Below are 57043 nucleotides of genomic sequence, written 5' to 3'. Positions count from 1 at the left end.
TGACCTCGCCCCCTTCGTCGATCCGGCGATGAAGGGAGTCGCCGTCGTAGACGAGGAGCTCGGGTACTTTGATGTCGAAGTGTCTCGACCAGCGGGTCCGGTTGGCGAACCAACTCTCCGATTGTTCCGCCAGGCCATTGACCAGGATGAGGGGCGAGGGGCGTTTGTAGGCGTGGAGTCGGGGGATGTCGAACAGCTTGCGAACGCTCGGGTTCATCGGTTGCCAAGGCTCCCGGTTAACGAGGCAGCGTTGCGACGCGACATTCCGTCACGGTTTCTGGACGATCCTCAGGTCGCGGCCGCCCCTGCAAAAGTCACTTACGACAATACCATGCCCGCACAAAGAGGCCAATCACGTTCCCGCCGAACGGCATCGAATTGAAGCCGAACGTGGAGGCCCGAAACGGGGCCACTCCCAAGACATTAACCTCTGTCTCACATTAGACATCGGTCGTTCAGCCGATCGCCTTTCTCCGCGCGTTCCAGGAACTTTCATGGATTCTTCCCGTGAACCTCTCTGGGCTGGGACGGCTCGTCGCGTCGGACCGTCTCGACATCCCACGGAAATTCAAGCCTCGAGCCCGTTGACCCGCGTCTCTCGCTCGACACAAGATCGTCCGTTCGCTTCAAGATTACGGGGAGAACGCTCACCACCAAGGGGGCTGGACGATGCGGGTATTCATCACGGGGGGGACCGGGCTGATCGGCCGAGTCCTGTCCCGGAGGTTGGTCGAGCGTGGTGATGCACCGGTGATCCTCACCCGCCAGGCCGAGAAGGCTCGACTCGATCCAGGCCTGAAAGGATTCGAATTCGTTCAGGGCGACCCGACGAGTCGAGGCCCCTGGATGGAGGCGGTCGAAGGCTGTGAGGCGGTCGTGAACCTCGTCGGCCACGGCGTGTTTTCCAAGCGTTGGGATCCGGGGACGAAGCAGGCGATCCGCGACAGCAGGATCGACGGGACGTCGAACGTCGTCGACGCGATCGCGTCGGCGAAGGTCATGCCCAAGGTCCTGGTTCAAGCCTCGGCGATCGGCTACTACGGCCCGCACGGCGACGAGGAATTGACCGAAGCCAGCCCCCCGGGCGCGGACTTCATGGCGAAGGTCTGCCTCGACTGGGAGAAGGCCTCGGTGCCGGTCGACGAGGAGGGCGTGCGACGAGCCATCCTCCGAGTCGGGGTCGTCCTCGCGCCGGGGGGAGGGGCATTGGACGTCATGACCCCGTTCTTCAAGCTCGGGCCTGGCGTGCCGATCGGCAGCGGAGGCGGTCTCTTGCGCCCGGCGTTGGGGATGCAATGGTTGAGTTGGATCCACATCGACGACATCGTCGGCCTGTTCCTCATGGCCCTCGACGATCCCAACGCCCGAGGGCCGATCAACGGCACGGCCCCCCAACCGGTCCGCAACGCCGACTTCGCGAAAGCGCTCTCGAAGGTGCTTTGGAAATGGTACGCGCCCTGGAGGATCTTCCTCCCCCTGGGGCCGCCCGACCTGCTCTTGAGGATCGTCCTCGGCGAGGTCGCCGAGGTCGTCACCAAGGGCCAAAAGGTTCTCCCGGCGAAGGCTTTGTCGCTGGGTTACCCCTATCGATTCCCCGAGCTTGCGGGGGCCTTGCGCGATGTCCTGGGAGAGGATGAGCGAGCCGTCTCATAAATATCAAGGCGGATGTCGCTTCGCCTCATGATATGCGAGCACGACGGGTCGCGACAGTCGACACGGGGTGCCGTTCGCCAGTAGGCACGGGCACCGGCCCGATGATAGGATGGGCATCTCCTCGATGCCTCGCGCCGGGCGACATTGACGAGCCGGCTATTTCGACTCTCGAACCGCGAAAGGTCGCCTCGACCGATGACATTGTCCCCGCTCGGCGAGTCCCCGGCGAGCGTCCGACGCCGATATGGGCTGGGCGACCTTCGTCTCATCGACTTTTCGACAACTCTAAATCCGATCGGCCCGCCGGAGTCGGCTTTGGCGGCGGCCCGGAGTGCGCTCGACGAGGTTTCCGAGTCTCCTGAAGCGGGATGTCCCCGGCTCGTCGAGCGGCTTGCCGAGCTCCACTCCGTCCCCGTCGACCGTGTGATCGTGGGAGGTGGGACGTCGGAGTTGATTGGTCTCATCGGACAATCGCTCCGCGAGGTTCTCGCACTCCACGCCTATCAGCGCGGGGATCCGGCGATGGCCGTTTCTCACCTCGTCGAGCCGACGGATCGGTCGTACCGCCGGGCGTCGGCTTTGAACGAGCTCCGAATCGAGTCGTGGGGAGGGCACGTGCTCGGCTGGGAGCAAGAGGTCTTCCCCACCTCGGCCGCGGGCATCTTCTGGACGGGGAATCCGAACGACCCGACCGGTCGTGTCTGGGATCGCGAGAAACTCTTGCGACTCGTCGACGAGTCGCTCGGGCTCCTGACGGTCGTCGACGAGTCGGCGCTTCCCTTCATGGTCGACGAACCAGAGCGGTCTCTCGTCAAGGAAGTCGCGTCGAGGGAAAACGTTCTCGTCCTCCGCGCCCCGAGCGTGTTCTTCGCGCTCCCAGGACTTCCGATCGGATACGCCATCGCCTCGGCCGACATGGTCATCCGGCTTCGGCAGTATCAAGATCCCTGGACGGTATCGCAGCCGGCCGAGGCCGCAACACTGGCCGCTCTCGACGACAATGCTTACCGCGAGCGGACCGTCCGCCTGATCGCCGACGAGTCGACGAGGCTGGAGGAGCGGCTCTGGGAAATCCCCGGACTTCGACCGACCTGGCCCGAGCGGACTCGCCTGACGGGTGCTCCGAAGCTCCCGAGTTTCCTCCTCGCCAGCCTCACGGAAACGCCATGGACCTCGACCCAGGTCCACGAGGCCCTTGCCCGTCGCGGATTCCTCGTCCGCGAATGTTCCGACTACACGGGCCTTGAAGTGGGCGCACTCATCACGGGGCCAGACCAACTCGTCGCAACTCAAGGGCATCTCCGGATCGGCGTGCGCACGCCCGAAGAGAACGACGCATTGATCTCGGCGTTCGCCGACGTCCTCGGTTCGGAGCCGCCGCGGTGACCCCGTCTTCCCCCGTCCCTCGGGCCCGTGCCCTGATGGTCCTCGGGACCGCCAGTCACGTCGGCAAGAGCCTCATCACCGCGGCATTCTGCCGGCTCTTGGCCGAGGAAGGACTTCGCGTCGCCCCCTTCAAGGCCCAGAACATGGCGCTCAACAGCTTCGTCACCCGAGAGGGGGGCGAAATCGGCAGGGCCCAGGTCGCCCAGGCCGAGGCCGCCGGGATCGAGCCGACCGTCGACATGAACCCGATCCTCCTGAAGCCGATGGGAGGTGTCTCGCAGGTCGTGGTCGATGGAGAACCTATTGATGTGTTGTCGGCGCGGGAGTACTACGCCGCCAAGGATCGGCTCTGGCCCCGAGTCGTCGCGGCCTACGAGCGGCTCGCCTCGACCGTCGATTATGTCGTGCTGGAAGGGGCGGGGAGCCCGGTCGAGATCAACCTGATCGAGCACGACCTCACCAACGTCCGCATGGCGAGGCACGCCGACGCCGCGATCGTCCTCGTCGCCGACATCGAACGCGGAGGGGTGTTCGCCCAGATCGTCGGCACCTGGGAGCTACTCGAACCCGAGGACCGGGCGCGGGTGACCGGATTTATCATCAACAAATTCCGAGGTGATGTGAGCCTGCTTGACTCCGGGCTCGAGTACCTCCGGAATCGGACCGGGGTCCCCGTCCTCGGTGTCCTCCCATATCGTCCCGAGCTCCAGGTTGATCAGGAGGACTCCCTCGGTATCGACGAGACGGCCAGCGATGCCCGTCTCGTGGCCGACCCCTCGGACCTCGACGTGGCCGTCGCCCGGCTGCCCGGCCTGAGCAACTTCACCGACGTTTGGCCCTTGTCGCGAGTCCCCGGGGTCCGGGTCCGTTACGTCGAACGGGGGTCCGACCTCGGTCGTCCCGACCTCATCATCGTGCCCGGGACCAAGACGACGGTACGCGACCTCGATTGGTTGAGCGAAGCCGGACTCGCCGATCGGATCCTTCAACTGGCGAAGAACCCGGAAGGGCCCGTCATCCTTGGTGTCTGCGGCGGCTTCCAGATGCTAGGCCGTTCGATCGACGACCCGCTCGGTGTCGAGTCGAATCGAGGCCACGTGGAGGGGCTCGGCCTGCTCGACGTGTCGACGACGTTCGCCCCCACCAAAGCCCGACAACGCGTCACCGGCCGGGTCCTCGATTCGAGTGCGCCGCTCTACGGGTACGAGATCCACATGGGAGAGACGCGACGGGGGGAACGGGTTCGGCCTTGGTGCGAGCTCACCCGCCAACGTGACGGTGGAGTGATCCTGGACGGGGCCATCTCGCCCGACGGTCGGGTCTTCGGGACCTATCTCCACGGCCTCTTCGACAGCCTCCCGTTCACGGCCGGGCTGGTCGACCGTTTGCGGGCAAGAAGGGGCCTCTCGCCGCTCGACCAGCACGACTGGCTGGCCCATCGAGATTTCCTGGCCGGTCGCTACGCCGCCCTTGCAAGCGTCCTCCGCGAGCATCTCGACCTGGAGCCGATCTGGAAGGCCCTTGGCGGTCGTCCCAAGGCAGGCCGCCAAGGCTCGGACTCCTGATGGACGTTACGCCAATGACATGGCCCATCGCGCTCTGGTCGTTGCCCCTGGGAGCCGGACTCGACGCCATCCTCGGCGATCCCAGGGGATGGCCCCACCCGGTCCGGGCCATCGGGTGGCTGATCTCGACCGGCGAGCGAGGGACCAGGGCGCTCCTCGGTCGGTTCGACGGAAGGCCGGTCCTCGAACGATCCGCAGGGATCGCCATCGCCATCGGGGTCATCGCCGTGACCTGGTTCGTCGCTTCCGCGATCCTCAACCTCTGTGACCGGCTCGGCCCATTCGCCTCGTTGGCCGGCAGGTCGCTCCTGATCTCTTGGGGATTGGCCACGCGAAGTCTTGCGGAGGAGACCCTGAAGGCCTCGGAGGCTCCCGACCTCGAGACCGCGCGTCGCGAGCTCTCCTGGGTCGTCGGCCGCGATACCGAGTCGCTCGATGAGCCGGAAATCTGCCGGGCCTGCGTCGAGACGATCGCCGAGAATGCCAATGACGCGATCGTCGCACCCCTCTTCTGGTTCGTGCTCGGAGGGCCGGCGGCGCTCTGGGCCTTCAAGGCGTCCAGCACCCTCGACAGCATGCTCGGCTACCGGCACCCTCGTTATCTCCGTCTGGGATGGGCCTCCGCCCGACTCGACGACCTCGCGAACCTCGTCCCGGCCCGACTCACCTGGCTCCTGATCGCGATGGCGGCGGCCTTCGTCGGCGGGCGTGCCCGGTCGGCGATCGCGATCGGGTGGCGAGACGGCCGCAAGCACCCGAGCCCGAATGCCGCGTGGGGCGAGGCCGCGATGGCCGGTGCCCTCGGGGTGCAACTCGGAGGGACTTCGCGGTATCGCGGAGTTCCCAGCACCAAACCCTTCCTCGGTGATCGAGGCGGCTCGATCGACCGCCTGACGGTCCGTCGCGCCGTGCGGGTCATGGGAGTGGCCGCAGGTCTCGCGGTGGTGCTGGCCTGGTTCGTCCGCTCGTTCCTCCTCGGCCTCGCTTGACGCTCGGGCTCAGGCCTCGGTTAGAATCCTGCGTGGAGTCGGTGGCCCCAGGTCAGGAATCCGGGCCGGCCGACGGCCGGACGGAAGGTGCAACAATGTCGGACGCCTTACTCATCGCCGCCCACGGGAGCCGAGACTCGGCCGGAGTCGACGAGTTCTGGGCGTTCGCCGATGCCTGGCAGCGAAGACGCCCCGACCGGCTCCAGGCCTCGGGGTTCCTCGAGTTCGAGCGTCCGACGATCGGCGAGGCGTTCGACCAGTTGGCCGATCGAGGTGCCAGGCGAGTCGTCGTCGTCCCCGCGATGCTCATGGCGGCCGGACACGTCAAGAACGACGTCCCGAGCGAGCTCAACGAGGCCCGCTCACGCCATCCCGGCGTGTCGATCCACATGGCAAAAGCCCTCGACCTTCATCCGGCGCTGCTCGACCTCTGCCGGGTCCGCTATCTCGAGGCGATCGATGGGCGAAACCCCGTCTCGCCCGAACGGTCGCTGCTCCTACTCGTCGGCCGAGGGACGACCGACCCCGACGCGAACGCCAATATCGCCAGGGTTTCGCGCTTCCTCTGGGAGTCCTACGGCGTCGGATGGGCCAGCGTCGCCTACTCGGGCATTGCCTCGCCGAATGTCGACGAGGCCTTGACCGTTTGCCGGCGTTTGGGATTCGATCGGATCGTCGTCCAGCCTTATTTCCTCTTCGACGGGGTACTGGTCAAGCGGATCCACGAGGCGGTTGCGAGTCACGTCGACGCCGACCCAGACGTCGAGATCGTCACGACCGGGCATTTCCGCTCGCACTCCTACCTGATCGACGCCTTCGAAGACCGGGCCCACGAGGCGATCCACGGCACGCCTCACATGAACTGCGACCTCTGCAAGTACCGCGTCCGGTTACATGGCCGCGAGGCCGACCTCGGTGCCCCCCAGGCCGGACACCACCATCACGTCAGGGCCTCCGGGGATCCCGAACACGATCATGACCACAACACTCGGCCTCGGAGGTCGGGCCGACGACTCGTGGTTCCTCAACGAGAGGTTCTCGCCGACCATCCTTGGGACGAGAGGCTCCTCGAGCGGCTTCGGCTCGCTCAATGATTCTGGAAACAGAGATCGAGATCGATGACACCGTCGAGCGGATCGAGGAATCCTGAGGTTGAGTTTCCCGACAATGGGAGGCAGATGAGCACCCCTGCCAAGGTTTCGATCATCGGGGTCGGGCCCGGAGATCCGGAGCTGTTGACCCTAAGGGCCGTGCGTGCCCTGGAACGCTGCACGACGATCCTCCACGCCGGGCGGGGTGATCACGCGGGGTTTGCCTATGAGGTGGTCTCGCCCTTGCTGCGTCCCGAGCAGGTCGTCCAGGGGATGGGCCTGGCCATGCGTCGCGGGCCCGACGACGGGTCGGTCGGTTACGATCGCGTGGCCGAGGCCCTGATCACCGCGTCTCGAGCGGGGGTCGCGTCGGGGTATTTGACCGAAGGGGATCCCATGCTCTACGGCTCGGGATCGTACGTGACTGAGCGAATCCGGTCGACGGCCCCCGAAATCCCTCTCGAAATCATCCCGGGCGTGAATGCCTTGAGCGCCGCGGCGGCGCGGCTGGGATGGCCGTTGGCGCAAAAAGATGAGCTTGTGACGATCTGCCCGGCGACGTATCACGCCGATGAGGTTGGCGAGATCCTCGATCGGGGCGGCACGGTCTGTTGGTTGAAGGCGGCGGACGTGCTCCCGCGTTTGGTGGATGAGCTCCGCCGCCGTGGCATGCTGGACCGTGCCGCGGTGGTCGAGCGTGTGGGCCGGCCCAACGAGCGGATCTTCACGGACGTCACCGAGGCGCTCGCAGTCGATCTGTCCTACTTCTCCCTGGTCCTGGTACGCTGAGTCGATGAACGAACACCCTCGCACTGGCGGGACACTTTTCGTGGTCGGGCTCGGCCCGGGATCCTCGGGCCTCCTCACGCCCGACGCGTCCGCTGCCCTCGACTCCGCCGAGTATGTCGTCGGCTACCGTGGCTATCTCGACATGATCGCCCCCCGGCTCGAAGGCAAGACCGTCGTCGGGCGGGAGCTCGGTCAGGAGGTGGAGCGGGCCCGCACGGCGCTCGAACTGGCCGAAGGAGGCGCGACGGTCGCGCTCGTCTCCAGCGGAGATGCCGGCATCTACGGGATGGGCGGAGTCGCCTGGGAAGTCGCGGCCGAGAAGGGGACCTCGGCCGAGATCGTCGTCGTGCCCGGGATCACGGCCGCCTGCTCGGCCGCCGCCCGGCTCGGAGCCCCGCTCGCGCACGACTGGGCCTGCGTCAGCCTCAGCGACCTGTTGACCCCCTGGGACGTGATCGTCCGGCGCGTCGACGCGGCCGCGAGGGCCGACTTCGTCCTGGTCCTCTACAACCCGGCGAGCCGGACTCGGACGCACCAACTCCTCACGGTGGCGGGGCAACTCCTCCGGTTCCGTTCGCCCGAAACCCCCGTCGGCCTCGTCGAGAATGCGTATCGTCCCGGCGAACGCGTCGAGCTCGTAACCCTCGGCGACCTCGCCGTCGGCCGGGCTCACGTGACCATGTTCACAACCGTCGTGATCGGCAGTTCTCGAACCTTCGTCGCCGACGGGAAGATGGTCACGCCGAGGATCTATGCCGCGAAGACGACTCACGAGTCTTGCAACGTCGACCAGCTCCCGAAGAACGAGGCTGGTGACCGGATCATGGAGGAGTCACTCGCGATCATTGATCGCGAGATGGGGCCAGAGCCGGTCGACCTTGCAGAACGGGCGATCGTCCGTCGAGTCATCCATGCCTCGGCCGACTTCGACTATCTCGAGACCTTCCGATTCGGAACGCGGGCGATCGAAGCGGCCGTCTCGGCCCTTAGGAGCGGGGCGACTGTCGTCACGGACGTGGAGATGCTCCGCGCCGGGGTCCGAGGCGATCTGGCCTCCCCGCTGGGAGTCGACATCGTCTGCGGGCTGAATTCCCCGGAGGTTCGCACCCTGGCTGCCGCAGAAGGTCTCACCCGCTCGGCCGCGGGAATGAGGCTAGCCGCCTCACGTGTGGGAGATCACGCGGTGGCGGTGATCGGCAACGCGCCGACCGCGCTCGACGAGACCCTCCGGCTGATTCGAGGTGGCGGATGGCGGCCCGCGTGTGTGATTGGAATCCCGGTGGGATTCGTCGGCGTCGTCGAGGCCAAGCGGAGGTTGGTCGAGGCCGGCGACGTCGCGTCGGTCACCAGCCTCGGTCGCAAGGGGGGGACGGCCGTGGCGGCTGCGGTGGTGAACGCCTTGCTTGAGCTGGCGGGAGCCCCTGACAAGGCTCGCGGATGATGCGGTCTGCCCGGGAATCGGTCGACATCGAGCGCGGCCTCACGGTCGCCCCCCGGGACCCGCAAGGGACTCGCGAGGGATTCACCACCGGGGCCTCGGCCGCCGCGGCGACGCAAGCAGCCTGCCGGTTGCTCGTCCTCGACGAGCGCCCGGAGGTTGTCCCCGTCCATTCCCCGCTCGGCTTCGACCTCATGATCCCGATCAATCGACTCCGTCGGGACGGGTGCGTCGCAACCGCGGGAGTGATCAAGGACGGTGGCGATGACCCCGACGTGACTCATGGAGCCGAGGTGCTCGCGACGATCCTCAGGGTCGACGAACCGGGCGTGCACATCCGTGGGGGCGAAGGGGTCGGGACGATTACCCAGCCCGGCTTGGAGGTCCCTCCCGGCTCGCCGGCGATCAACCCGGTTCCTCGCAGGATGATCGCCGAAGGAGTGGCTCTCGTCCTCGGGACGGAGCGGCCCGACCCCGGGGTCGAGGTCACCATTTCGATCCCGGGGGGGGAAGCCCTCGCCAAGAAGACGCTGAACGCCCGGCTCGGGATCATCGGCGGGCTGTCGATCCTCGGCACGACCGGCGTGGTCCGACCGATGAGTACGGCGAGTTGGCGTGCCTCCGTGGTCCAGTCGATCGACGTGGCGGCCGCGAATAGCCTCACCCACATCGTCCTGACGACGGGCGGTCGCAGTGAGCGGTTCGCCGAGGAACTCTACCCGGATTTGCCCGAGATGGCGTTCGTCCAGATGGGGATCTTCACCGGCGATAGCCTGAAACGCGCTGTCGACCGAAGCGTCCCGAAGGTGACGATCTGCGGGATGATCGGGAAGATGGCCAAGCTGGCCACCGGGCAGATGCAGACGCACGTGGCCGGGGGGGGCGTGGACGTCGGCTTCATGTCCGAGCTCGCGCGAGGGGCCGGGGCCTCGGAAGAGCTCATCGCAGCAATCGCCTCGGCCAACACCGCAAGGCACGTGGAAGAGCTCATCGACGCGGCGCCGTTCCTCGAGTATTACCGCCACATCGTCGAACGTGCCGCGGCCTGCTGCAACGCCCATGTCGGACATCGGCTCGAGATTGAGGCAATCCTGTTCGACTTCGACGGCAAGGTCCTCGCCCGAGTCCTGACCCCCGGAACTTGAGGTGATCCCATGCCCTTGCCCGTTCACCTCGTCGGGATCGGCGCGGAGGGCCTCGAAGGGGTAGATGCCAAGACGCGACGGATCCTCGAATCGGCGACGTTCCTCGCCGGCGGCCGACGTCATCTCGCCATGATGACGACCGAGGGACTCGAGACGTTCACGATCACCAATAACCTCGCCGCCCTGGCCGCGCGACTCGAGTCCCGCGCCGTCGACGAGCGTTGCGTCGTCCTGGCCTCCGGCGACCCACTCTGTTTCGGCGTCGGGTCGTACCTTCGACACCGCCTCGGGCCCGAGTCGCTCGTGGTCCTTCCGCACCTCTCGAGTTTGCAATTGGCCTTCGCGCGGGCCGTCCTACCCTGGTCGGATGCAGTCCTCGCGACCGTCCACGGTCGACCACTTGAGTCGACCTTGCTCCCGCTGCTCGGCCTGCCCAAGATCGGCCTGCTCACCCAGGACGGCACGAGCCCGGCCGCTGTCGCTGAATTCTTCCTCTCGCGCGAACTCGACGAATATGACGTCTGGATCTGCGAAAACCTAGGCTCAGAGGACGAACAGGTCCGATGCTTCTCGCTCCACGAGCTTCCCGGCCGCCGATTCGCGGACCTGAACGTTTTGATCCTCGTCAGGCATTCGTCGAGAGAGGTCGGGAGCGTCGAAATTTCCCGTCGAAACCGAGCCATCGTCCCTCCCGACGCGGAGTTCGATCAGCCCTCGACCGGCCCGATCCTCCTCACCCATGCCGACGTCCGGTCGGTGGTCTTGAATCGATTCCACGACCTACCCGACGGGCCGATCTGGGACCTTGGGGCCGGGCTTGGTGGAGTCGCGGTCAGCCTGGCCAGGCAGTTCAACGAGCTCGAGGTGGTCGCCGTCGAGCGATCACCTGTCCAGGTCGACTTCCTACGCCGAAACCGTAAGAAGTTCGAGACGTGGAACCTACGGGTCGTCGAAGGTGTTGCGCCTGATGCATTGGTTTCTGAGCCCCCTCCTGCCGGAATCTTCCTCGGGGGCTCGGGAGGAAAGCTCGTCGACATCCTCGACGTCGTCTTCGAACGCCTGACGCCTCGCGGGGTTTTCGTCTCGAATTTCGTCGGCCTTGAGAATCTCTCCCGGACGTTGGACCGCCTCAAGTCGGCCGGTTGGTCACCGGAAGTGACCCAGGTCCAAATCAGCCCCGGTCGCGACCTCGCCGGGCTCACGACCTTCACACCTCTCCGTCCGGTTTGGGTCGTTCGCGCCGTGAAACCGGGATCTTGAATGAGGAGAACGGCACGGAATAGTCGCCCACGTCGGCTCTCACACCCTCGACCGGGTGGGCCGTGCCCACCCTACATATGGAAATACGAACTTCCGTAGGGTGGGAACTGCCCACCAGGACGACTCACCGTGAATCGCTCAGGCAGCAGTCGTTGGAATCGCACGACCGAAGCTACTTCGCTACATCCCTGCTTTTATCAGATGACATGTTTACGAAATCGCGATAAATGTCTGCGCATTCCTTTTCGTCCTTGGGAGTCGCGTCGTGGAACAAGGCCCCGAACCGTAGCCGCAGGGGTTTGCCCGGTTCTACGACGTGCTCACTCCTGGGCCCTTGCTTCATCGCGGCCCGGCCGAACGGGTTGGCCACGAAGACGCCATAGTCGCGGTTGTGCCACCACGAACTGCGGAAATTGGAAGGGGCGGCCAACAGCATGATCCCCGCCCGACGACCGGCGATAATCCCGGAGTAGTCGCACCAGTCGGCCGGTTGACCCCAGGTCGCCTCGGCCGACGTTTGACCGCGACTATTGCGGATCCGGCCTCCGTTCTTCTCGGTGATCGGGGTGGCCACACGTGCTCCGAAGCCCATCTCCTCCTGGTCGCCGAAGACCAGGTCCCGGCCTTCCGCCTGGAACGTGGCATCCCAGACCAGGAGCCATCCGGTCGGCCGACCAGCCAGCGAGATTCGGCTGATCAAGGTCCCGAGATGCGACCCTTCGGCGGTGAGCAGACGCGACTCCGTGGCGAACTCCAGCCGATCCCGAACGCTCTTCGGCGGTTCGAGGAAGCGAACATGTTCGATGCGTCCCTTGTTTCGCCAGAAGTCGTGGCCGCTGAGTTCCCCGAAACCGAGCCAAACTCCGGGGTGCATCGTCTCGTGATCGGTGGCGTCCGTGCCCGGGACGGGGGGCGAGTTTCTCGTCACCTTCGCACCATCGGGGGTGTGGACATTGGCGAAGTAGGGGCGGAGGATCTTCGGATCCTTGAAGACGTAGACCGCAACGGGTTGCCCCGCGCGCGTGATGTTCAAACGGTCGGGCTTCGACTCGAAACCGAAAACGGGTGGAGCGGTCTCGACAACCGGGTCGGCCGCGCCGACTTCGGAACAAGGGGAGAGTACGATGGCGATCAGGCCGATCGCGGAGTAACGCGTTGATCTCGTGCGCGGGGAGGTCGAAGTCGTCATGGGTGGCGAACCTTCATTCTCGAAGGGGCGCGTTCGAAGTCTCGGGCGCCCACCAGATCGCGATGATGCCTAGGCCGTAGATCAACGAGCACAGGGCCCCCACGCGAGGGTAGTCTCCCCCGAGGGCGGCGAACAGCACGCCGGACAGGAGCACGCCGGCGGCGGTGCCGAAGCGTCCGGAGTTGTAGGCCAGGCCGCTGCCCGAGGCACGGACGCGCGTCGGGAACAGTTCGGGGAGGTAGAGGGCGAGCCACCCGAAGAACAGCGTGGCGACGAACCCTTGGGCAAACACGATCGGGTGGAACGACGGCTCCAACGGCGCCGAGAGCTGGAACATCGCCGCGGTGAGGGCGGTCGAGCCGATGCTGATCAAACAATAGCTCAGTCGTCGTCCGATCCAACTCGCCAGCTGCGCCCCCGCAACGCTGCCGAGGGTGGCGCCGAGGGCCCACCAGCCCTGGGTCGCGGCCTTGTAACCGGCGAGTGAAACGCCGGCGACCTTATCCGACCAGGGGATCATCCACTTGCTGGCCGCCCATGCGCCCATCATCGGGATGACGCTGATGACGATGCTCACCAGCGTATAGCGCAAAAGTCCCCCCTCGAACAGCTCACGGATCGGAGTCGCGGCGCGCTTGGCCTGACCACGCGAGGCCAACCACACGGGCGACTCCGGCAGCACGGCCAGGACCCCGAGCCCGAGGAGGGCCGGCGCCCCCGCGAGATGAAACAGCCAACGCCAGGACCCGGGCGTGATCGGCCAAACGCGGGCGACCTGGGAGAGCAGGAGGATTCCCACATTCAGGCCTGCCATCATGACGCCGGAGACGAGCGGTCGCGACGCGCCCGTCCAGCACTCGGAGACCAAGGTGATCCCGTTCGGCCACATCCCGCCGACGCCCAACCCGACGAGAAATCGCAAGATGAGCATCTGCTCCTGCGTCTGCGCCCAGGCCCCGAGCGCCGCGAAGACCGAGTAGAAGAGGATGCTCACGCCCATCGCTCGACTGCGACCGATCCGATCGCCCAGGTTCCCCAGGGTGATCCCCCCCACCGCGGCACCGAGCATCAAGGACGCGGTGAATCGGGCAAACCACTCGCCCCCGAGCGTCGGGGTGAACGACCCTCCGAGCAAGCTCTTCGAGATCGACAACGACGCGACCGGCATCAGCCCGAGCTCAAACCCATCGAAAGCGAGGCCCGCGAAAGAGACGAAGAGAACGACGAGACGGGTTCGGGGCGTCATCGAGGCCTCGGTCATGGTCTCGGCCTCCGGTAGACCTTGATGACGGCACTGTTGTCGAGGTCGCCCCATCCCTCGGCCTCGGCCTCCTCGAGGAGCCGTCGATGGGCGTCCGCGAACGGCAACGCGCGTCCCGAGGCGGCCCCGGCCTCGAGGATCAGTCGGAGGTCCTTCAGATGTTGCGAGAGCCTGGCCTGGACGCCGAAATCCCCCTCGACCATCTTCCGACCCTTGACGTCCATCGCACGCGAGTAAGCCATCGAGCCTTTCAAGACCTCGAGAGCCGCCGAGGGCTCGACTCCGATCGCCTCCGCGAATGCCAGGCCCTCCGCGAGCACCGCGCGGTTCACCCCGAGGACGAGGTTGGTCACCAACTTCATCTTCGCCGCGCTCCCCGATCCCCCGACGTAGAAGACGCTCCGTCCCAGGATCGGCCACAGGTCGGCACACGCGTCGAAGGCGTCGCGAGCGCCACCCACCATGACCGTCGCCTCGCCCCGCCTCGTCTGCTCGCTCGACCCCGAGATTGGCGCATCGAGGTAGGCGACCCCGAGCGCGGCCAGGCGATTCGCCATCGCGAGACTCTGATCAGGCTCGCCAGTCGTGGTGTCGATGAGGACTTGCCCCGCCCGAAGACCCTCCTGCAACTGATCGATGACGGCCTCGACGACGTCGCTCGAGTAGAGGCTGATGATTACTCGATCGCAATCCGCGATCGGGTTGTCGCTCCAGGTCGCCCCGAGCTCGAGCAGCGGTCCGGCCTTGTCCGGCGAACGGTTCCAGACTCTGACCCGATAGCCGTGTTCGAGCAGGCGCTCGGTCATGGCCGTCCCCATGAGGCCGAGGCCGGCCATGCCGACGGTCCTGGAGTCGCTCACGAAGCCGCCTCGTCGGATCCGCGTTTGAGGGCGGCCAACGCGGCGCGTTCGGGCCGATCCTTATAGAACGGGTCCAGGGGGTAGCAGCCGGAGACCATCCCGTTCCTGGGCGCGGTCGTGCAGTCGCTGAAGGTCCGGCAAATCTTCTTGCGGCTGAGCGGTTGGCCCGCCAGGACGTCCGCGGGCAGGTCGGGGTAGGAGAGGACCATCCTCCCGAGGCCGATGAAGTCGGCCCCTTCGTCTCGGACGACACGCTGGCCCACGTTCGGCAGCCACTCCTGGAGGTAGGAGTAACCCGACCCGACCACGATCGAATCCGGTCTGAGGGCCTTGAGCCGGGCCGTCGCCTCGATCTGCCGGGCAACTCCGACAAGCGGATCCTCGGGAGGTTGATACCCGTCTGACGGCGGGAAGAGGGCGGGTCGTTGGATGTGCGGGTTGTAGTAGGGGCTCCCGGCGGTCGAGCAGATCAGCTCGATCCCCAGTTTCTCGAGGATATCCAGGAAGGCGACGGGTTCGGTCAAATCGTAGTCGAGCCCGGTTCCGTCACCCCCGAAGGCATAGCGATAGGAGCCCGGAGATGACGAAGGAACGCCGACGCCGTCCATCCCCGGCTTATACGGCAGGAAGTCGAAGAGGCTCACGCGCACCCCGATCTCCAGCCCAGGCGCCTCGGCACGTATGCCCGAGACGATCTCCCTGAGGAACCGGGTCCGATTCTCGAGACTTCCGCCGAATCGGCCCGGACGATCGACGGCCGAGAGGAATTCATGGCCGAGATAACCGTGGCAGTGCTTGACGTCGACGAACGCGTAGCCGGCATCCAGGGTGAGCTTCGCGGCCTTGACGAAGTCGTCGATGAGCCGAGAGATCTCGTCGTCCGAGAAGAGCGGGGAGTCGTCGACGATCCCAAACTTCGCGTCGAGAAATGGATGGCGGTAGAGGGTTCGAGGTGCCAGCTTTTTATCAAACGGGCGAGAAAACCGCCCGGAGTGGGTTAGTTGGAGCCCGATCAGGAGGTCGTCGGTATTTCCGTGGCGTTCCTGATGCGCTTGCAGGAGAAGATCTCTCAAGCCGGCGATGTCCGCTTGCGTGTCGTGGTTCAAGACGAGCTGCTGCGGATTGGCGCGGCCGTCATGTCGGACGGCGACGGCCTCTCCACCCCAGATCAACTTGGCGCCGCTGTCGCCGAAGTTGCGCCAACGCCGCCGGGTCAGCTCCGAAGGATGGCCATCGTCGGTGCCGTCCCAGCCTTCCATCGGGAGAATACAGAAGCGGTTTCCGATGACACCTCGACGATGCAGGCAGGGGCGGGCGAGGGGGGAACGCTTACCCGTCTCGATCGTCTCGTCGAACGGGAGCGATATGCCCAGGCTCTGGACGTGTTCCAGAAAGTCATTAGGGGTCTTTAGCGTCGCGACGCGCGGGAATGCCATCGGTTAGTCCTCGAGCGGCAGTGCGAGCTGCCGGCCGATGTCGCGCAGGATCGCGAGGTCGCTCGACGGGCGGCCAGGGCTTTGGGGATGAGTTCGGTCGGTGCTGATCCAGCCTCGAAGGCGGAGGAACATCGCGGCGCTATGCTTGTAGGCAGGGACGGGCGCGCGGAACGCGAGAAATCCTAGATATTGGAGCACGTCGTTGAGCTCGTGGAAGGCCGGGTCACCCGCCTCCCAGTAGGCGTCACGTTTCGCGAAGAGGTCCGGGGCGAACGTGCTGAGCCCGAGCAAGTAATCGCTACCGTAGATCACCATGTCGATGGCGAGGTCGTTGCCCGTGAAGACGTGGAAATCAGGCCGGGTCGCGTCGCGGAGCTTCAGACGTTGCCATTCCAGCTCCCGGCGTAACGAGGAGTGCTTCGCCCCCATACACTGGCGGACGCCCATGAGTCCCCGGTACGCTTCGAGCGAGTAGATCCGCCCGAACGGCGCGAACATCGTCCCCAACTCGAAGGCAATGAACCGATCGCAGGCCTCGCCCAGCTTCGCATGGGCCGACACCACCTCGTCGTCGGGCAGGCCCGTGAGTCCGTACGAAGGGAAGATGACAGGAATCCCGCCGCGTTCCACGATGGGCGCCATCCGACCGAGGTAGGCATCCCGATCGAAACGGTCCTGAGGCGAGTCGCGTACGAAGGCACCGGCCACGAACGGCCGACCGCCGAGGACGTCCCGGGTTTGATCGAGGACCTGGATTCGTGTGTCGTCGTCGAGCAGGTTGACGTAACCGGTATCCATATTCACGGCCGGGGTCAGTCCCGCCTCGGCTGTCCTCAGGACATGGGCCCGGAAGCCCGGCCAGTCGATCCCACCTCCCGATTCAAACGGGAGGAGGATCGCCGACATCCCGGTAATCCGACGCCTGGGGACGATCATCGTCGCGGGGTCGATGGGCGGATTCATCGCCAGGGCGCTCCCGAATGGTCTGGGTACTTTGTTCGGACGGGTCATGACGAGCCGACGATCACCCCATCGACAAGATCCTGGACGTGGAGGCTCGGCCTCCGAACTCGACCCCGGACCCTGAATTGAGGAGCGAAGACGAAGCTTACCTCAGGAGCCAGGCCGAAAGGAAACCGGTGGCGAACGCGGCCCCGAGGGCCCCGATCGTTGCCAGGAGGGCCGCCTTCGGCTTCTGCTCGGCGAGTCCCGCCAGGGGCCGGAACCAACCCGGATAGACGGGACGCTTCGTCACGACCACGGGGGGCGACGGGAGCGAAGGTGCCGGAGCCTCATTCGCGGGCTTGGGGGGCGGGACCGGAGCCGGGGAGGGCTTCTTCGCTCTGGGACGAGTGAGCGAGAGCAGCGCCTCCGAGGCTTCGGCCGCGTTCTGGAACCGCTCATGGGGTTTGTGGGCGAGCAGTTTGTCGATGATCTGGACAAGGCTCGGGGGCAACCCGGGCATGACCTCGGAGATTGGGATCGGCCGTCCGTTGATTCGTTTCCCCAACCGCTCGATCGGGTTGTCCCCCGGGAACGGCAGCTTGCCGCTCATCATGTGGTACATCGAGCACCCGAGGCTATACAGGTCGCTGCGTCCATCGACGTCGCGCCCGCAGGCCTGTTCGGGGGACATGTAGTCGATCGTCCCGACCGCAATGCCATCGGCCGTGGCGAACGAGGTCTGCTCGTCGGCCTCCATCAAGACCCCGAGCCCGAGGTCGAGGACCTTGAGTTTCGAGTCGTCGGTCAGGAGAAGGTTCGACGGCTTGATGTCCCGATGGACGATCCCTTGCGCATGGGCATGGGCCAGCCCGAGCGCGGCCTGGGCCGCGTAGTTGATCATGTCGAGCGGCGGGATGGCCCCCTTGCGGAACTTCTGGCTCAAGCTCTCGCCGGCGACGAACTCCATGACGATGTACAGGATCTTGTTGATCTGATCGGCGTCATAGGCGCGGACGACGTTCGGGTGGTCGAGCCGGCCGACCAACTTCATCTCGCGCTGAAACCGCGCGACGACGCGGTCGTTGGTGGAGATCTCCGGCGCGATGATCTTGAGGGCGACGACTCGGTCCATCATCAGGTGGTGGGCCTTGTAGACCCGCCCCATCGACCCCGACCCGAGCCGATCGAGGATCGCGTAACGCCCCACCACCATCCCGTTCGATTTGTTGTTCAGGAACCGCTTCGTCTGATACTCGGTCAGGACCTTCTCGCGAACCAAACGCTCCGCAAGTGCCTGCGGATCATTGGGATACGTGCCGTTGAGGACTTTCGACTTGAGGTCTTCGAACTGACGATCGGTGAGGACGCCCGAGGCGCGAATGACCGGCAAGAGGTCGACGGGAATCCCCTCGGAGGGCTTCGATTTCTCGGACGTCGCCATGGCGTTTGACCCTGCGTTGTCGACATTCGCGTCGCGCGGACACGCTCGGCGCACCGATCGCATATCAGACCGACCATACCATACAGGGCATGCGATCTCAATTTCCTGTTGGTCTGTTCGTCATGATGCGACTTCGGCCGGTCTCACGGCCCCGATTTCGCGATTCCTTCGAGACGATTCGAGGGGCGGAGAACTCCATCCGGTTCAACCGCTTCGCGTTTGATCCGCAACATCCTATGATTGAGTGGAAGGTTGGCGTCGCAAGATGCCCCATTCCTAGGTTTCGAGGATCTCCGATGACAATTTCTTGGCGATCGGCGGCATTCGCGAGTCTCGTGGTGCTCGGGGCGGTCACATCCCCGATGGGCGGCATCGCCCAGGCCCAGTCGCGGTCCAGCTCGTACGTCCCGAACACGTACGCCGACTTCCCCTATAACCAGGGGAGCCTTTTCTATCGGCCCCAAGGCGCGAATGCATACACCCGGCCGCGGTCGGCCCCTCGACGCATGGCCGCACCCAGGGTCGTCACCCCGGCGCCCGGATATTATTATCCGCAAGCGCCTCAATATTATTACTACTATCCGCAAACCTACCGGGTCCGATGAACGGCAAGGGGGGGTAAACCTTCCCACCTCTCGGAGCAAACCGCCTTCGATTTCAAAGAATTTTGCGGCGAATGATCTCTGCAATTGAGTCCGGCGAACGCTCCAACCTAAAGGTCCTCCCTCGCCGGACCGTTCGTTCGCCCTGGGACAATCGAAGTCGAATCCCTCCCGGCGGCGCGGCGTGAGTCTCGGTCGGTCAGAACTCGATCCCCAACTGGGCTTTGATCCCGGCCTTGTACGGATGCTTGATCGGGACGATTTCGGAGACGAGGTCGGCCGCCTCGATGATGGCGGGCGGAGCGCCTCGCCCGGTCAGCACGACATGGAGCCGCGGATTCCTTGACTTCAACGTCTCGATGACGACTTGGGGCTCGAGGTAGCCGAGCTTCATGACGACGTTGATCTCGTCAAGGATCACGATGTCGTACTTGCCCGACTCGATCGCCTCCTTGCTGACCTCCCAGATCTTTAGGGTCGTGGCGATGTCTTGGGCGGGGTTTTTGGTGTCCCAGGTGAAGCCGTCGCCCATCGGGAGGATTTGGAGGTCGGGGGCGAGTCGGTCGGCCATCTTCTTCTCGCCGGTCTTCCACTTCCCCTTGATGTACTGGACCATGAAGACCTTGAACCCGCTCCCGAGGGCCCGGAAGGCAAGCCCGAGGGCGGCGGTCGTCTTCCCCTTGCCGTCCCCCGTGTTGACCAGGATCAGACCGTGCCGGCGCTTCGGGTCGGGCTTGGGGGGCTCGGGTGCGTCGCTCATCGAGTTTGGGCCCTCCTCGGGCCGGTCTGGATCTGTCGAGTGAGGGCGGGTGGGACCGCCGGGACTTTCTTCAGGAAAACGCCCGCGCGATCAGGAAGGCTGCGGTCGCCGCGAGTCCCCCGATCAGCGTGGTCTGGGCCGCACTGCGGTAGGGGCGCGTCCCGGTGAAACGCCCCTTGACATATCCAAAAATGAACAAGGCCAGCAAGGTAACCGCGACGGACGCACCGAGGGCCTGCGTGGCGGTCTCGCAGAGCATGTAGGGCAGGAGAGGGATGAGGCCCCCCGCGACGTAGGCACCGGCGATGGTGGACGCACTCGCCAGGGCTCGCTTGGGATCGGGTTCTTCGAGGCCGAGCTCGTATCGCATCATGAAGTCGACCCAGGCTTGCGGGTTGTCCCGGAAGGCCTGGAGGATCGGGGCGATGGCTTCGTCCGAGAGCCCGTAGGTTCGGAAGAGCTCGGCGACTTCCGCCAGCTCGACGTCGGGCATGGTCTCGACTTCTCGCCACTCGCGCTGCTTCTCGACGGCGTAATGTTCGGCGTCGCTCCTCGCGGCGAGGAATCCCCCGAGCCCCATGGCGATCGAGCCCGCGGCGACCTCCGCCAGGCCCGCGGTGACGATGATCCACGTCTCGTGGATCGTGCCCGATAGCCCCGCGGCGAGGGCAAACGGGACGGTCAGCCCGTCGGACATGCCGATGACGACGTCGCGGACGAATTCGCTTGACGTGAAATGGCGTTCGACATGATTGGTCATGGGCATCGTCGACATACCTCAAGCACCGGGTCCGTCACCACTCGCCACACGCCCGACGTGCGTCTCGTTCGAACCAGTTGTCGAGATAATAATGTTGCCCTTGCGACCAGGCCCACAAGCTGGCCAGGAGATAAGCGGGGATGAAGGCACCTCCCCACCGCTCGACCTGGCGGACGTGGGCCTGTTCATGCTCTCGGCACGCCTCGAGCGAATAGACATCACGACCGATGATCACATGACCCAACGTCATGGCTCCGAACCGGAATCGCCGCGCGAACCAGGTCGAAAACCCGCCGTAAAATTCGAGCGTCCCGATTCGGTACTGGACGTTCCCTCGAGTTGCCAGCGTCAATGCCCCCGCCGTCAGCCCGACGAGGGTCGTCGGGAAGGCCCAGGCGTAAGCCATGGAACGCAACCCCACGCGTTTCAGCCGGCTCGGAGTCGAAGCTCTCGGCATGGTCACGGCACGAGGCCCTCGAGTGGATGTTGAACCGATGGTCTCCACTCGAATCGAAACTCGGTCATCACGCAATAACCCGAGCCGAGACCAGGCCACGCAAAGAGTCGGCTCGATCTCATCCTGATCCGCCACGAGCCGAGGACGACCGTTGCCTGCGCGAGTCGAAGGGGAATCCTCCAGGCCGTGGCATCGAAGTTTTAACAAACGATCAATTGGTGTTGACCATTTTGTCGCGGCCGAGCAGCTTCGACGCGATCGTCCAGGTGCCCACCGCCGAAGTCGTCATCAGGAGGGCGAGCACCGCGAAGACGCAGATGTGCTCGAAGGTCGTTTGCGGCGAGTATTCACGGCCGAACAGTTCAACGCCCATGTGGTGTGCGAACAGGAGCATCATCGTAGTCCTTTGCAAGGCCATCCGACCACCCTCGGGATACGCCCCAAGGGTTGAAGCATTAAGCGTGTGGTGATTTTCGAGAACGATGGTCGCCCGCGTGCTCAAATCCATCGAACACGATGCTGAGAGCAGGGACGGCCGTGAAGGCGCCCGGGAGGGCATGAGACTCGTTGTCGAGTGTGGATAGGCAGCGGGACAACGACGAACCCTCACCTTCGGCAACCGGTCCGGGAGATTTGGTCTCTCCGGACACCCTGGCTGTCTCGCGACGGGTCGAAGGTTGGGTCGTCGTAGGGATGGGACGGATCGACTCGGAGCCAAACTCGGGCCAAAGAGACGCCCGGACTCCGAGCGAGTTCCGCGAAATCCCTCGATCGCCTCACCCTCGAAGGCGTCAGAGGACATGGAGATCCCGGTCAGGTCTTCTGGCTTATGGGCCGTCGTCGTGTTCGGCCTTCCCACCCGAGGTTTCGCGGGCAGTGGCCTGAACCGTGAACACGCCGTTCCCACTTACAGCGGCGGGGCCGCGCCGGATTGGAACCGGCTTCCCTTGGACCGGGACATTCGCACTCGGCCCGCACGCGGGAGGAGAACCCCTCGCACGCGGCCCGACCGCCTTATCATGGGTTCGGCTCCCGGCCAAAGTCAATGGCCAAAACCGAAGTCGTTCACTCGGCCTCGGCACTCGCCCCGTCGGGTTTACGGCCCGGAATCCGTTGGGGTAAAGTGCGTCCAGGACAACTCGAAGGCCGAGCGCGGCACGGAGGCGATTGGGATGGATTTCGGTTTGAGTCAGGAGCAGCAAGAGTGGCACGACTCCGCGACCAAGTTCGCCCGCGATCGGCTGATCGACGACCTGCTCGGCCGGGATGAGCGCCGAGAGTTCTGGCGTGAAGGCTGGCAACTCTGCGCCGAGTTCGGGATCCAGGGTCTCCCCATCCCCGTCGAATACGGCGGACGAGGCCAAGGTCTTCCGGTGACGATCGCGGCGATGGAGGGGCTCGGGTACGGCTGCCCCGACAACGGCCTGATCTTCGCGATGAACGCGTCGATGTGGACCAACTCGATCCCGATCCTCCGCTACGGCACCGAGGACCAGAAGCGTCGTTTCCTGCCCAGTCTCTGCGACGGGACCTTCGTCGGTGCCAACGGCGCCAGCGAGGTCGAGGCCGGCTCCGACATCTTCAGCATGACCGCTCGCGCGGAGCCTCGCGGCGATCGGTGGATCCTGAATGGTCGCAAGACCTGGGTGACGAGCGGTCCCGTGGCGGACCTCTTCGTCTGCTACGCGACGACCGATCCCGCCCGCGGCATCCTGGGCATCAGCGCGTTCATCATCCCTCGCGAGACCCCGGGTTTCCGGGTTGTCCGCGAGATCCCCAAGCTCGGCGTCCGGACCGTACCCATGGGCGAATTGGCGTTCGAAGACTGCGAGGTCCCGGCGGATAACCTCCTCGGTCGCGAAGGGCGCGGTGCCGAGGTGTTCAACTGCTCGATGGAATGGGAGCGAGGCGCGATCCTCGCCAGCACCCTCGGGACGATGCGACGCCAGCTCGAACGTTGCATCCAGCATGCGAAGCGCCGGAAGCAGTTCGGCAAGCCGATCGGGAAATTCCAGTCTGTCGCAAACAAAATCGTAGACATGTCGTTGCGCCTGGAGACTTGCCGCCCCCTCGTCTACAAGATCGGCTGGCTCAAGGCCCAGGGGAAGGACGCGACGCTCGAGGCCGCGATGGCCAAGCTTTACGTCTCGGACTGCTTCGTGAAGAACAGCCTCGACGCCGTGCAACTCTTCGGCGCGGCCGGGTTCGTCACCGAGAACGGGATCGAGCGGGACCTGCGCGACAGCATCGGGAGCACCATCTATTCGGGGACGAACGAGATTCAGCGGAACATCATCGCGCAGCACCTGATCCGTTGACGGACGAGGTCCGGAACTCCCTGGGAGGCTCGACTCGCGCCCTACTGGTAAGCGGGCGACCGCTCGGTTATGAAATAGCGATTCCCTGGTCATCACCAACGAGAATCGGTGCCCAGAAGTCCTTGGGAGGTCGAGCGCATGAATCCGAGTCGTCTGTTCGTGGCCAGTTGCATCTCGCTCGTGGCATCGGCCTTCTCGTTTGTCATCCGGCAAGATGTCTTGCCCGCGTGGGGGGTCACGTTCGGACTGAACGCCACGCAACTTGGCTTCATCGCCGGCCTGGCGTTCTGGGGCATGGCGGCCTCGATGGCGGTCGGCTCCTTCATCGTCGACACCCTCGGCATGAAGAACATGCTCGGCCTGGCTTTCCTTTGCCACCTCATCGGGACGATTCTCACGATCGGTTGCCCGTTCATCGCCGGACAGGGGGAATCGGCCTACTATCTCCTCTGCTTCGCCACATTCCTCGTGGGGAGCGGCAACGGTCTCGTCGAGATCGGGATTAACCCGCTCGCAGCCACGCTATACCCATCCGAGAAGACTCACCGGCTCAACGTACTCCATGCCTGGTGGCCGGGCGGCCTATTCCTCGGGGGTCTGCTCTCGGTTGGTATCACCACCGCCTTCGGCCTTGACTCCGGTTCGATCTCGAAAGAAGCGACGATGACCGGGTGGCAGATCAAAGTCGCTTTGATTTTGGTCCCGACCGTGATCTATGGTCTGCTTTTCCTGGTCCAAGAATTCCCGGTGACCGAACGGGTGGCCTCGGGTATCTCCCAAAAAGAGATGCTCTCACAGTCGGCTCGGCCCATGTTCTTGCTGTGGGCGTTTTGCATGCTTCTCACGGCGTCGACCGAGCTCGCTCCGCAGGGGATGCAAAGCCTCGTCCTCGAGAAGACGGCCGGCATCAACGGGACGTACGTCTTGATGGGCACCAGCGCCATCATGTTCACACTAAGGCACTTCGCCGGCCCGATCGCCCACCGACTGTCACCGGTCGGCATGCTCACAGGGTCTTCGATCCTGTCGGCGATCGGCCTCTATGCCCTAAGCTTCGCCTATGACACCACGACCGTAGTCATCGCCGCGACGATCTATGGCCTCGGTATCGTCTACTTCTGGCCGACAATGCTGGGGGTCACGGCCGAGCGGTTCCCGCGCGGTGGGGCCTTCCTGCTTGGCTTGATGGGCTGCGTCGGCAACGTCGCGATCGGCGTTGTCTCTCCGCTCATGGGAAACATCAACGACAACATCACCTACAACACCCTCCCACCCGCCCTCCAGAAGAGCGTGGTCGTCGACAAGGTGGTCAGTGTCGACAAGGTCAAGGCTCTTCCAAAGGACCAGCAGGACGTCGTCCTCAAGGCCCAGAGTGAAGGGGCCAAGTGGTCCTTCCGTTATGTTTCCGCACTTCCGGTCGTGCTAGTCGTCATCTTCGGCGCCATCGCCCTGAGTGACAAAGCGAGAGGCGGCTACAAACCCGAGGTCCTCACCGGGAAGAAGTTCTCGTCGGCCGAGTTGGCGTCGGACTTCTAGCTCTATTTCAAGCTGCGTGTCCACACCGAGCCCACGGTGCTAAACACCGTGGGCTTCTTCGTGTGTGTCGACGAACGTTCACTATCTTCCGTCGTCACCCTTTGGTGAAAATCGAAACCGGTGACGGCCCGGAGATCCCCGCCGGGCCTTTGGGTTTTGTCCTCGAATGGGGGAGACCTTCAAAGATTCCCCCTCGCCTCGGGTTCCAACGAAATTGAGACTGATCGTGGAAATGCCAGCCGACGCTCGCTCGTCCATTCTTCCCGCCTCGCTCACCTCGGCCCTGTCCACGCCCGCGCTCGAGCGCAAGAGCTGGACCAAGACGATCGCACCGACGTATATCGGAATGTTCCTCTGGGTGGTCTACTTCGACCAACTGGGGAGACGGACTCTCGCGGTGGGGGGACTCGGGTGGTCCGTCCTCGGGGCCGCCGCCGGGGGGTTGCTCTGCTTCCTCCTGCTCTATCTCGTCCCGGCGACCTGGGGCCAAAGAACCGGCCGAGGCTTGCTGGTCCTCGGCGGGAGCACCTTCGGGGCGAGGGGGACGGTCTGGTTGACCGGAGTGCTCGTCGGCCTGGTCCAGCTCGTCTGGATCGCGGTGTCGACCTTTTATGCCACCGATTGGACGCTCCAGGGTTTGAACTCGCTCGGATTCCTCAGCCCCCGCTCGATCCGGCCCTGGGACCTCGGGAGCCTGCGAGTCCAGAGCCCGCTCTTCCTGGTGACCTCGCTGACCTGGGTCTACGCCGCCGCTCTCGTTGGCAACTACCTCGTCCGAGTGATCGCGGCCCTAATGAACATCTACCCGATCTTCTCGGCGTTGATGCTCGCCGTCGCCGTCATCGTGACGATCGGCGGCGTCCGCGATTTCCAACCGCTGTCGATCGACCCGAGCACGTCCGAGCCGGTCCGCAATGGCGCGGCGAAAGCCTTCCTGATGATGATCCAGATGATCTTCGGCTACTTCGCCTATGCGGGGGCGTCGGCGGCCGACTGGGGGACGGTGACGCGCTCGCAGAAGGACGTTCGCGTCGGTGGCCTGGTCGGCGTGGCATTCGCATCGACGATCGTTGCCACATTGGCGCTGTTAGTCGTCGCGGGCGCCCTGGGCAAGTTCCCCGCGCCGAGCGGATTGTCGGGAGCCGCTGGGGTCGGAAACTTCAGCGTCCGGGTTGCCCTCCTCCTCGGAGTCGGCGGAAATCTTTGCGGCGTGATCCTCCTGGTGATCGGGCTCGCCGCGCTGGCCCCTTCGGTCTTCGCCTGCCACGTCTTGGGCCAACGCCTGTCAGCCGTATGGTCGGGGCTCTCGAAACTCCAGTGGAGCCTGCTCGGCGCCGCGATCGCGTGGGTTTTCGTCGCGATCGGCCTACCGATCCGACTCGAGGGCCTCTTCACGATCATGGGGGCCCTGTTCGCTCCGATGGTCGGAGCCCTCGCCGGCGACTTCGTCCGATCGCGAGGGAACTGGTCGGGGATCCGGTGCGGGATCAATCCGGCGGGTCTAATCGCCTGGGTCATCGGAGTCTTGATCGGCTTGATCCCCCTGTCAGCTCCGCTCTGGAGGAATCCCGATCTGATTGAACGCTTTCAACCCGCCTCGCTGTTTGCCTTCATCGCGGCCTTCCTCGTCTATCTCCTGCTCGCGGCGCGCGGGCTGGAGCCCGAAGTCGTTGCTTTCCCCCCGCCACCCCTCCCTGCCGAGACGTTCTGAGCCCGTTGGAGCCCCAAGGTTGAAGGACCTGGCGCGTCGGGTGCATAATCTTTGAAACATTCTCGGCCCCACGTGCAGGCCGATCGCGAACCTCCGGCCCTCGGGAACTTCATGGCGGACGCCCCCGTCCCTTCGACTTCGGTGCGCTCCCGCACGTTCGCGGCCCTCGACAATCCCGACTATCGCCGCTACTACATCGGGCAGGGGATCAGCCTCATCGGCACCTGGCTCCAGGCCGCGGCGGTCAACTGGCTCGTCTTCGAGCGGACCAACTCGGAATCGTGGCTCGGTATTGTCGCCGCCGTGAGCCTCCTCCCGGGCCTGCTCGTCGGACTCATCGCCGGAGAATTCGCCGACCGATTCGCCCCTCGCAAGATGATCCTGGTCATGGAAGTCGGCCAGATGGCGCTCGCGTTCGCCCTCGCCGCGCTCGTGGGTTTCGACATCATCGAGGTCCCGATCCTGATCTTGATCCTGGCCCTGACGCGGATCTGCGTCACCTTCGAGATGCCGAGTCGCCAGGTCTTTCTGTTCGAGATCGTAGGCCGAGCCGACCTGACGAACGCGATCGCGCTGAACTCGGGGCTCTTCAATGCCTCGCGCGTGCTCGGGCCGGCCCTCGCAGGGTTCTTCTACGCGAGCTTCGGTCCCACCACCTGCTTCGTGATCAACGGCGCGAGCTATCTCGGGGCGCTCGCGGCCCTGTTGATGATCAGCGGCGGGCACACTCGGGCTGCCGCGGGGAACAAGGGACCGGGAACCGGGTTCGGCGGGATCGCGTACCTGTGGCACGACCGCAAGATCGCGATGCACTTCCTCCTCATGGCGTTCTTCGGTGTTGTCGGAATGGGCTTCGACGCCATGATCCCGGCTTATGCGCGACGGGTCGTCCAGACGGACGTCGTCGGTTACAGCGTCATCCTCGCCTGTAGCGGGATCGGTGCGACCCTGGGAGCCTTGCTGGTCGCCTCGCTCGGGGGCATCAAGCGTAAGGAGGGGCTCGTCCTGGCCGGGCTCGTCCTCTTCGGTGGATCGCTCGCCGCGGCGGCCGTTCTACCCCCGCTGGCCGGCTCCGTCCTTGAGGGTAAAGGACGGCTCGCGGTGGCTTCCGCGTGCGTCCTAGGCGTGGGCTTCGGCGCGGTGCTCTTCTACGCGGCGACTCAAACCTTGATTCAGTTGACCGTGCCCGACCACCTTCGCGGTCGGGTTATGGGAATCTGGATGATCGTCTACTCGGGCTCGGTGCCGCTCGGCTCGCTCTGGACCGGTCGGCTCGCATCGAGCTTCGGTGTGACCACCGCCATGGTCATCTCGGCAACGCTGTGCCTGATCGTGGCGCTCGTGGGGATCTTCTCGAAGAATCTCTTCCACGAAGAGAGGCGGGCCGAGCCACCGGGCGAGTGAATCCCGGCAGGCACGCCGGACCGGATCGAACAAGGCGGTCAACCGGAACGGCGTGTGTCGATTCGGCGTGTGGGAAGCCTTGCCGCTTCGATCGTTCAGGGAGCCGACTTCGCGGTCTTCATGACCCGCCCGACAGCCCCGATGATGTCCTCCTCGATCGACTCCGCCCAGCTCGTAGGATGGCCATAATAGATCATCGAGGTCGCCCCCTCGTAGCCTCCCTCCTTCAGGACGCGCAACGAAGGCATGTAGGCGCAAACATCATTGCAGTAAGCCGAGACCCACGTCTTCGACGAGCCGAGGTTCCGCTTGATTCGGAGTGAGTAGTCGACGACGACCTCTCCGCCGAGGAAGACCCAGCTCAGGTCGCCGAGGATCCACGCCTGGACCGGATATGGGTAGTCCTTGGACAGCGAGCCTTGCGACTCGATCGTCTTGAGGAGCGCCTTGGCCCGATTGGCGATGTAAAAGTCCGAGGCCTTCGCGTCCCGCTCGATCTGGTCGCGGCTGGGGAGAGTCCCGAAGGCGATGGCAACCTCGGTATCCGCGGCCCGTAGCGGGGTCGTGATCGGCCGCATTGGCGTTTTCAAGACGTGCTCAACACTCTCCGCAAGCTGCGTCCCGTAGGCCTCGGCGAGTTCGACCGTGCGACGAGGCAAGGGGTTTTGATCGGCACCGCAGCCAGCGACGAACATCGCCTGGGCGCCCGGATGACTCGCCTCGAGTGCGAGTTGGGCGAAGCCGGCGTAGTCGCCGCAGAACTGGTAGAACGACAGGACCGTGCAATGGCATGCGTATCCGAAGACGATCGCCTTCGCCCGGCCGTCTTTCCCATTCAGTCGGAGGACCGGGACGTCGTGGTCGATGGGCCCTTGGAGGGCCACATTCTCCCTGAGGGCGGGGACGTCGGGCTCCTTGTTGTTCCGACGGTTCACGGCGAAGTCCGCCTGGCCGTTCCCCCAGGCGAGCGTGACCGGTTCGAGGTTCGCCGCCGCCTTGACGACCGTGTCGACGACGGCCTCTTCGAAGACCTTGGCGTAGTCGTCGACACGCTTGAGCTGCTCGTCATCGAGTCGGAACATCGTCCGCAGATTGTTGCCGACCACGGGCCCGCAGTGGGTATGCGAGCATGCGATGACGACTCGCTCTCGGCTAAGCCCCAGCTTTGCCTTGAGCGTGTCCCGGATCCGGACCGAGAGGTCGCGACCGATCCCGCAGATGTCGACCGTCACGAGCGCGGCCTTGCCGCCTGCCGGATCATCGAGCACGAGCGCCTTGGCCCAAAGGTCGTGGACCTTCCCTTCGGAAGGGTGGTCGCGCGATCCGTAGCCGGCCATCCACACCGGCGTCTTCGGCGTGATCGCCACGCGAGCGGTCCCCGCCCGCCAACCTCGCCCCTCCTCGGCTCGCGCGGGGAGCGGAGAAAGGACCCCAACGCCCGCGACCAGCATCAGGGAGAAAAGGCTTCGGAAGTGCTCTCGGATCATCGCACGGTTCCCTCAGATGTTCGCGTTCAGGTGCCGCCCGCCAGGCTCGTGAGGACGGAGATATACGGCAGCAGGACGGCCAGGATGATGAAGAGGACGATCCCCCCCATGATGACAAGGAGGACGGGCTGGACCAGTTGGCCCATATTCTTGACCATGTAAGCGACTTGTTCCTCGTAGTCGTCGGCGAGCTTCTCGAGAGACTCGGGGAGCTTGCCGGTCTCTTCTCCGGAGTTGATGATTGCGATCACGTCGGGGCCGAAGCGATTCGAGGCCTGCAATGCCACGCTCAGCTCTTCGCCATTGACGACGGTGGTGCGTGCCCTGCGGACCGCGTTGCGGAAGGGGTCCAGCCGCATGACCTCGGCGGTGAGGTCGAGGGAGGTCCCGACATCCACGCCCGCCCCAAGCAGCGCCGAGAGGGTGCGTGCCAGGCGAGTCGTATCGATCTTTTGCAAGAGCGACCCGAGCACGGGGACCCACAATGACGCCTCGTCCATCAGGCTCTTCCCACGCTTCGTCTTGTACATCCGAAGGGCGAGGAACGGCACGGCGACGAAGGAGAGCGGGGCAAGCCACCAACCGATCCAGCCCATGAAGCTGCTGAAGGCCATCAGCACGCGGCTCGGGAGCGGGAGCGTGGTCCCCTTGGCGATGTCCTTGAGGAGTTCGATAAAGATCGGGAGTAGGTAGATCGTGATCAGCGCGATGGCGCCCGAGGCCACGATCAGCACGATGATCGGATAGATCATCGCCGAGCGTGCCTGTCGGATCAGGCTCTGGCGTGATTCGTATTGGTGGGCCAAGGATTGGAGTGTCTCGGGCACCCCGCCCCGAGCCTCGGCCACCTTGATCATGTTCACGAAGAGCCGGTCGAAGGCCTGGGGCTCCTTCGCCACCACCTCAGCCAGCGAATCCCCGCGCCGGACGCCAAGGGTCATGCGGCCGATCACGGGACCGAGGGCCGTGCGGCCGAATTGCTTCTCCAGGCTGGACAGGGCCTTGACGATGTCGAAGCCTGCGTTCAAATACGACGCGAACTGCCGACAGAACCTCGCGAGATGGCCCGACCCGACCTGGCCGAACACGATGCGCTCCCACCAAGTCGGGCCTCCGCTGGACGGCTCCGGTTTCGGGTCGGTGGTTGAACGGGATTTCGCGGCGGCTCCGGGCCCTGAACCCGAGCCCGCGTTCGAGCCTGGTCGCGCCCCCTGGCCTTTCTTCGGACTCGGTTGCCAGGTGTTCATGCCCGGTTCGAGCTCGGGGTCCACAGGATGCGCCGGTTTCTTCGGCCTGCGTGGCGGCAGGGAGTCGTCAGGAACTCGACTCATTGGAGAGCACTCCCCGCCGGGTCTTCATCCCGGACGGATTCGTTGAAAAGACCGATCGACACCAAGCATCTCGACGGAGAGGCACCGCCCACCGGAATCTCGCAGGGTGGGCACCGTTCACCGGCATTTCAATGCCTCGGTGGGCGGTGCCCACCCTACGTCACCAATTTCATTATCCGAGGCCTGTTCGCCGTATGCAACGCACGGCCTTCGATTTCTCGACAAATGTACGAGGTGTGTCGCCTCGAACCGGATTGTCCCGAATTCGGGGATCGTATGATGACGACGTCCCCAACCCGGGAACCCGAATCCTCGGAGAATCCGCCGTAAAACACACGCATGAAAACTCAATAATTTGATCTTGACTACCATTCGTCCAGCTCCGGACGCTTGCCTGGCCAGGGTCGATTTCGTATGAACGTCGGTACGGCCTGGGAGGAATCGGCGATCGCCGGATTCCGCGGACCTAGAGGGGGATTGGATGTCGCAACTCGAAGACTCACCGAACATCGCGGTCGCCGACGAGCCCGAGAGCCGGCCTGGAGGGATCCCGCTCTATATCTGGGTGATCGCGGCCGTCATCATCGCGATCCCGGTCGGGATCTACTGGGGAGACGGGGCCAAGCGATTTGACCTGCTCGCGGAATTGATCATCCGCGCCATCCGGGCCCTGGCCGCGCCGCTCGTCGTCCTGGCGATCCTCAGCGCGATCGTCTCGAACGACATCCGAGGCCGCCAGAGCACTCTGATGATGGTCTACTACCTCATCAACACACTCGTCGCGATGGGCTTCGGCCTCCTGCTGACGAATCTCATCCGGCCAGGTGTCGGCGCCGAGCTCATCGACCTCGCGAATCCGCCCCCCGCACTCCCGAAAAAAGATGTCTCCGCGCTCCTGATCGAGCTCATCCCCAAGAGCGTGGGCGACGCATTCGCTCAGAACAACCTGGCCCAACTCGTCCTCCTGACCCTGGCGCTGGCCGTCGGGCTCGTGAAGATCCGCAATGAGCAGCAGGCGCGGGGTGAGACGAGCTTCAAAGTGGCCGTGGACCTCTTGAATCTCGGCTTCGAACTGATGATGCGCGTCCTGCTGTGGGTCGTGGCCCTCGTGCCGCTCGCCGTGTTCGGGGTCGTCGCGTCGAGCGTCGGCCAGAAGGAGGGCCTCAAGGTCTTCCAGTCGCTGATCTGGCTGATCGGCGTCGTCCTGGCGGGATTGAGTTGCCAGGTCCTCTGGTATCTCGTCGTGATGGCGATCTTCGGCAGGATGTCCCCCTTGAGGTTCCTGAAAGGGGCGACCGACGTGATGGCGAGCACCTTCAGCACCGCCAGCACCGCGGCGACAATCCCGATCACGCTCCGCGCCCTGACGGGTCGACTCGGGGTCTCCAAAGAATCGAGCCAGTTGGCGGCGTGTATCGGGACCAACTTCAACAACGACGGCACCGCGCTCTACCAGGCCACGGCCGTCCTGTTCATGGCCCAGGCCCTCGGGTTCCAGCTCGGATGGACCGACCAGCTCATCATCGTCTTGACGACCCTGGTCGCGAGCGTCGGAGCAGGGGGGATCCCCTCGGGGAGTTTCGTCACCCTCCCACTGATCTTCGCGGCCGTGGGACTTCCCGCCGATAAGATCCCGGTCCTGCTGACGATCGACTGGTTCCTCGACCGTTGCCGGACGACTTCGAACGTCCTCGGCGACATGACCGTGGCCGTGCTACTCGATCGTACGGCAATCCCCGCCAAAGCTTTGCAGGCTGAGTTGCTCGCGACCGAGACCTGAGTCCGCACGATCATCATCAGGTGGTCGAAACCGCCACGCTCGCGACCCGGTGGATTTCCACCGGGTCGGGGTGACTTTAGGAACTCGACGCGGCGAGAAGGGAGGCGGTATCTTCAGCCGAAGCGAACCCGCGATTCGCCAGGTTCTCGAGGATGTCCGAGAAAAGGTGGAATGCGGGGGGCACTTCGTGGTCGGGAGGGAACCAGTTCAACTGCCGGAGATGGTCAAGTCCCGTGACGGGCAAAGGCTCCCCGAACGCCAGGGCCGACTCGACCGATACCAAACCGTCGTTGGGCCCTTCTAGCTCGGCGAGAGCCGCGTGCAAGCGACGGAGTGGCCAGCAAACCTGGTCGTGATCCGGTTGCCCCGCGACGCTGAAGCAGGCGATGTGCGAAGGGATATCCGCGTGTCGATGAAACGCCCGAGCGGAACGCCTGGTGATATCCAGGAAACCTCGGTGGTCGACCCCGAGCCCTCGGAGCTGTTCGTAGATCCTGCCGAGACGGAGTTTGGCGAAGTCCGCGAGCGCCGAGCCGAGGTGGGGCGAGCCGACGGTCGTCAGGCTCAAAACTCGCGAGTTCCAGGCCGGGTCGGACAGTAGCCAACGCGCATCGAGCCCTCCCGAGCTGTGGCCGATGATGTGGACCGGCTCGTTGGGAAAGGCCTCGAGGATCTCTTCTCCGAGCCGGCGAGCTCGGAGGTCGAGGCCCGCGATCGGAGGGACCGTCGTCACCAGGACTCGGTTCCCCGACGCTCGAAGGTATTCCGGCAACCCACGGAAGTAGGTTGTCAGCGTTAGGCGCCCGAGCGCGATCTGCTTGAAGCCGAAGAGCCCATGCGCCAGGACGATCGGTGAATGAAGCTTGGGACACATAGCCAGAGACGATCCCGGGGGGCGTCACGGTCCTCCCTGGTCTCCGAGACGCGCCATACTCGACCCGCCCAGCACCCCTCCTTGGCCATCTTACGATTGATTATATCCTACGCGTCGGATCATCGCGAAGAATCGGCCAAGTTGCCTTCGATTTTTACCTTTTTACCTCAAGTTGTATCGCGAGCAGCTCGCGATACAACTTGAGGTAACGATCGACCACCACAGGCAACGCATATTCATCCTCGATTCGACGTCGGGCCGCATCACCGAGTTGTTTGGCACGACTCCGGTTCTCGAGGACTTCGATCAACGCGTCCGTCCACTCCTGCGGACGATCGGGTTCCACGAGGATTCCCACACCGTCCTTCAGGAGGTCGGTGTTTCCCCCGATGTTGGTCGCGAGACACGGGAGCCCGGTGGACATCGCTTCGAGCAGGGAGTTGCTCATCCCCTCCGCCACGCTGGGCAAGACGAAGACATCCGCCGCACGCAAGGCGTCCGCCGGGTCGGGGAGTGCTCCCGTGAACTGGACTCGACCCGAGATCCCGAGCGCTTGAACCTTTGCGGTGAGCCGGTCACGCTCCGGGCCTTGTCCGATCAGGATCAGATTCGCCGTCGTACGCGACGCGACTTGCGGCCAGGCCTCGAGGAGCACGTCGAGGTTCTTCTGGGGATGGAGACGTCCCGTGAAGACGACCCTGGGGCGTGGGAGGAGATCCTTCTCGAGGGCACTTGTCCCCGGCCGGAAGTGCTCGGCGTCGACCCCGCTGGCGGTTCGAGTCATTTTCTCGGAAGAGACCCCGAGTCCTCGCCACTGGCGTTCGATGTCTTCCGAGATCGCGGCAAAGCTCGAGTTGAGGAGGATGGCGCGTCGGAGCAGTGGGAAACCGCGCGTCCGAGCAAGTTCCTCGGCCTCGCCATAGTATCCCGAGCTGGCCGGTTGGACGAGCGTGGGCGCCCCCCGGAGCCAGGTCCGTCCCAGGCCCGTCGCCACCGCTTCCCACAAGGCCTGGTGCGTGTGGACCACGTCGTAGTGGGGTCGGAGCGTCCTGAGCGCCCGGATCACGCCAAGGACGAAGCTGATCGCGAAGAGCGGCCCCGTCTTCGACGTGCGGACCCAACGGTGGACCTGAATTCCTCGCACATCCTCATCGCGAGGCAGGCCCGGCACCGCGTGCGTCACGACGTGGACGGAATGCCCCCGCCGCACCAACTCTATCCCCTGTGCCAACGCCTGCCGCTCGGCGCCGCTTTCAAGCGGGTGAAAGTAGCTGACCACATAACAAACCCTCGGCGTAACCTCTAAACTCACTTGGGATTTGGCTCTGGATATGCGCCATTCCAGCCACGGATTGGACACGGATGAAACACGGATTAAGAATATTTATCAATAGGTGACGCAGATGAACACGGATTTTTCTAATTTCAGTCTGTGTCCATCCGCGACATCTGTTGATAAAAATCTTCTCTTTTATCCGTGTTTCATCCGTGTTCAAAATCACTGGCTAAAACAGTCTGTGTCTTTGATGGGAATTTGCAAAGAAGAAACCCGGCCGAGATCGACCGGGTTTCAGGAGTGCTCTGGTTGGTGAGGCTTAGCGGGTGATCGTGAGGCTCGGGACGTTCCGACCGAGGTCGTCGGTGATCTCGCCGCCACTGATCGTCAACTCGCTCACCGCATAGACGCGGCCGCTCGGCATCGTGACCTTGACGGTCCAGTCTCCGTCGGGGACGCGGACCGCGTAGCGGCCGTAGGCGTCGGTCATGGTCACACGGTCGGCGAAGGCCCCACCTCGGTTGCTGAGGATCACGCGGACGCCTTCCTCGGCGGCATTGTCGTCGCTGTTCACGACCTTGCCTTCGAGGATGTGTCGCGTGACGCGAACCGCGGGGCGGTAGACCGGCTTCTGGGATTCACGCTTCGAGTCGGGCGGGATGCTCGGGACGTCGGGCGGAGACGTCTCCCCGGCGCCGGGCGCAACGGGTGGTCCAAGTTCAGCCGGCTTCGGTGGGACCGGGGTCCCTTTCGTATCAGGAAGAGGCGCAGCCGCTTCGGGCACGGGCCTGTCGGGCGGGAGCAACTCCGTCCCGCTGCTAGCGGGCGGTAAGGTGTTGGTCGTCTCGGGGGCCGCCTTGCTCTCCTGCAAGGAAGGTTCCGAAGGGCTGGGCGAACTCTGCACGACCGCAGGGGCACGCTCCGGAGATCGACTCGGGGCAGGTGCCGTCCGGCGGGACGCGGTCGGGGCAGGAGCGGGGACAGAGGGGACCATCCGGGTCGCCGGCGCCGCCGCAACCGTGTCACCGCAGCACGTCGTCGTCGCCGAGGCCACCGTTGCCACGACCGGATAGTCGTAGATCGTGGGATAGTAGCTGGTCGGGGCATACGCGTAGCTGGTCGGGGCGTAGTAGCGGGTCGGGGCGTAGTAGCGGGTCGGGCTCACATAGGTCCGCTCCACGTATCGCCGGGAGAAGAGGCCTCGACGGGTCGTGGTCGTGTAGTAGGTCGGCACGACGTACGAAGTCGGGCTCAGGACGGTCCCCGGAAGGCTGTACGAGGTCGCGTACACCGTCGGGCTGTAATACGACGTCGGGTAGACATAAGACGTCGGGTAATAGCTCGACGGGTAGACGTAAGCGGTCGGCACGATGCTCGAGGATGCAACGTACGAGGTCGGGTAGTAGCTCGAGTCGTAGACATAAGACGTCGGGACGTAGCTGCTGGTGGCGACGTACGAGGTCGGTTCGATATAAGTCGTCGGGGTGACATACGCTGTGGGCAAGACGTACGACGTCGGCAACGCCAGGACCGTTTCCGTGGTCACGGTGCTTCGACCGCCAAACCAATTCCCGTAGACGTGTGACCCGGACCCCGAAATTCCCAAGAGTGATGCCGAGACCAAGGTGGCACGGAGCCAAGTCGATTTCATGTGAGTCGTCTCCTCGAGGCAATGGGACCGATCGGAGAACCTGCGAGAGTCCATCAACCGGCGCAATTCTCAGGACCCCATTTACTCCTACGATAGCAGAGACCGGACCGCGCGATCAACAATTTGCGTGAAACGCGTCGATTTGAGAAGATTGGGGGAGACCAAGTCGGAACGCGCCAACGTGTTGCGAACCGAACCGGAGAGGACGCAACGATGACCCATTCTCGAGACGCCACCGACGTCCTGAACAACGACTTCCTCGAGACGAGAGGACGGATTCTCGAAGTCGCCGCCTCGCTCGATCGCCTCGACCGCGCCCCCGAACGACCCGGCCATACGCCCGACCGCCGACTTGGCCAGTTGCGGCAGGCCATCGAAGCCCTCCTCGAGCCAGGCCCAGGCCGCGCCGAGACCGTCCAACGACTCTTCTCCCTCGACTACGACGCGGACTGGCGCGAACGCGAGGGGCTCGACCGCTATCCCAAGGGTTGAGAGCCGGATCGACCGGCCACCGACCAGGGTGGGACGTTTGACCGCTCGAAGGATCGGAAGACATCTAGCCGCCGAATCCATCCCCAAAGCCGTGTTGGCGCTCGGCGAGTGCTCCGACGAACCTCAGGACGAATACTCCACAATCCAGGGAGTTGCTTTCATGTCCTCGTATATTGATCCGCATATTCATATGGTTTCTCGGACCACCGACGACTACAAGCGCATGGCGCTCGCCGGGTGCGTCCTGATCAGCGAGCCCGCGTTCTGGGCGGGGTTCGACCGGTCGGGTCCCGAGGGATTCCGCGACTACTTCCGGCAGCTCACCGGATTCGAGCAGAGCCGCGCGCGTCTCTACGGCATCGAGCATCACACCTGGCTCTGCATCAACGCGAAGGAGGCCGAGAACGTCTCGCTCGCGCGCGAGGTCATTAAGATGATCCCCGAGTTCCTCGATGAGCCGGGGGTGCTCGGCATCGGGGAGATCGGTCTCAACAAGAACACGCGCAACGAGGCAACCGTCTTCCTCGACCACCTCGAGCTCGCGGCCAGGACGCGCGAGCTGATCCTGGTCCACACGCCCCACCTGGCCGACAAGTACCAGGGGACGAGGATGATCCTCGACATGCTCCGCGAGGATTCGCGAATCGTGCCCGAGCGGGTCTGCATCGACCACGTCGAGGAGCACACGATCCGGCTCGCACTCGACGCGGGGCATTGGGTCGGGATGACCCTCTATCCGATCACGAAATGCACGCCCGCCCGAGCGGCCGACATGGTCGAGACGTTCGGAACGGACCGGGTCCTAGTGAACTCTGCCGGGGACTGGGGGCACAGCGACCCCCTGGCCGTCCCCGAATTCATCTTCGAGATGCGGAAGCGGGGCCACGACGAGGCGTTGATCCGCAAGGTCGTCTTCGAAAACCCGCTCGCCTTCTTCTCGCAGTGCCCGCGCTTCCAGTTCACGCCTCGGGACGAGACGCTCGCCGAGGCCAGGTGACAAATTGATCGGGAGTAACCAGGGCGGACGAACCTCAACTCACTCGACCGCCCGGATCCTCGAAGGAAGCTTTTCCTCGAGGGGACACGCGCTCGCCCCGATCGGCTCAGCGACCTGGCGGAGCGGCTTCATTCGCTTCTTGCCCTTGATGCGGGGCTCCGCTTCCGTCGGACGAGGTTCGGCGGGAGCGGAGGAGGGGGCCGAGGGAGCGGATGGACCGTCGGGGTTGGGGTCGCATCCGCCCAGGAAGAGGAGGGCACCGACGAAAGTGGCCAGGATCGGTTTGCGAGTCATCAAGGAAGGTCTCAAGGGCGGGGGGACTCGAGCGGTTAGAAGGCGTCGGAGCTCACGACCTCGCCCCAGTCGCGCGTCGCGAGGGCGCGGTAGGTCGCCAGGTCGATGGTTTCTTTCAGGAACTGGACCGAGCCGTCGCCGAACAAGAAGTGGGCTCCCCCGGGGTGCTGGCTGCGGAAACCCCACTGGCCGTATTCTTTGTACTTCGGGTCGTTCAGCCAGTTCTTGTGGTCCGACGTGTCAGGCCAGCGAGTCTCGGCGGGCAGGGCGTTCATTCCCCCTTGCGGGTAGTCGCCGAGCATCATGTTCGCATTAATTCGCGGGACTTCGTACGCTAAGCCCTGGGGACGCGTCGTCGCGAACCCGATCGCCGACATATTATAGCCAAAGACGCTCCAGTTATTGCTGAACCAGTCCGGATCGTTTTTAAATCGCGAGCTTTCACCCGCGAAGATCGTGTGGCTCGTGCCGTCGACGAACGCCGAGACGGAATAGGCGGTGTAGCCGTCGAAGGCCCCGTTCCCTACGTCCTGATTCCAGCACTCGGGGCCGGCGTAATAGGCGATGGTGTTCCAGGTCCCTCCCGACGGAAAATACGAGGTCTGTGAGTAAGCGATCGGGCCAGGTCCGAGCTTGGACGCCCTCACCTGGTCGCTGGGACAGAGGTACGACGTCACCGTGGTCAGGAGCGCCGTGCTATTCGCCGCGCCGGCGTTCACACCTTGAAGATAGGTCCCGTCTGCCCTCAGGTCAAAATTCACCGCGTAATAAGCGTTCGTTTGTTCGAGATAAGGGAGGACTAACGCGAGCATGGTGAAGTCGCGGGGGGCTCCCGGCCCGTCCGGAGCAACGCCGCCGCCACAGTTCGCGACCTGATCCGTTGCGTTATTCAAGACGGCGCCAAGAGGGTAGGCGCCCTGCGCACTCTCGTAATTCGCGATCGCGAGGCCCATCTGTTTCAGATTATTTCGGCACTGGGCCCGACGAGCCGCCTCGCGTGCCGCCTGGACCGCCGGCAGTAACAGGGCGATGAGTACGGCGATAATCGCAATCACGACGAGCAATTCAATGAGTGTAAATCCACGGCATGCCCTAGTTCTACTCGTGTGGTAAGTCGGCTTAAGAGACCGCATCGTTTTGTTCACCATTAGGCTAAGAGGATTTCAATTGATCGCCTCGAGCACAAAAATGACGTCTGAATTACCTGGTCGCAAGTTTTCTTTGCCCTGTTGGGATGAATAGGACCGATTTTTCCGACCAATCCATTTTGACAATGAGCGCAAAAAGACGCAACGAATCGCTTCCGCCGGATGTGAAGCAATTCGTTGCGTCTTTGTCGACGAAGCGTCCTTGCTGACTCCTCGCTGACTCTACCGAGCCCTGCCCGGAGTAAGGCTTCACTGCAAAGGCCAAAGGACTCAAAGAATCATTGGAGCAAGTTCGAAGAGGGTAGGTTCTCTCTGCCTCCCGTACTTTGTGTCCTTTGTGCCTTTGTGGTGAAAACCTCGCGCGATGGGAGTCCGGTCGAGATCGGCGAAGAATATCTGTATACGTCGTGTCGGCGATCAGGTGGAATAGAGCCACCGGCCAAGTCGGAAAGCCGGGACCCAGAGCAGGGCGACGACGAAGGCAGGACCGACACCTCGGACGGCGGCAACGACGCCGACATTGAGCCAGACCAGAGAGAGGACGCCCGTCTTCACCGCCCTTTGTATTGCGCCTGGAATGGGCGTACGAAGGGCACGCGCGCTTGCCAGGTTCACCACCCAGGCCACAAGGATCAGGACAACAACGCCCTGGAGCGTTTGCGACGGGGGATTGGACGAGTCATTCGAGTTGAGCGAGCTCGTCGGCAACGACGCCAGGACGAGGCCGAACAAGCCGAGGTTTTCGAGAATCATCCCCGCCAGGAGGCCGCGCACCCGACCGGTCTCCGTCTCCCAGCGACTGATCCAGGTCACCCCCGTCACAAAGGTCGCGAGGGAACTCGCGACGAGCCAGGCTGTCGGCCCGCCCAGGTCGGGTGCCTGGCTCATCCCCAGGAGGAAGTTCAGCCCTCGGCAGAGTCCCATCACCTCGGGCCCGAGTACGGTTCGCTTCACGCCGACGTCGTAGGCCAGGACGCTGAGCGACAGGATTAAGGCCACGAAAAAGCTGGAGGCCGAACCGCTCGCGAGTGCCAGCAACGGTCCGGCCGTCAATAACCCACCCCCAAGCCAGGCAGCGAACTTGCGGGATACTTGCCCCGAAGGGATTGGCCGATTCGGTCGTTCTTTTAGGTCGATTTCGTAGTCGAAGACGTCGTTGAGCGCGATCCCCGCCGCATAGATCGTCATGGAAGACAGAAGGAGGGGAAGCCAACGCTCCGGAGACTCGAAACTCCCTTGCACGATGAGCCAACCGGCCAGACTATCGGCGGCGGCGGTGAAGACATTGGGAAGTCGGACGAGCTGAAGATACGGTTTGATCGTCATGACCAGCGGCTCAGGCCGACACTCCTACATTCCGTGGCGAATGGACGCGAGTTCATCTCCGCTCAGCACGAGTGCGACACCAAACCAAAGCGTGTCGTCCCCGGATCATTCGGAGTCAATCGCGGAACGGGCAAAAACCTACCATGGTGGCAGGAACGTAGGATCAGTTTTCAACACAAAACACTTTCTATTGTGTTGATCCGAACTCCTGGAGATCCTCGTTTTCTCCGATCATTATGACCGTTTCGCAGGCGCGCCTCAACTCCTTTCGTGACCGAGTGGTACGAAAAGAATCTTGAACAAATAGGTTCGGACCGCCACGATCCCCCAGGGATCGAAGCCCGCTCGCCGCAGGTGGCATGTGCTTGACAGCCGACGCTCCGCGAGCGTTCGGGAAACCATCAGATGTCGAGGTCTCGATGGCTTCCGAGAATCACGCGAGGATCTCTCTCACGACCTGGCCGTGGACGTCGGTGAGCCGGAAGTCTCGGCCGCTATAGCGATAGGTGAGCTTCTCGTGGTCGATCCCCAGGAGGTGGAGGATGGTGGCGTGGAGATCGTGGACGTGGACTCGGTCCTCGACGGCGTCGATCCCGAGCTCGTCGGTCGCGCCGTGGACGTGCCCACCCTTGATCCCGCCGCCGGCGAGCCACATCGTAAAGCCTCGGCTGTGGTGGTCGCGGCCCTTCGAACCTTCGCTTGTCGGGGTACGGCCGAACTCGCCTCCCCAGACGACCAGCGTGTCATCCAACATGCCGCGTGCCTTCAGGTCGGCGAGAAGCGCGGCGATGGGGCGATCGCTCTTGCCGGCGTGATCGCGGTGGAGGGAGATGTCCTTGTGGTCGTCCCAGGGTTGGTCGTTACCGTAGTAGACCTGGACGACACGCACTCCCCGTTCGGAGAGGCGCCGGGCGATCAGGCAGGCGTCGGCGAATTCGCCCCGCCCGTACTGCTCGCGGACCCAGGTCGGCTCCTTGCCGAGGTCGAAGACGTCGAGCGCCTCGAACTGCATCCGGTAGGCGAGCTCGAGCGACTCGATCCGCGCCTCGAGCTGGCTGTCCGGACCTCGTTCGTCCCTGTGGAGGTCGTTCATCGCCTTCAAAAGGTCGAGCTGTTCACGTTGCTCGTTGGCGGGACGTCGATTCTCGAGGTAGCGGATCACCGTCTTCGGATCGATCGACGTGTTGTCGATATGCGTCCCCTGGTAGACGGCCGGCAGGAAGCTATTGCTCCAGAGTTGCGGCCCCACGACCGGCTTGCCGGGGCAGAGGACGATGTAACCGGGCAAGCTCTGGTTCACGGTCCCCAGGCCGTAGGTCAGCCAGGAGCCCCAGCTCGGCCGGATCGGCTGGACGTTGCCGGAGTTCATCAACAGGAGCGCCCGCTCATGGGCGGGCGTCTCGTGGTACATCGAACGGATGACGCAGATGTCGTCGATGCATCGCGCGACTTCGGGATAGAGCTCGCTGACCTCGATCCCGCTCTGACCCGCCTTTTGGAAGCGGAACGGCGACTTCATCAGCTTCCCTCCCTTGGCGCGGGTCATCGTCTTGGGCGGGTCGTTGCCGTCGTGCTGCGTCAGGGCCGGCTTGGGGTCGAAGGTATCGACGTGGGACGGACCGCCGTTCATGAACAGGAAGATGACCCGCTTGGCCTTCGGGGTGAGATGACCCGCCTTCGGCGCGAGCGGACTATCGGTCGAGTCGGACGCCGCCGACTCCTGGGCGAGCACTCCCGCAAGGCCGAGCGTGCCGAAGCCGACGCCGACGCGGCGAAGCATCTCGCGGCGGGACAGGGGGGGGTAGTTGAAGCCGAACGGCGAATCATGGGTCATCGGAGGATCTCCCGTCGAATCCATCAGCCCACACCCGAGGGCGCAACCGTTCGTACCGTGGTCCTGTTCCCGTCAATCCACGAAGGCAAACTCGTTCGAGCTCAGGAGAATCTGGGCGTACTTCTCCCAGGCGTCGGAGATGCCGGAGCTCACGAGTCGATTCCCGAGCTGGATCTCGAGCTCGCTCGGAGGACGCCCGTAAAGGAGCGAGAACGCTTGCCGGATCCGCTCCTCGTCGTTCGAACCAAGCGCGGTGACCCGTTCGGCGAGAGCTTTCGATTGCCTGGCCATGAAGTCGCTGTTGAGTACGAACAACTGCTGGAGGGGTACGCTCGTGACCGGCCGGAGGTCGCTCGTGAGGTTCGGGTCGGGGAAATCGAAGAGTCGTAACAGTGGATCGAGATTGTGCCGACTCACCGCTCCATAGAGAGTCCGCCTGAGGTTGTCCGGCGACGAGAGATCCTTGGAAGGTCCTCCGAGGCTGAGGTCGGAGTTCCCCGACACCAACAGCATCGAATCACGCCAGGGCTCAACTTCCAGCCGTCGACGATTCATCCGCCAGAGGAAGCGGTTGTCGGGATCGATCCGGACATTGTGTTCATCGTATCGTGCGCTCCGCTGATAGGCCGCGGAAAGCAGGATCGTGCGATGGAGCGACTTGATGGACCAGCCACCGGCCATGAATCGGCTCGCGAGATGATCCAGGAGCTCGGGATGACTCGGGGCTTCCCCGAGAGCACCGAAGTTCGACGGGGTCTTAACGAGCCCTCGGCCGAAGTGGTGCATCCAGACCCGGTTCACGAACACGCGCGCGGTGAGTGGGTTATTTGGGCTGGCGATCGCCTTGGCCAACTCCAACCGACCGCTTCCCTGGGAGAACGGCCTCGCGTTGTCTCCGGCAAGGATCGCGAGGAATCGTCTCGGGGCCGATTCGCCGAGTGTAGCCGGGTTACCCCTCAGATGGACCTTGAGATCGGTCGGCTTCGCTCCTTCGGTCAGCGCGTGGATCACCGGCTTGCGCGTGGTGTCCTTTTTCTTCTTGTCCTTGTCCTTGACCACCTTGTCCGTCGGGTCGGAGACGGCCTTCTCGTCGATGCCACCCTCCGGCGTCAGGACGTATTCCTTGTAGTCCGTACTGGCAAACACTCCCGCGAGCGAGTAGTAATCCCGCTGCGGGATCGGGTCGAACTTGTGGTCGTGACAACGGGCACAGGCGACGGTCAACCCGAGGAAGCCTCGAGTCAGGGTGTCAAGTCGATCATCGAGTTCGTCGGCCGTGGCCTTTCCATAATAAACGGGCCCGAGGGCGAAGTATCCGAGCGCCGCGAGCCGACCCGCTCGGCCAGGCCCATCGAGTAGATCCCCGGCGATCTGCTCGAGGATGAAGCGATCGTAGGGCATGTCGCCGTTGAACGCCTTGACGACCCAGTCGCGGTATCGGTACCCATCGGGATATTTCCGGGACTGGAACGTGTGGGCCTGATCCTCACCATAGCGGGCAACGTCAAGCCAATGTCTTCCCCACCGCTCGCCGTAATGTGGGGAGGCCAGCAGCCGCTCCACAACCTTGGCGAAAGCTTCGCCCGACTGGTCCTGGAGGAACGATTCGACCTCCTCCGGAGACGGCGGAAGTCCGATGAGGTCGAACGTCGCTCGTCGGATGAGCATTCGCTTGTCGGCCGGAGGGGCCGAGCGGAGCCCTTGCTTCTCGAGCTCGGCCTGGATGAACAGGTCGATCGGGTCGCGGGTCGCGTCCTTGTCCTCCACGGCTGGCAAGGCCGGGTCACGAACGGGGCGGAACGACCAGAACTCGCGGTCCTTGTCCGTGATCTTGAACGCGGGCCCTATGGGGGGACGGACCTCCGACTCGGCCTCGGGCCAGGGTAGTCCGAGCTTGATCCATTCGACAAGCGCGGCGACCTGTTCGGCGGGCAGCTTGTCTTTCGGCGGCATCTTCAGCTCGCCGCCGTAGCGGACCGCCTGGACGACCAGACTCTCGTCCGGAGCATTAAGGACCGCCGCCGGCCCCGAGTCCCCTCCGGCCAGGAGTGCCGCCCTCGAGTCGAGCCGAAGCCCCCCCTTTTGCTTCTCCGGCCCGTGGCAACTCTGGCAACGCTCGACCAGGACGGGCCGGATCTGTTTCTCAAAGAACTCGACCTGGGCCGCCGGCAGCGTCGCCTCGGCCGCATGGAGGCCGCCGGAAAGGAAACCCACCACCAGGAGGAAGGAAGAACTCCGGCGCATCGGATCTCCTCGACAGGGGAGAAGAAGGGCAGTCGGAATGTTGAGAATCAGCGATCAAGTCGAGTGAGCGGGGCCCTGAATCCCGAACAACCACGACGTTTCGCGTCGAAGCGGGGTCGACCGAGGTTGAATTCAGGCGTTCCAATGCGGACGCCGGAGTCGAGGGAACGTCGACGATGTCAAACGTGAGCGAGGGAGATCCGAGAGCTCGAGGGTTTTGCCGCAATCATCAATTCATCGTACTCTTGCGGGTTTCATCATCGAAGATTATGGCGCATTCGTCACGCGGGATCAACCCGCGTGACGGGGAGAGAACCCGAGAACACGGAACCTTACCTGGCGTTGATGGATCCGAAGGGGAAGGGATTTGAAACCGGAAAGTTCCGTCAGGGGGCAGGGATGACGGGACTGGCTTCGAGGAGGCGACGCCCCTGGTGCTCGTCGATCGAGAGACGGGTGAGGAGCCGGTGCCGGATTTTTCGCAGGAGGGCGTCGATGGTCTCGGGCCGAGAATCGGGCAGGGGGATGGCCCCACCGGCTCGCTTGTCGTGGCCCCCCGCGGTCCCGATTCCGTCCACGACTTCTCGCAGGACCTCTCCCGAGTGACCACCAAGGAGGCTTACGCGCGCCGAGAGCTTGAGCATCTGATCGAAGTGCCCGATCGCGATGGCCCAGTTCACCTGGTCGAAGCGGACGAAGAAATCCGCAATCTCGGCGACGATGTCGGGCTGCGTCACCGTCCCGCACCAGCTCACGACGACATCCCGATAGAGGAATGCGTTGGCCAGGGCGTGTTGGAAGGTCGCAAAGTGGCTCTGGGGAAGCTTCGGGTGGCGGATCTTGGCCAGCAGGTCCTTGTCCGCTCGAGGGAATAGCCAAACGAGGGCACCGTCGTCGAGCGAGCTCGCCTCGCGTGGGTAGCCTTCCGTCTCCGAGTCGATCCCGTAGAGCAGGGCGGTCGCAACTCTCGGCGTGAGTGCGACGTCTTGCTCGAGCAAGTAGCCTGTCACCATCGTGCTCGTCGCCCCCATGTGGGGGCGTAGGTCCCGGAAGAGGACCCCTTCCAACAATCCGCCGGTCTCGTGGTGGTCGATGACGACCTGCGGCATCGCCGACTCGTTGGCTCGGCGCCCGGTGTGAGGCTGCGAGTCGACCATGATGACGGCGGTGTTCGGGTCGATGACCGCATCGAGAACCGGCACCAGGGGGATCGACAGGACCTCGACCATGGCCCGATTCTCGGCGCGGGCGATCATCCCATCCATCGTCAGCACGACCGTCTTCCCGGGTTGGGCGTGCTCGATCAACGCCTGAAGCCCGAGCATACTCGCGAGGGCATCGGGGTCGGGGTTGACGTGCGAGACGATGACGACTCGGGAGTAGGGTGCGAGCGTTGCCAGCAGACGTTCGGAACGGTGCTGCCGGAACACGGTGCGTTCCGACTCGATTTCGGCCGTCATCTTGGTTCGCGTCCCCAATGCCCTACGGCCCGAACCGAGACCCGCCAACCTCTTTCGATCGCGATGACCCGAGGATCGTCCAACCGAATCGTCGAGCCGTCCCTGGAGAGTGGAGAGGGCTCATGGGGGGCCTTGTCGATGGCACCCCCCGAACACAAGGCTTCGAGGGAGCCTACAGGTCGTGAAACCGATTCAACGCAGTTTACGATAACAGGCGTCTACCACGCCAGCCCTCGAACGCGCCGAGAAACCGGGTCTTGACCTCGGTCAGGACCGTCGCACCGGGGCGGACTCGTGTTCGAGGATCGATCCGGGGAGATCTAAGGGCCTGCGTCCGATCGCTCGGGCAAGGCGGAGTCGGGAAGGGTGCGCTTCGAGTCGAGTGGATTGGATTTCGCCTTCTCGAGGAGACTTCGAGCACGTTCGATCGCGTCGGGCTCGACGATGCCTTCCGTCTTCGGGGCCGAACGACTCGCGAACGCGAGCAGCAGCGCGATGCCGACACCGAGCGTGACGAAATTGAGCCCAATCGCTCGACGATGGAGACGCTCGGCATCGGACACACCGCGTTCGTTCGCGTCTAGGATCGCCGGCGCGAGGGTATTCCCGCCATAGAGCATGAGCAGGATCCCGGCCACGATCGCGAACGCTTGGAGAGCGACCCCGGGTCCGCGGAACTCCGGGAAACTCAGAGGGACACCGAGATACGACGGAAGCGCGACCGCACCGGCGACGGAAACCCACAGGTAGAGCCGAGGAAGCATCGCACGCGAAAATCGCCGACCGTCCTCGATCCCGAGGACGTTTAACGCATTCGACGCGGCCCCGAACAAGACGAAGGAAAGGCTCCCCACCCAGGCGGTTAGCGCCAAGAGGTAGGCCGAGTCGAAAATGCCTCGCAGGAATCTCGCGTTCACGACGTCAGCCATCTCCCGCTGCGCGAGGCTCGGGCGCGCGTCATCACGAGTCTATTCCGGGCTTCGACGACGGCCCCCCAGATCGCGCCTGGAAATTCGATCTCTGAGAGTTGTAAGTCGGTGCTGTGAGAAGTCAAGCACGATCCGGGTGGGTCGAACATGGCAGCCCCCATCGAAATGAGGGCTTACCTCGGGTCAGGGCTGCGGGGAGAAACGATTCATCAGCGCCTTCTCAAGAAGGGCCGGGTCGAGCTTTACGGGCTTCTTCTTGGTCGGCTTCGGTGTGGGCGCTACCCCTTCCGCTCCCTCGCCAGTCGGCTCCTTCGCCCCCGTAGGGAGCGGCGGAAGCGTGGCGGCTCCCGGAACTTGACCCGGCTGGGTCTTGGGGCGAGCCGGGATCGTTGCGGGTGCGGCAGCCGTGCCGAGCTGAGGCTTGGGGCCACCCATCAACGGAGACTTCGGGAATTCGGTACCCTCCGGCGCGTAGGGCTGCAGGTCGGCTCCGCTGCCCGGCAGGAATTGGCCGGGTGGCGAGGGGTAGACCTCCTCGACTTCTTCGTCTGCAGGACGGACCGCAGGGGCCATGCCCCTCGGCGGGAGTTCCGCACCGGCACGCTGGACCGCGAACGCCTCGTCGCTGTCAACGTCCCGGTTCGCGGGTCGAACCGGTTGAGTCGACCCGGCCGATTGTGTCGGACGGAGTCGGCCGGCCCAGGCCGCGAGGATCTGGTATGAACGGTCGTTGGAGCCCGAGAAGATCGGGCGCTTGTTCGAATTCGGCCCATGCGGCCTGATCGTGCTCGAGAGGAGCTCGCTCTTGGCGGGTTCCTGAAAGTCGATGAGCCGGAGCGTAGCATCCAGGTTGGCCCGTAGCGTGTCCGCCGACATGTCGCGTCTCGTCTTGATCTCGACCAGGCGGAACTCGCCCTGATATTGCTCGTCGTGGCAGCGGGCGCAACGCTTCTGGAGGATTTCGTGGACCACGCCGCGGAACTCCTGCATCCGCTTGACCGCCTGGGCCGTCGTCAGCCCGCGGATCTGGGGCAGAGTCGAAACGCCCATCTCTCGGGCCGCTCGGCCGAGGACGGCCGGATCCAGCTTGTCGTCTCGACCCTCGACCGCCTCGCCGCTGGCCTGCATGACCCCGGTATCCCGGTCCGTCCCGCGATACTCGACGCCCTCGATCTTCTCGAGCATCTGAGCGGCTTCGCGGTGGTTCGGGCTCTGGTTGAGGACCACCTTGAGCTGGACCTTCGCCTGGGGAATGAGCTTGTTCACGAGGCACCAACGCGCCAATTTCATGGCCTCGTCGGTATCGCGCTGCGGCAAGCGGTCCAATTTATACTGATATGTGTCCTCGAGCGTCTTGAATGACTGCTCGACGCGTCCCTTGGGATACGGGATCTTCCCTCCGTTCGCGTGAAGGTAATAGGCTTTGGGATCTTCGGAGATCGTGCCCTGGACCACCGTTCCATTGGTTAATAGGAGCACCGCCCGAGAGGAGCTCGGTGCGACGGACGAGGGGAGGCCGGACGGGGCGGTCTCCGGTTCGGCGTTGCCAAAGACGGCAACCCCGAACAGGCCCAGCGCGGTCAGGCCGGTGGTGAGAAGGGAGTTTTTGGGTGACATGGTGGCGGGACCTTAGCCCGCACCTTAAAATCCGTCAAGGCGAACCAAAGCATCCGTCCGCTCGCGATTTCAGCCCCAGTTAGGAGTTTCCTTCGGGTATGGATCCACTCGCTACATCGGGTTCGCTCGCCAACCTCGTCGGACAGGCCATCGTCGTCGACCTCCGCTCGACTTACGTCTGCCTCGGCACCCTCACGGGATTCGACTCGGCCTTCCTCGAGATGCAAGACGCCGACCTGCACGACTTCCGCGACAGTACCGCGAGCCGAGAAGTCTACGTGTATGACTCCATCCGCCTCGGCATCCGGCGGAACCGAGCAAGGGTCCTCATCCGCCTCGACGAGGTCGTCGCCATCACCCGTTTTGCCGAGATCTCCGAGTCTTGACGAACCGACGAAACCAAGAGAACCGACCGCAATTTTCCGCCAGGTCGGCACGCCGAGTGCGATTCTTAACTATAATTGAGTCTCCCGGGCGAATAGACTCTGGAGGTCTGAAGCCCGGCCTCGCGGCGGACCCTCGTCAGAACGGGCGTGCCGCGCCGGTAGGACCCGGGTCTTCTCCCCTTGTATGAGGTCATGAGATCCATGTTGAAAACGCGATGGTTGCTTGCACTGCCCCTAGCCTTGGCCGCGTCGATCGGCTCGGCGCAGGCTTCCTCGATCCGGGATAATGCCGGGATGTTCGGCCCGGCGGCCGTCCGACAGGCCCAGTCGACGCTGGACGCCATCGAGCGAAACTCCCAGTTGAACGTCAGCGTGGAGACGATCGACTCGCTCAACGGTGATTCGATCGAACGAGTCTCCACCCGCCATGCCGAGCGACAGAAAACCGGTGGGCTCTTTATCCTGCTCGCCAAGCAGGAGCACAAGATCGAGGTCCTTTCTTCGACCCGATACCGTCAGGCATTCCCGACCGAACGCCTAAAGACCATTCAAAAGGCGTTCATCGACGAATTCAAGAAAGGATCGCTTGATCAGGGCCTAATCAAGGGAACCGAGACGCTGGAAAGTGAGGTCATCGCGGCCAAGGGCGAAAATGGGGGAGTCCTTCGCTCTGGCGCCGGCGTACCCGCCGGCCGTCGGGCCGCGGTGCCGGTACGTCCGGGGCAGCGACAGGGAACCGGCCTCGGTGGTTTACTCTTCCTCGGGATCGGGATCATCGCTTTCCTGTTTGTGATCCGGATGATCGGGAGGCTTTTCTCGGGCGGTCAGGGGGCTGGTTACGGCGGGCCCGGCCGCATGGCGGGCGGTCCAGGATACGGAGCCCCCGGTTACGGTGCGCCGGGCTATGGTGGTGGGGGTGGTGGCGGGGGCTTCATGTCGAGCATGTTCGGCGGCATCGGGGGCGCCCTGGCCGGGAACTGGCTCTACGACCAATTCTCCGGTCGACACCATCAGACAGGATACACGGACAGCTCATCGTACGGCGACGGGAACCAGGGAGTCTCCGAACCCGGCGGTGCCGACGATTGGAGCGGCGGGAACAATGCCTCCGGCGACTGGGGCGGCGGCGATTCCGGCGGGGGCGGCGATTGGGGCGGCGGTGGCGGTGGTGATTGGGGCGGTGACAGTGGCGGCGGTGGCGGTGGTGACTGGTAATCGTCCCGCATCACCGGCTCGATTCGCAAGGCGCCTCGCAAGACGACAAACGACCCCGGCGGCCACCATTGGCCGCCGGGGTCGTGTCGTTTCTGACGGCGGGAGAGTCAGTCCAGATCCTTGACCTTCACATTCTTATACCAGCAGTCCTGGCCATGGTCCTGGAAGCCGAAGTAGCCAGGCTTGGCGAAGTCTTTGATCGTCACGCCCTTGAACTTGTGATTCGAGCCGTCCGGTCGCTTGCCGGGTTCGGTAAACTGGTCGAGGTCGATCTTCGAGACCGTCTCTCCGTTGAGGACGACCGAGATCTTCGGCCCGAGGGCGGTGATGGTCATGTGGTTCCATTCGCCCGCGGGCTTCTGGGCGTTGGTGGTCGGCGAGACCAGGTCGTAGAACGCGCCCGAGTCGTGCAGGCCCGTGCCGGTCGTGTCGTCGAGGGCGATCTCCAGGCCCGTCGTGACGGGTTCCTTCAAGTCGCCGACCCTGAGGAAGACCCCCGAGTTGCAGCCCTTGCTGAGCTTGTAGTCGAAGTCGAGCACGAAGTTCCCGTGCGTCTTGTCGTGGGCGACGATGTATCCCCCCGACGCATGCGGGTTCAAACCGTCGGCCTGGACGTTGGCCTTCGACACGGGCTTCTTGTCGTGGTTGGTGATCCAACCGTTTCCGCTGGTCCCGTCGAAGATCGTCTTGAACTGTTCGGCGGCCGCCAGGGCCCCGGTCGCCAGGGCGAGCCCGACCAGGCCCGCCATCGCCGTTGTACGCATCGGTCGCGATCTCCTCAGTGGAGGGTGTGTCTGAACGCCATCCCAATCGACGGTTCCGAGGATGGTACGGCGACCAACTTATCACGCGCGCCGGGTTTCCGACAGGACCAGACGCCCTTGCTCGACCAGGCCGCCTCTGGTAGCACCACTCGCGTCGGAATCCATACCTACGACCTCTCGAATTCACGAGCCGCCTAAATCATGGACCGAACCCCGAAGCGCCGGGAATCGCTCACGAAGTCGCTCAAGGCAGACCACCTGGACGCCCTGCTCGTTTCGTCGTTCGTGAACGTCAGCTACCTCACGGGCTTCAGCGGCGACGACTCGACCTTCCTGCTCGCCAAAGACCGGGCGATCGTCCTGTCCGACGGTCGTTACCAGGACCAGCTCGCTCAAGAGTGCCCCGACCTGGAGATCAAGATCCGCCCGGTCGCCCAACTCATGATCTCCGCCATCGCCGAGACGGTTTCGGCACTCGGGATCCGTCGACTCGGGTTCGAAGCGAACGCGGTATCGGTCGCCGACTTCGAAGAGCTTCGTTCGCGGTTGTCGGGGATCGAACTGATCGCGATCCAGGGACGGGTCGAATCGCTGCGGGCGATCAAGGACAAGGACGAAGTCGCCGCGATTCGAGAGGCGATCGGCTTCGCGGAGCGGGCGTTCGCGATGCTCCGCGCCGGCCTCAGGGAGGAGGAGACCGAGAAGGACACGGCTGATGCGCTCGAAGGTTACCTTCGACGGTGCGGGGCCACCTCGGCGAGCTTCCCTCCGATCGTCGCGGTAGGGCCGAGGGCCGCCCTTCCGCATGCCCGACCCACCCAGGACGCGAGGATCGGCGACGCCGACTTCGTGCTCGTTGATTGGGGTGCGACGGGCCACCCTTACAAAAGTGACTTGACGAGGGTCCTGGTCACCGGTAAGGTCACGTCGAAGTTCGAGAAGGTCTATCGGACAGTCCTCGAGGCCCAGGGACGCGCGATCGCCGCGATCAGGCCCGGGGTCAAGGCCGATGCCATCGACGCCGAAGCCCGCTCCGTGATTGAGGATGCTGGTTTCGGCCGTTTTTTTAACCATGGCTTGGGCCACGGCCTCGGCCTCGAGATCCACGAGGCCCCTCGGCTCCGCAAGGAATCCGACGTCACGCTCCAACCCGGTATGGTGATCACCGTCGAGCCCGGCATCTACTTGCCCGGCTGGGGCGGCATCCGGATCGAAGACGACGTGCTGGTAACCCCCGACGGCTGCGAGGTCCTGTCCCACGTCCCCAAGTCGCTCGACTCCGTCCGAGTCGGGTGACCGAGTCGTCGAATGCCAGCCGCGCGGAGTGTCAGCATGCCGGAGAAGTCTCAAGAGCCGTCCCCACCCGTCGACGTCAACGCGATCCATCAACTCATTCGCTTGATGAAGCGGTACGACCTGACGGCGATCGACCTGGGCGAGGGTCCCACGAAGATCCGCCTGCGGAGGCGAGGTGCCGAACTCGCGTACGCCCCCGCCGCACTCCCTCCCGTGGTCATGCAGGCGGCTCCCGCTCCGGCCGCGGCGCCTCGTCCGGAGCCCCCTCCCGCCGCGCCACCGGTCTCCAAAGACCTGGTGATCGAGAGCCCGATGGTCGGGACCTACTATGCCTCGAATTCCCCCGAGGCTCCGCCGTTCGTCAACGTCGGGACCGTCATCCGACCCGATACGACGGTCTGCATCATCGAGGCCATGAAAGTCTTCACCGACATCCCGGCCGGCCTCTCCGGCACGATCACCGAAGTCCTGGTCAAGAACGGCCAGTCCGTCGAATACGGCCAGCCGATGTTCCGCGTCAATCCTGCCTGAGGCCCTCGGCCGGTCGATCCAATCGTCCGGCCGACCGACTTCGTCGCCGCAGAAGGGGTCGACCGGTGGTCGATCCCGGCGATCCGCCTCCTGACTCGGGATCCCGCGAACCACTCTGGGCTGGGACTTCGCATCCCGCAACGATCTGAGGTTCTCGATGTTTCAGCGCATTCTGGTGGCCAATCGGGGTGAGATCGCGCTGCGGATAATCCGCGCCTGCAAGGATCTGGGGGTCGAGGTCGTTGCCGTTTACTCGCAGGCCGACCGCAACGCCCCCTACCTCAAACTGGCCGACCGGGCCATCTGTATCGGCAAGGCCCCGAGCGCCGACAGCTATCTGAACATCCCGAGGCTGATCGCGGCTGCCGAGGTCGCCGACGTCCAGGCCATCCACCCGGGCTATGGTTTCCTGAGCGAGAACCCCCACTTCGCCGAGATTTGCCGCAGTTGCAGCTTCGAGTTCATCGGCCCCCCGCACGAAGCCATCCGCCGAATGGGGCTGAAGACCGAAGCCAAGGCCGTGGCCGCCGAGGCCAAGGTCGCGTGCGTCCCCGGCTCCGACGGCCCGGTCGTGAATGACGCCGAAGCCATGGCCCTCGCGCAAAAGATCGGATACCCCGTCCTCATCAAGGCCGCCGCCGGCGGTGGCGGCAAGGGGATGCGTGTTTGCCGAGAGGAGTCGACCCTCGTCTCGTCACTCCAGGCCGCTCGAAACGAGGCCGACGCCGCCTTCAAGAACTCGAGCGTCTACCTCGAGAAGTTCATCGACCGGCCCCGTCACGTCGAGATCCAGATCCTGGCCGACTCCCACGGGAACGTCGTCCACTGCTGGGACCGTGACTGCTCCCTCCAACGCCGCCATCAGAAGCTCGTCGAGGAAGCCCCCGCGTCGAGCCTGCCCCACGACGTCCGCCAGCGTCTCGGCGAGGCCGCCGTCCGTCTCGCGAAGGCGGCCGGATATGTTAATGCGGGGACCTGCGAATTCCTCGTGGACGCCGACAACAACTTCTATTTCATCGAAGTCAACGCCCGAATCCAGGTCGAGCACCCCGTCACCGAGGTCGTGACCGGCATCGACCTGGTGAAGCAGCAAATCCGAATCGCCGCGGGCGAAAAACTCCCCTTCACCCAGAAGGAGATCGTCACTCGCGGTCATTCCTTCGAGTGCCGGATCAACTCCGAGGATCCCGACCACGACTTCCGGCCCTCCCCCGGCAAGATCAAGGCGATGCGGATCCCCGGAGGCCCCGGCGTCCGTTGGGACTCGCACGTCGAAGTCGGCTATTCCGTCCCCCCCAACTACGACTCCCTCGTCGGCAAGCTGATCGTCCACGCCTCGAACCGCGCCGAGGCCATGGCGACCATGCGTCGGGCCCTCGACGAGCTGGTCATCGAAGGCATCCAGACCACCATCCCCCTCCACAGGCGCATCTTCCGGAATCGCGACTTCATCGAAGGACGCGTCGACACGACCTGGGTTGAACGAGTGCTGATGCCTCCCAAAACCCCCGCACACACGGCCTAAGTCCGAGCGAACGGAGGGGCTCGAGTCGATCGGGGAGATCCCCACGTTCGTGCCGTGGGTGGCCTTTCGTGACTTGGCGAGAGCGGTCCGACTGCCTAAACGAAGAACGTCCCGACCACGCGAGGGGCAGGGACACCCCTGGAAGCGCCGGCCGGACCTGTGGTAATTTCGCTCTGGGTTCGTTCGGATGGGGCGGAGGAATGGCGGTCCGTGTCGGACCGCCACGCGTCTCATGATACGCCAGGCATCGCTCCCCGGACCGACGGGGACGGGATCCTCAGCGTCGAGCCGTCGGGGAATCCCGGCCTTACCATATGGCCCGACGCCAGGGTCCATCGATCGCCCGGCCCGGCGAGCGGGACCACGGCCCGGCGGCGGATTCAAGATCCATTTTTCGACATTTCAACAACCTGCTAGGAACGTTGCATGAAAGTCGGTTTATTGACCGGGGGTGGCGATTGCCCCGGCCTGAACGCGGTCATCCGCGCCGTGGTGCAGACGGTCGTGAACGAGGGAGGAAGCTGCGTCGGGATCCTCGAAGGGTGGCGCGGACTCGTTCAGAACATGAGCCGCGAGTTGTCCGTCATCGAGACCGACGAAATCATCGCCAAGGGAGGAACCATCCTCGGCTCCTCGAGGACGAACCCCTTCAAGAACCTCGAGCGCGACATACCCGCGGTCCAGGCGAACTTCAAGGCCCTCGGCCTCGATGCACTCGTCGCGATCGGCGGCGATGACACTCTGGGCGTCGCCCACCGTCTCCACCGTGATTACGGCATGCCGATGGTCGGGGTTCCCAAGACCATCGACAATGACCTGATGGTGACCGACTTCACATTCGGCTTCGACACGGCAATCAACATCGTGACCGAGGCGGTCGACCGCCTTCGCACCACGACCGAGAGCCATCGCCGCGTCATGGTTGTCGAGACCATGGGCCGTCAGGCCGGATGGATCGCGTGCTTCTCGGGCATCGCCGTCGCGGCGGATTACATCCTGGTCCCCGAAGTGCCGATCGACATGGCCCACGTGATCGAGACCCTCAAGAGGCGTCGATCCGAGGGCAAGAAATACGGCATCGTCGTCGTGTCCGAGGGGGCCAAGTTCCCGGACAAGACCGAAGTCACCCTCGAAGGGGGTGTCGACGCCTTCGGCCATGCTCGCCTCGGTGGCGTGGGCAACGTCGTCGCCGAAGAAATCGAGAAGGCGACCGGCTACGAAACCCGTTGCGTCGTCCTCGGACACATCCAGCGAGGCGGGCCTCCCAGCGCCTACGACCGCGTCCTCGCGACCCGACTCGGCCTCGCCGCCGGCAACCTCGTCCTTCGGAAGAAGTTCGGGACCATGGTCGCCCTCTCCGGGACGAAGATCATCGACACGACCCTCGAGTCCGGCGTCGCCGCCAGCAAGACCCTCGACCTCTCCTACTACCACGAGGCCGCGGCGTTCTTCCGTTGAGAACCGGCTACCCTCGACCTCTGACAAGCCTCGCCCTATCGAAGCCTCTGCCTCCTCCCTAGGAGCCAGAGGCTTTTTCCGTATCCGCTCCAAACGATCGCAGAGCGGCCCCGGGCGAGGATTGAGGCGATGGTCACCAAAACAATCGGCCCTGAGAGGTAATAGAGCGATTCCTGGCCGAGTTGCACGAAGAACCCGAGCACGATCGCGCACAGGTCGACGAACAGGATCGACCCGAGGAGCGAGATACACATCAGCGTGAATCTCCTTCCAACGTCTTGCAATATCAAAGGAAAGGGGAGGCTCGGTAGCGATCACGACGGTGCAAAGCCCCCTTCCGATCACACTTCTCAAGTTGCCGCGCTCGCCAGCGTGCGGATGACCTCGGGGATATTCGAGCTCTGCCAACCTTGCATGAGCTTGTCGCCACGGACTTGAATCCACGTGATCCCTCGAAATCTCACGCGCTCATGAGTGGGCGCCAGGCCGATGCCTTCACCGGCGTGAGTCCCCTCGGCCGTCCAGCGTACAACGACGTTCTCGCCCTCGGAGACAATCGCCTCGACGTCGACGTGCAAGTCCGGGAATGCCGCGAGGAACGGCCAGTATTGCCGTTCCTTGAATTCGACAGGCCCCCTCAAAACACCATCATCGGTATAGCAAACGCTTTCCGACGTGATCAGATCGTCGATCATCTCCTCGCGTCGCGCGTTCCACACATCCTCGAACCACTTCCGGACGACATCGGCGGTTTGGTGCGGCACAATCATGTCCTACCCGACTTGGCACGATCCGAACCCATGATCCACGCAGTGTCATCTTAACAATTTGAAGTTTTTCATCCCAGGAACGCGAAAGACACGATCGGTGATGACAACCCCACTGGACCATCCGGAGGAGGGTCGATGAATCGACTAGGAAATCACGAGATTTTTCGGTGGGTCGTTGACTTCGTCCCAGGATCCGGTATTATTACCCCTGTCGCCGCTGACAACGGTGGTGACCAGAAACGCGGCCGAGTGGTTCGGCAAGACAACTTGACCGAGCCCGATGGCCGCGATAATTCGTTCGCTGGACGATTCGGCCGGCGTGACATGCCCTCAGGGCGAAGTCACTCCGGCCGGTGACGTCG

The 57043-nt window shown here is 64.1% G+C and carries 50 protein-coding genes and 1 riboswitch (1 of these 51 cut by a window edge); of the genes, 23 read left to right on the top strand and 27 right to left on the bottom strand.

Going from position 1 to position 57043, the window contains the following annotated elements; genetic code table 11:
* On the bottom strand, positions 1–217 hold the 5' end (the start) of the coding sequence (olsI, locus tag ACYOEI_RS14690; protein WP_462850262.1) for an ornithine lipid biosynthesis O-acyltransferase OlsI. Its footprint begins 650 nt before the window's first position; only the first 217 of its 867 coding nucleotides appear in the window; its start codon is at positions 215–217; the stop codon falls past the left edge of the window.
* 452 nt (positions 218–669) lie between these two features.
* On the opposite strand from olsI, the gene ACYOEI_RS14685 reads away from it, so the two are divergent.
* The 9 genes from ACYOEI_RS14685 (at position 670) to cbiE (ending at position 11316) form a co-directional block, all read left to right on the top strand.
* Entirely contained in the window at positions 670–1653 is a 984-nt protein-coding gene (locus ACYOEI_RS14685; RefSeq protein ID WP_462850261.1) for a TIGR01777 family oxidoreductase, read from the top strand.
* A gap of 195 nt (positions 1654–1848) precedes the next feature.
* On the top strand, positions 1849–3039 hold the full coding sequence (locus tag ACYOEI_RS14680; protein WP_462850260.1) for a pyridoxal phosphate-dependent aminotransferase: 1191 nt from the start codon (positions 1849–1851) through the stop codon (positions 3037–3039).
* Complete coding sequence (locus tag ACYOEI_RS14675; protein ID WP_462850259.1) at positions 3036–4604, top strand: cobyric acid synthase; 1569 nt, start codon at positions 3036–3038, stop codon at positions 4602–4604. Before ACYOEI_RS14680 ends, ACYOEI_RS14675 begins: the two co-directional genes overlap by 4 nt.
* A 14-nt stretch (positions 4605–4618) precedes the next feature.
* Positions 4619–5593 carry an adenosylcobinamide-phosphate synthase CbiB gene (gene cbiB, locus ACYOEI_RS14670; RefSeq protein WP_462850258.1) on the top strand — a complete coding sequence of 325 codons (975 nt, stop codon included), beginning with the start codon at positions 4619–4621 and terminating at the stop codon, positions 5591–5593.
* Between the two features lie 95 nt (positions 5594–5688).
* On the top strand, positions 5689–6687 hold the full coding sequence (locus ACYOEI_RS14665) for a sirohydrochlorin chelatase (RefSeq protein ID WP_462850257.1): 999 nt from the start codon (positions 5689–5691) through the stop codon (positions 6685–6687).
* Between the two features lie 84 nt (positions 6688–6771).
* On the top strand, positions 6772–7473 hold the full coding sequence (gene cobI, locus ACYOEI_RS14660; RefSeq protein ID WP_462850256.1) for a precorrin-2 C(20)-methyltransferase: 702 nt from the start codon (positions 6772–6774) through the stop codon (positions 7471–7473).
* A gap of 4 nt (positions 7474–7477) precedes the next feature.
* A complete protein-coding gene (gene cobJ, locus ACYOEI_RS14655) occupies positions 7478–8914 on the top strand; it encodes a precorrin-3B C(17)-methyltransferase (RefSeq protein ID WP_462850255.1) in 1437 nt (478 codons plus the stop codon).
* Positions 8911–10056 (top strand): cobalt-precorrin-5B (C(1))-methyltransferase, encoded by a 1146-nt coding sequence (locus tag ACYOEI_RS14650; protein WP_462850254.1) that lies wholly within the window; start codon positions 8911–8913, stop codon positions 10054–10056. The genes cobJ and ACYOEI_RS14650 overlap by 4 nt, the downstream gene beginning before the upstream one ends.
* Before the next feature lie 9 nt (positions 10057–10065).
* Entirely contained in the window at positions 10066–11316 is a 1251-nt protein-coding gene (cbiE, locus tag ACYOEI_RS14645) for a precorrin-6y C5,15-methyltransferase (decarboxylating) subunit CbiE (protein ID WP_462850253.1), read from the top strand.
* 172 nt (positions 11317–11488) lie between these two features.
* Here the strand turns inward: cbiE and ACYOEI_RS14640 are convergent, their stop codons facing one another.
* The 6 genes from ACYOEI_RS14640 to ACYOEI_RS14615 all read right to left on the bottom strand — a co-directional run bounded on the left by ACYOEI_RS14640 (position 11489) and on the right by ACYOEI_RS14615 (position 18448).
* The gene (locus ACYOEI_RS14640) at positions 11489–12505 is read right to left on the bottom strand and encodes a DUF6807 family protein (RefSeq protein ID WP_462850252.1); all 1017 of its coding nucleotides are present in this window, start codon (positions 12503–12505) and stop codon (positions 11489–11491) included.
* 13 nt (positions 12506–12518) lie between these two features.
* Entirely contained in the window at positions 12519–13766 is a 1248-nt protein-coding gene (locus tag ACYOEI_RS14635; RefSeq protein WP_462850251.1) for an MFS transporter, read from the bottom strand.
* The gene (locus ACYOEI_RS14630) at positions 13763–14626 is read right to left on the bottom strand and encodes an NAD(P)-dependent oxidoreductase (RefSeq protein ID WP_462850250.1); all 864 of its coding nucleotides are present in this window, start codon (positions 14624–14626) and stop codon (positions 13763–13765) included. Before ACYOEI_RS14630 ends, ACYOEI_RS14635 begins: the two co-directional genes overlap by 4 nt.
* The gene (locus ACYOEI_RS14625; protein ID WP_462850249.1) at positions 14623–16062 is read right to left on the bottom strand and encodes an oxidoreductase; all 1440 of its coding nucleotides are present in this window, start codon (positions 16060–16062) and stop codon (positions 14623–14625) included. The genes ACYOEI_RS14630 and ACYOEI_RS14625 overlap by 4 nt, the downstream gene beginning before the upstream one ends.
* A 3-nt stretch (positions 16063–16065) precedes the next feature.
* Positions 16066–17025, bottom strand: coding sequence for a dihydrodipicolinate synthase family protein (locus ACYOEI_RS14620; RefSeq protein ID WP_462850248.1), 960 nt, complete (start codon positions 17023–17025; stop codon positions 16066–16068).
* A gap of 145 nt (positions 17026–17170) precedes the next feature.
* Positions 17171–18448 carry a serine/threonine protein kinase gene (locus tag ACYOEI_RS14615; protein ID WP_462850247.1) on the bottom strand — a complete coding sequence of 426 codons (1278 nt, stop codon included), beginning with the start codon at positions 18446–18448 and terminating at the stop codon, positions 17171–17173.
* Between the two features lie 296 nt (positions 18449–18744).
* On the opposite strand from ACYOEI_RS14615, the gene ACYOEI_RS14610 reads away from it, so the two are divergent.
* Positions 18745–19053: a hypothetical protein gene (locus ACYOEI_RS14610; protein ID WP_462850246.1), complete on the top strand. Its 309-nt coding sequence runs from the start codon at positions 18745–18747 to the stop codon at positions 19051–19053.
* Between the two features lie 196 nt (positions 19054–19249).
* On the opposite strand, the gene cobO is transcribed toward ACYOEI_RS14610, so the two are convergent.
* From cobO to ACYOEI_RS14590, 4 genes are all read right to left on the bottom strand, one after another.
* On the bottom strand, positions 19250–19810 hold the full coding sequence (cobO, locus tag ACYOEI_RS14605) for a cob(I)yrinic acid a,c-diamide adenosyltransferase (RefSeq protein ID WP_462850245.1): 561 nt from the start codon (positions 19808–19810) through the stop codon (positions 19250–19252).
* Between the two features lie 70 nt (positions 19811–19880).
* Complete coding sequence (locus ACYOEI_RS14600) at positions 19881–20576, bottom strand: VIT1/CCC1 transporter family protein (RefSeq protein ID WP_462850244.1); 696 nt, start codon at positions 20574–20576, stop codon at positions 19881–19883.
* 28 nt (positions 20577–20604) lie between these two features.
* Entirely contained in the window at positions 20605–20976 is a 372-nt protein-coding gene (locus tag ACYOEI_RS14595) for a hypothetical protein (RefSeq protein ID WP_462850243.1), read from the bottom strand.
* 262 nt (positions 20977–21238) lie between these two features.
* Positions 21239–21424, bottom strand: coding sequence for a hypothetical protein (locus tag ACYOEI_RS14590; RefSeq protein ID WP_462850242.1), 186 nt, complete (start codon positions 21422–21424; stop codon positions 21239–21241).
* Positions 21425–21822: 398 nt separating this feature from the next.
* Positions 21823–21998: riboswitch (cobalamin riboswitch) on the bottom strand.
* Between the two features lie 201 nt (positions 21999–22199).
* Between ACYOEI_RS14590 and ACYOEI_RS14585 the strand changes: the two genes are divergently transcribed.
* The 4 genes from ACYOEI_RS14585 (at position 22200) to ACYOEI_RS14570 (ending at position 27996) form a co-directional block, all read left to right on the top strand.
* Positions 22200–23345 (top strand): acyl-CoA dehydrogenase family protein, encoded by a 1146-nt coding sequence (locus ACYOEI_RS14585; protein WP_462850241.1) that lies wholly within the window; start codon positions 22200–22202, stop codon positions 23343–23345.
* A 138-nt stretch (positions 23346–23483) separates the two neighbouring features.
* Positions 23484–24881: an MFS transporter gene (locus tag ACYOEI_RS14580; RefSeq protein WP_462850240.1), complete on the top strand. Its 1398-nt coding sequence runs from the start codon at positions 23484–23486 to the stop codon at positions 24879–24881.
* Positions 24882–25113: 232 nt separating this feature from the next.
* Positions 25114–26592, top strand: coding sequence for a purine-cytosine permease family protein (locus tag ACYOEI_RS14575; RefSeq protein WP_462850239.1), 1479 nt, complete (start codon positions 25114–25116; stop codon positions 26590–26592).
* Positions 26593–26643: 51 nt separating this feature from the next.
* Positions 26644–27996, top strand: a complete 1353-nt coding sequence (locus ACYOEI_RS14570) for an MFS transporter (RefSeq protein WP_462850238.1) — start codon at positions 26644–26646, stop codon at positions 27994–27996.
* Positions 27997–28091: 95 nt separating this feature from the next.
* Here ACYOEI_RS14570 and ACYOEI_RS14565 read toward each other — a convergent pair whose 3' ends face one another.
* Positions 28092–29483 (bottom strand): neutral/alkaline non-lysosomal ceramidase N-terminal domain-containing protein, encoded by a 1392-nt coding sequence (locus ACYOEI_RS14565; protein WP_462850237.1) that lies wholly within the window; start codon positions 29481–29483, stop codon positions 28092–28094.
* A 26-nt stretch (positions 29484–29509) separates the two neighbouring features.
* Positions 29510–30814, bottom strand: a complete 1305-nt coding sequence (locus ACYOEI_RS14560; protein WP_462850236.1) for a type II secretion system F family protein — start codon at positions 30812–30814, stop codon at positions 29510–29512.
* A gap of 481 nt (positions 30815–31295) precedes the next feature.
* Here ACYOEI_RS14560 and ACYOEI_RS14555 point away from each other — a divergent pair, with 481 nt between their 5' ends.
* A complete protein-coding gene (locus tag ACYOEI_RS14555; protein ID WP_462850235.1) occupies positions 31296–32594 on the top strand; it encodes a dicarboxylate/amino acid:cation symporter in 1299 nt (432 codons plus the stop codon).
* Between the two features lie 76 nt (positions 32595–32670).
* On the opposite strand, the gene ACYOEI_RS14550 is transcribed toward ACYOEI_RS14555, so the two are convergent.
* From ACYOEI_RS14550 to ACYOEI_RS14540, 3 genes are all read right to left on the bottom strand, one after another.
* Positions 32671–33468: an esterase/lipase family protein gene (locus ACYOEI_RS14550; RefSeq protein WP_462850234.1), complete on the bottom strand. Its 798-nt coding sequence runs from the start codon at positions 33466–33468 to the stop codon at positions 32671–32673.
* A gap of 154 nt (positions 33469–33622) precedes the next feature.
* The gene (locus ACYOEI_RS14545; protein WP_462850233.1) at positions 33623–34747 is read right to left on the bottom strand and encodes a glycosyltransferase family 4 protein; all 1125 of its coding nucleotides are present in this window, start codon (positions 34745–34747) and stop codon (positions 33623–33625) included.
* A gap of 316 nt (positions 34748–35063) precedes the next feature.
* Positions 35064–36395, bottom strand: a complete 1332-nt coding sequence (locus ACYOEI_RS14540; protein ID WP_462850232.1) for a carboxypeptidase regulatory-like domain-containing protein — start codon at positions 36393–36395, stop codon at positions 35064–35066.
* A gap of 213 nt (positions 36396–36608) precedes the next feature.
* Between ACYOEI_RS14540 and ACYOEI_RS14535 the strand changes: the two genes are divergently transcribed.
* Both ACYOEI_RS14535 and ACYOEI_RS14530 read left to right on the top strand, forming a co-directional pair.
* Positions 36609–36887 carry a hypothetical protein gene (locus ACYOEI_RS14535; protein ID WP_462850231.1) on the top strand — a complete coding sequence of 93 codons (279 nt, stop codon included), beginning with the start codon at positions 36609–36611 and terminating at the stop codon, positions 36885–36887.
* Between the two features lie 160 nt (positions 36888–37047).
* Positions 37048–37884, top strand: coding sequence for a TatD family hydrolase (locus tag ACYOEI_RS14530; protein WP_462850230.1), 837 nt, complete (start codon positions 37048–37050; stop codon positions 37882–37884).
* A gap of 39 nt (positions 37885–37923) precedes the next feature.
* Here ACYOEI_RS14530 and ACYOEI_RS14525 read toward each other — a convergent pair whose 3' ends face one another.
* The 8 genes from ACYOEI_RS14525 to ACYOEI_RS14490 all read right to left on the bottom strand — a co-directional run bounded on the left by ACYOEI_RS14525 (position 37924) and on the right by ACYOEI_RS14490 (position 48736).
* A complete protein-coding gene (locus tag ACYOEI_RS14525) occupies positions 37924–38178 on the bottom strand; it encodes a hypothetical protein (RefSeq protein ID WP_462850229.1) in 255 nt (84 codons plus the stop codon).
* Between the two features lie 35 nt (positions 38179–38213).
* Positions 38214–39311: a DUF1559 family PulG-like putative transporter gene (locus ACYOEI_RS14520; protein ID WP_462850228.1), complete on the bottom strand. Its 1098-nt coding sequence runs from the start codon at positions 39309–39311 to the stop codon at positions 38214–38216.
* Between the two features lie 432 nt (positions 39312–39743).
* Complete coding sequence (locus ACYOEI_RS14515; protein WP_462850227.1) at positions 39744–40652, bottom strand: UbiA family prenyltransferase; 909 nt, start codon at positions 40650–40652, stop codon at positions 39744–39746.
* 433 nt (positions 40653–41085) lie between these two features.
* Entirely contained in the window at positions 41086–42486 is a 1401-nt protein-coding gene (locus ACYOEI_RS14510) for a DUF1501 domain-containing protein (RefSeq protein WP_462850226.1), read from the bottom strand.
* A gap of 72 nt (positions 42487–42558) precedes the next feature.
* Positions 42559–44730, bottom strand: a complete 2172-nt coding sequence (locus tag ACYOEI_RS14505) for a PSD1 and planctomycete cytochrome C domain-containing protein (protein ID WP_462850225.1) — start codon at positions 44728–44730, stop codon at positions 42559–42561.
* 386 nt (positions 44731–45116) lie between these two features.
* The gene (locus ACYOEI_RS14500; RefSeq protein WP_462850224.1) at positions 45117–46190 is read right to left on the bottom strand and encodes a DHH family phosphoesterase; all 1074 of its coding nucleotides are present in this window, start codon (positions 46188–46190) and stop codon (positions 45117–45119) included.
* Between the two features lie 320 nt (positions 46191–46510).
* Positions 46511–47119, bottom strand: a complete 609-nt coding sequence (locus tag ACYOEI_RS14495; RefSeq protein ID WP_462850223.1) for a DUF4149 domain-containing protein — start codon at positions 47117–47119, stop codon at positions 46511–46513.
* Positions 47120–47302: 183 nt separating this feature from the next.
* Positions 47303–48736 (bottom strand): hypothetical protein, encoded by a 1434-nt coding sequence (locus tag ACYOEI_RS14490; RefSeq protein WP_462850222.1) that lies wholly within the window; start codon positions 48734–48736, stop codon positions 47303–47305.
* Between the two features lie 98 nt (positions 48737–48834).
* Here ACYOEI_RS14490 and ACYOEI_RS14485 point away from each other — a divergent pair, with 98 nt between their 5' ends.
* Together ACYOEI_RS14485 and ACYOEI_RS14480 are read left to right on the top strand one after the other, a co-directional pair.
* The gene (locus tag ACYOEI_RS14485; protein ID WP_462850221.1) at positions 48835–49122 is read left to right on the top strand and encodes a hypothetical protein; all 288 of its coding nucleotides are present in this window, start codon (positions 48835–48837) and stop codon (positions 49120–49122) included.
* A gap of 201 nt (positions 49123–49323) precedes the next feature.
* Positions 49324–50337, top strand: a complete 1014-nt coding sequence (locus tag ACYOEI_RS14480) for a TPM domain-containing protein (RefSeq protein ID WP_462850220.1) — start codon at positions 49324–49326, stop codon at positions 50335–50337.
* A gap of 107 nt (positions 50338–50444) precedes the next feature.
* Here ACYOEI_RS14480 and ACYOEI_RS14475 read toward each other — a convergent pair whose 3' ends face one another.
* Complete coding sequence (locus tag ACYOEI_RS14475) at positions 50445–51101, bottom strand: 3-keto-disaccharide hydrolase (protein ID WP_462850219.1); 657 nt, start codon at positions 51099–51101, stop codon at positions 50445–50447.
* 201 nt (positions 51102–51302) lie between these two features.
* On the opposite strand from ACYOEI_RS14475, the gene ACYOEI_RS14470 reads away from it, so the two are divergent.
* From ACYOEI_RS14470 to ACYOEI_RS14455, 4 genes are all read left to right on the top strand, one after another.
* Positions 51303–52397 carry a M24 family metallopeptidase gene (locus tag ACYOEI_RS14470; RefSeq protein ID WP_462850218.1) on the top strand — a complete coding sequence of 365 codons (1095 nt, stop codon included), beginning with the start codon at positions 51303–51305 and terminating at the stop codon, positions 52395–52397.
* A gap of 36 nt (positions 52398–52433) precedes the next feature.
* On the top strand, positions 52434–52928 hold the full coding sequence (accB, locus tag ACYOEI_RS14465; protein ID WP_462850217.1) for an acetyl-CoA carboxylase biotin carboxyl carrier protein: 495 nt from the start codon (positions 52434–52436) through the stop codon (positions 52926–52928).
* A 157-nt stretch (positions 52929–53085) separates the two neighbouring features.
* A complete protein-coding gene (accC, locus tag ACYOEI_RS14460; protein ID WP_462850216.1) occupies positions 53086–54453 on the top strand; it encodes an acetyl-CoA carboxylase biotin carboxylase subunit in 1368 nt (455 codons plus the stop codon).
* A gap of 426 nt (positions 54454–54879) precedes the next feature.
* A complete protein-coding gene (locus ACYOEI_RS14455) occupies positions 54880–55911 on the top strand; it encodes a 6-phosphofructokinase (protein ID WP_462850215.1) in 1032 nt (343 codons plus the stop codon).
* A gap of 35 nt (positions 55912–55946) precedes the next feature.
* Here the strand turns inward: ACYOEI_RS14455 and ACYOEI_RS14450 are convergent, their stop codons facing one another.
* Both ACYOEI_RS14450 and ACYOEI_RS14445 read right to left on the bottom strand, forming a co-directional pair.
* A complete protein-coding gene (locus ACYOEI_RS14450; protein WP_462850214.1) occupies positions 55947–56165 on the bottom strand; it encodes a hypothetical protein in 219 nt (72 codons plus the stop codon).
* Positions 56166–56261: 96 nt separating this feature from the next.
* Entirely contained in the window at positions 56262–56675 is a 414-nt protein-coding gene (locus ACYOEI_RS14445; protein WP_462850213.1) for an ester cyclase, read from the bottom strand.
* Positions 56676–57043: the final 368 nt, after the last annotated feature.

The organism is Singulisphaera rosea (genome assembly GCF_054877945.1).
Note: the sequence above shows the minus strand (reverse complement) of the source record. Positions and strands in the feature narration are given on the sequence as shown.

Bases quoted from the DNA above. Each gene is read 5' to 3' on its own strand.
- accB (WP_462850217.1), top strand. From the start codon at position 52,434: ATGCCGGAGAAGTCTCAAGAGCCGTCCCCACCCGTCGACGTCAACGCG.
- ACYOEI_RS14595 (WP_462850243.1), bottom strand. From the start codon at position 20,976: ATGGCTTACGCCTGGGCCTTCCCGACGACCCTCGTCGGGCTGACGGCG.
- accC (WP_462850216.1), top strand. From the start codon at position 53,086: ATGTTTCAGCGCATTCTGGTGGCCAATCGGGGTGAGATCGCGCTGCGG.
- cbiB (WP_462850258.1), top strand. From the start codon at position 4,619: ATGACATGGCCCATCGCGCTCTGGTCGTTGCCCCTGGGAGCCGGACTC.
- ACYOEI_RS14510 (WP_462850226.1), bottom strand. From the start codon at position 42,486: ATGACCCATGATTCGCCGTTCGGCTTCAACTACCCCCCCCTGTCCCGC.
- ACYOEI_RS14550 (WP_462850234.1), bottom strand. From the start codon at position 33,468: ATGTGTCCCAAGCTTCATTCACCGATCGTCCTGGCGCATGGGCTCTTC.
- ACYOEI_RS14535 (WP_462850231.1), top strand. From the start codon at position 36,609: ATGACCCATTCTCGAGACGCCACCGACGTCCTGAACAACGACTTCCTC.
- ACYOEI_RS14640 (WP_462850252.1), bottom strand. From the start codon at position 12,505: ATGACGACTTCGACCTCCCCGCGCACGAGATCAACGCGTTACTCCGCG.
- cobI (WP_462850256.1), top strand. From the start codon at position 6,772: ATGAGCACCCCTGCCAAGGTTTCGATCATCGGGGTCGGGCCCGGAGAT.
- ACYOEI_RS14540 (WP_462850232.1), bottom strand. From the start codon at position 36,395: ATGAAATCGACTTGGCTCCGTGCCACCTTGGTCTCGGCATCACTCTTG.
- ACYOEI_RS14455 (WP_462850215.1), top strand. From the start codon at position 54,880: ATGAAAGTCGGTTTATTGACCGGGGGTGGCGATTGCCCCGGCCTGAAC.
- ACYOEI_RS14615 (WP_462850247.1), bottom strand. From the start codon at position 18,448: ATGGCGACGTCCGAGAAATCGAAGCCCTCCGAGGGGATTCCCGTCGAC.
- ACYOEI_RS14585 (WP_462850241.1), top strand. From the start codon at position 22,200: ATGGATTTCGGTTTGAGTCAGGAGCAGCAAGAGTGGCACGACTCCGCG.
- ACYOEI_RS14600 (WP_462850244.1), bottom strand. From the start codon at position 20,576: ATGCCCATGACCAATCATGTCGAACGCCATTTCACGTCAAGCGAATTC.
- cobJ (WP_462850255.1), top strand. From the start codon at position 7,478: ATGAACGAACACCCTCGCACTGGCGGGACACTTTTCGTGGTCGGGCTC.
- ACYOEI_RS14530 (WP_462850230.1), top strand. From the start codon at position 37,048: ATGTCCTCGTATATTGATCCGCATATTCATATGGTTTCTCGGACCACC.
- ACYOEI_RS14635 (WP_462850251.1), bottom strand. From the start codon at position 13,766: ATGACCGAGGCCTCGATGACGCCCCGAACCCGTCTCGTCGTTCTCTTC.
- ACYOEI_RS14610 (WP_462850246.1), top strand. From the start codon at position 18,745: ATGACAATTTCTTGGCGATCGGCGGCATTCGCGAGTCTCGTGGTGCTC.
- ACYOEI_RS14480 (WP_462850220.1), top strand. From the start codon at position 49,324: ATGTTGAAAACGCGATGGTTGCTTGCACTGCCCCTAGCCTTGGCCGCG.
- ACYOEI_RS14590 (WP_462850242.1), bottom strand. From the start codon at position 21,424: ATGATGCTCCTGTTCGCACACCACATGGGCGTTGAACTGTTCGGCCGT.
- ACYOEI_RS14685 (WP_462850261.1), top strand. From the start codon at position 670: ATGCGGGTATTCATCACGGGGGGGACCGGGCTGATCGGCCGAGTCCTG.
- ACYOEI_RS14555 (WP_462850235.1), top strand. From the start codon at position 31,296: ATGTCGCAACTCGAAGACTCACCGAACATCGCGGTCGCCGACGAGCCC.
- ACYOEI_RS14490 (WP_462850222.1), bottom strand. From the start codon at position 48,736: ATGTCACCCAAAAACTCCCTTCTCACCACCGGCCTGACCGCGCTGGGC.
- ACYOEI_RS14515 (WP_462850227.1), bottom strand. From the start codon at position 40,652: ATGACGATCAAACCGTATCTTCAGCTCGTCCGACTTCCCAATGTCTTC.
- ACYOEI_RS14450 (WP_462850214.1), bottom strand. From the start codon at position 56,165: ATGTGTATCTCGCTCCTCGGGTCGATCCTGTTCGTCGACCTGTGCGCG.
- ACYOEI_RS14495 (WP_462850223.1), bottom strand. From the start codon at position 47,119: ATGGCTGACGTCGTGAACGCGAGATTCCTGCGAGGCATTTTCGACTCG.
- cbiE (WP_462850253.1), top strand. From the start codon at position 10,066: ATGCCCTTGCCCGTTCACCTCGTCGGGATCGGCGCGGAGGGCCTCGAA.
- ACYOEI_RS14565 (WP_462850237.1), bottom strand. From the start codon at position 29,483: ATGATCCGAGAGCACTTCCGAAGCCTTTTCTCCCTGATGCTGGTCGCG.
- ACYOEI_RS14525 (WP_462850229.1), bottom strand. From the start codon at position 38,178: ATGACTCGCAAACCGATCCTGGCCACTTTCGTCGGTGCCCTCCTCTTC.
- ACYOEI_RS14520 (WP_462850228.1), bottom strand. From the start codon at position 39,311: ATGCGGTCTCTTAAGCCGACTTACCACACGAGTAGAACTAGGGCATGC.
- ACYOEI_RS14485 (WP_462850221.1), top strand. From the start codon at position 48,835: ATGGATCCACTCGCTACATCGGGTTCGCTCGCCAACCTCGTCGGACAG.
- ACYOEI_RS14575 (WP_462850239.1), top strand. From the start codon at position 25,114: ATGCCAGCCGACGCTCGCTCGTCCATTCTTCCCGCCTCGCTCACCTCG.
- ACYOEI_RS14580 (WP_462850240.1), top strand. From the start codon at position 23,484: ATGAATCCGAGTCGTCTGTTCGTGGCCAGTTGCATCTCGCTCGTGGCA.
- ACYOEI_RS14475 (WP_462850219.1), bottom strand. From the start codon at position 51,101: ATGCGTACAACGGCGATGGCGGGCCTGGTCGGGCTCGCCCTGGCGACC.
- ACYOEI_RS14500 (WP_462850224.1), bottom strand. From the start codon at position 46,190: ATGACGGCCGAAATCGAGTCGGAACGCACCGTGTTCCGGCAGCACCGT.
- ACYOEI_RS14620 (WP_462850248.1), bottom strand. From the start codon at position 17,025: ATGAATCCGCCCATCGACCCCGCGACGATGATCGTCCCCAGGCGTCGG.
- ACYOEI_RS14665 (WP_462850257.1), top strand. From the start codon at position 5,689: ATGTCGGACGCCTTACTCATCGCCGCCCACGGGAGCCGAGACTCGGCC.
- ACYOEI_RS14560 (WP_462850236.1), bottom strand. From the start codon at position 30,814: ATGAGTCGAGTTCCTGACGACTCCCTGCCGCCACGCAGGCCGAAGAAA.
- ACYOEI_RS14625 (WP_462850249.1), bottom strand. From the start codon at position 16,062: ATGGCATTCCCGCGCGTCGCGACGCTAAAGACCCCTAATGACTTTCTG.
- ACYOEI_RS14650 (WP_462850254.1), top strand. From the start codon at position 8,911: ATGATGCGGTCTGCCCGGGAATCGGTCGACATCGAGCGCGGCCTCACG.
- ACYOEI_RS14680 (WP_462850260.1), top strand. From the start codon at position 1,849: ATGACATTGTCCCCGCTCGGCGAGTCCCCGGCGAGCGTCCGACGCCGA.
- ACYOEI_RS14470 (WP_462850218.1), top strand. From the start codon at position 51,303: ATGGACCGAACCCCGAAGCGCCGGGAATCGCTCACGAAGTCGCTCAAG.
- ACYOEI_RS14505 (WP_462850225.1), bottom strand. From the start codon at position 44,730: ATGCGCCGGAGTTCTTCCTTCCTCCTGGTGGTGGGTTTCCTTTCCGGC.
- cobO (WP_462850245.1), bottom strand. From the start codon at position 19,810: ATGAGCGACGCACCCGAGCCCCCCAAGCCCGACCCGAAGCGCCGGCAC.